The organism is Sphingomonas sp. EU05-FHT14C10, assembly GCF_058790595.1.
The window spans coordinates 441,253-491,002 of the sequence record NZ_JBYTEN010000001.1 but is presented as its reverse complement, the minus strand read 5'-3'; the positions used below and the strand labels follow the sequence as shown (position 1 = coordinate 491,002).

The following is a 49,750-nucleotide window of genomic DNA, read 5'->3' as shown; positions in this document are numbered from 1 at the left end:
TTGCTTCACCTGCGCTGATGCGCGACAACAATGATCGGTCTCTGGTTGCCGCTGGATGAAAGCCGGGGGTCACGTCAGTCGCTGTCGCTCCCGTTACAGATGTAAGCGAGCTGGCTGAGCAATATCGCTATTCCTCGCAATTCATGCTGGTCCAGAATTTTCTGTACGCCAATGGCAATGCGGGAGCCGGGTCGCCGGCGCAGAATGTTGCTGCGATCACCGCCCCGATCATGCTCTTCCACGGGGACATGGACCAGAATGTCTATATCGAACACTCGCAGCTTATGGCCGGTAAGCTCAAGGGCGCCGGCAAAAACTATCTCTATGTCGAATATCCGGGGCTTGCGCACTCGCTGGAATCCAATATCGCCCGTGCTGATATGCTGAGGCGCAGCGACGCTTTCCTGCGCGAACAGATGGGCATCAAGTAAAACGAGAAAGGGCGGCCATCGCTGGCCGCCCTTCCATGTTTCGCAGGTTCCGTCGGATCAGCGCGAGTAGAACTCGACGACCAGATTCGGTTCCATCTTCACCGGGTAAGGCACTTCGTCCAGCGTCGGCACGCGGGTGAAGGTGATCTTGGCGGCGCCGTCGGGGGCGACATAGTCGGGAATGTCGCGCTCGGCGAGGCTCTGCGCTTCGAGCACCAGCGCCATTTCCTGCGCTTTCTTGCCCAGCGTCACTTCGTCGCCCGGCTTCACTAGGCGCGAGGCGATGTTGCACTTCACGCCGTTGACGTGGATGTGGCCGTGGCTGACCAGCTGGCGCGCGGCGAAGATCGTCGGCGCGAACTTGGCGCGATAGACGATCGCGTCGAGGCGGCGCTCGAGCAGGCCGATCAGGTTCTGCGAGGTATCGCCCTTCATGCGGCTCGCCTCGACATAGGCCTTCTTGAACTGCTTCTCGGTCACGTCGCCATAATAGCCCTTCAGCTTCTGCTTGGCGCGGAGCTGGAGACCGAAGTCCGAGACCTTGCCCTTGCGACGCTGGCCGTGCTGGCCGGGGCCATATTCACGTTTGTTCACCGGGGACTTCGGGCGGCCCCAGATGTTCTCGCCCATGCGGCGATCGAGCTTGTACTTGGCGCTACTGCGCTTCGACATGTGTAATTCCTTAGCAATTGCCAACAACATTGACCGCCGCCACAGGTGACGAGCGATCGGTCCCGGTCATCGCGCTGCTTGTCCGTAGATCGGGAGGCAGGGCCGCCGCTTCACCGGGGTGCGGAGCCGTTTGCGAAGGCGCGCGGTTAGCGGGACACGGGCTTCGAGTCAACCTTGGACAAGTCAGCCATGGACAGGGCGGGGCGCATGGCTAGAAGGCGGCCATGCACGACGATAATTTCCTGCCCCCCGAATCCTGCACGACAATGACCGATGTACGCGCCGGCGTCGATAGCATCGACCGTCAGCTGGTGGCGCTGCTTGGCGTCCGGATGCGCTTCATGGATGCGGCCGCGCGGATCAAGCCTGATCGCAATCTGGTACGCGATGAGGCACGCAAGGCGCAGGTGATCGCCAATGTGAAGAGCCATGCCGCCGAAAAGGGCGTGCCGGCCAGTCTCGCGGGCGATTTGTGGGAAGCGCTCGTGGAAGCCTCGATCGCCTATGAACTCGAGGCGTTCGACAGGCGGACCTGAGCGGCAAGCGCCCGGCGAAAATCGATCAGTGCGGCATTTCCATGCGTCCGTTCTCGGACTGCATGCGCATCGCGCTGTTGCTGGCGCTTTCGGCGGCAAGGCGCCACTGCTTCTCGGTCAGGCAAATCTTCTTGCCCTTCACGAGCGATCCGGTCTCGATCGATTTCTTGCAGATGACTTTTTCGGCAGGGGCCGGGGACGGCGCAGGCGCGGGCTGTTCGCCCGTGGTCGGCGCTAGAAGCAGAAGAGCGGTCACCATCAGCATCGCATCATTCTCCTGAAACGCGTCGTTGAGCCGTCAGTCTGCGATTTGCGGGCGGAGGGCTCTTAATAAGGCCCGATCCGCCCGTTCAAACCGTCTCGGATCAGTTGGTGCCTTCGAGGCGGCCATTTTCCGACTGCATACGCATCGCAGTGTTGCTCGCGCTCTCGGAGGCGAGGCGCCACTGCTTCGCGGTCAGGCAGATTTTACGGCCCTTCACCAGCGATCCGGTTTCGATCGATTTTTTGCAGATGACCTTCTCGGCAGGTGCCGGGGTCGGCGCGGCGGCCGGCGTTTCGGCGGTGGCGGGCGCAAGAAGCAACAAGGCAGTCGCAAGCAGCATCACATAATTCCCGTCAAAGAGATTCAACCTCGCCGGTCGAAGCGTCCCATCGGATAACGGGCACTTCGAGTGCGGTCGTGACGCAAGATCGCGACCGCCGTATCGCCGACTCATCACTATATATATCTCACCATGTTGCGCTGCGATAGATTTATTACCTCCGTCGTGGACGCATCAGCGTGTTGATCACGCCGCGCATTGTCCGCACGTCGAGCGAAGACCAGCCGGCCTTGGTGAGCACGGTGCGAAGCGTCCGGCGCGTCGCGGGCGCGCGGGCCGGCGGGAAGAAATATCCGGCCTCGTCGAGTTTCGCGGTCAGGTCCTGGATCAGGTCCTCCAGCTCTTCCTGCGGCGCGGGCGGTTCGAGGTCGACGACAGGCGGGCTCGCCAGCGTTTCGCCCTTCGACCATTCGTAAGCGACGAGGATGACGGCTTGCGCGAGGTTGAGCGATCCGAATTCGGGGTTGATCGGCACCGTCAATATCTCGCGCGCCAACGCCACGTCGTCGGTCTCGAGGCCCGATCTCTCCGGGCCGAAGAGGATGGCGGTCCGCTCGGGCGAGGTGCGGATGGCGCGCGCGGCCTGCTCGGGCGTGACGACCGGCTTGGTGACGCCGCGCTTGCGCACCGTCGTCGCATAGACATGCGCGCAATCCGCAACCGCTTCGGCAACGCTGTCGAAGACGCGCGCCTCGGCCAGCACAATGTCGGCGCCGCTCGCGGCAGGGCCAGCGGACGGATTAGGCCAGCCATCGCGCGGGGCGACGAGGCGCATTTCGGTCAGCCCGAAATTGAGCATCGCACGCGCCGCCTTGCCGATATTTTCGCCCAGCTGCGGGCGGACGAGGACGATGACGGGCGGCGGCGCGGACGGGGTCCCGCTCATTCCTTGGCGGGACCCTGCGCGACGGTGCCGGCGAAATCCTCGAAATCGCGCGCTTCGGTGAAATCCTTGTAGACGCTGGCGAAGCGAATATAGGCGACGTGATCGATACCGCGCAGTCCCTCCATCACCAGCTCGCCGATCTGCTTCGCGGGCACTTCGCTGTCCCCCGTGGTCTCCAGCTGGCGCTGGATCCCGGAAATCAGGCGCTCGATCCGCACCGGGTCTACGGGGCGCTTTCGACAGGCGATCGCGATCGATCGCGCCAGCTTTTCACGGTCGAAGGGTTCGCGCCGGTCCTCGCTCTTCACCACGGTCAGGTCGCGGATCTGCACGCGCTCGAACGTCGTGAAGCGCGCACCACAACCTTCGCACTGCCGCCGCCGCCGGATCGCCGCCCCATCCTCGGTGGGGCGGCTGTCCTTCACCTGGCTGTCCTCATGCGCGCAGAACGGGCAGCGCATTTACTGCTCCTCGCGGGGGAGCGGGCCGGTGCCGTAACCGCGCGAGCGGATCATCACGCCTCCGGATAGATGGGGAAGCGCGCGCACAGGGCGCGGACGCGATCGTTGACCGCGTTCTCGACCGCCGGGTCGCCATGCTCGCCCTTGGCGGCGAGCGCGTCGAGCACGTCGGCGATCATGTCGCCGATCTCGCGGAACTCGGCGGGGCCGAAGCCGCGCGTGGTGCCGGCGGGTGACCCCACGCGGATGCCGCTGGTCTTGACCGGGGGCAGCGGATCGAACGGGATGCCGTTCTTGTTGCAGGTGATGCCCGACCGCTCGAGCGCTTCGTCGGCGTCACGGCCGGTCACGCCCAGCGGGCGGAGGTCGACGAGCGCGAGATGCGTGTCGGTGCCGCCGGCGACCAGATCGGCGCCGCGCTCCTTGAGGCGGCTGGCGAGCACCTTCGCATTCTCCAGCACCGCCGCGATGTAGCTCTTGTAGTTGGGCTGCAGCGCCTCGCCGAACGCCACGGCCTTGGCGGCGATGACGTGCATCAGCGGGCCGCCCTGCAGGCCGGGGAACACCGCCGAGTTGATCTTCTTGGCGATCGCCTCGTCATCGGTCAGTACCATGCCGCCACGCGGGCCGCGCAGCGTCTTGTGCGTGGTCGTGGTCACGACATGCGCATGGCCGAAGGGCGAGGGATGCAACCCCGCCGCGACGATGCCCGCGAAGTGCGCCATGTCGACCATGAACAGCGCGCCGACTTCATCGGCGATCGCGCGGAAGCGCGCGAAATCGATGTGGCGCGGATAGGCTGAGCCGCCGGCGATGATCAGCGTCGGCTTATGTTCCTTGGCGAGCCGCTCGACCTGATCGAAGTCGATCAGATGGTCGTCCTCGCGCACGCCATATTGCACGGCATTGAACCATTTGCCCGACATCGCCGCCTTGGCGCCGTGGGTCAGGTGGCCGCCGGCATCGAGCGACATGCCGAGGATGGTGTCGCCCGGCTTGGTGAGCGCAAGCATCACCGCGCCGTTCGCCTGCGCGCCCGAATGCGGCTGGACGTTGGCGAAGCCGCAGCCGAACAGCTGCTTGGCGCGCTCGATCGCCAGCGTCTCGACCTCGTCCGAAGGTGCGCAGCCCTGATAGTAGCGCTTGCCCGGATAACCCTCGGCATATTTGTTGGTGAAGACCGATCCCTGCGCCTGAAGCACGGCGCGCGAGACGATGTTTTCCGATGCGATCAGCTCGATCTGGTTCTGCTCGCGCGCCAGTTCGTGGCCGATGCCGGCGAACACCGCCGGGTCGGCGTCGGCGAGGCCGCGCGTGAAGAAGCCGTCGGGCTGGACGTCGTGCAGCGTGCGGGGGTTGGTGCTCATGCGGGCTCCTTCGCGAAGGCTGGGGTGGAGAGTTTGGCGACGCGGCCGGCGTGGCGGCCGCCTTCGAATGGGGTGGAAAGGAATGCGTCGATGCACGCCTTTGCCATATCGATGCCCGTCAGCCGCGCGCCGATCGCAACGACGTTGGCATCGTTGTGCTGGCGGGCGAGCGCGGCCGAGAGCGGCTCGGAAACGAGCGCGCAGCGGCAGGCCGGGTTGCGGTTGACGGCGATCGAGATGCCGATCCCCGAACCGCACAGCGCGATGCCGCGCACGGCCTGGCCTTCCTCGATCGCGCCGGCGAGCTTGTAGCCATAATCGGGATAGTCGACCGAGCTTTCGTCGGCCGGGCCAAGGTCGATCACCTGATGGCCGCCGTCGCGCAGCCATGCGACGAGCGTGGCCTTCAAGGCGACGGCTGCGTGATCGGATGCGATCGCGATCGGTTCGGACATGGCCCGCGTCTTTCCAAAGATGAGTCGGATGGCGGCTCTCTACGGTCTTGCGCGCCGAAGCGCTACCTTTGGATGACGGGATGGTGACATGGGCGGAGCCCGGTCGCCGGCGAGGGGGTTGGAGGAACGAAGGCCAGCCGCTAGCCTCCATGGCTCGGGGGCAAAGGAGACTCGCATGCGCCGCACGATTGGGACGCTCGGCACCGGCTTTGCGCTGGCGCTCGCACTGGCCGCCTGTTCGGGACAGAAGGGCGCGGACAATGCGCAGACCGCCGAGCAGACGGCGGATGGCATGCCCCCGGGCAACGCGTTGCCGCCGCCCGAATATGAAGTCGTCCCGCCCGATGAATCGGCCAACCCCACCGATGCGTGGATCGGCAAGTGGATCGGCGTCGAAGGCCTCGTCCTCGATATCGAGCCGGGGCATGAGGCAGGCAAATATGCGCTGACCATCACCCTGCTCGACGGCACGAACAAATATGTCGGCACCGCGAACGGCGAGACGATCAGCTTCGCGCGCGGCGGCAAGACCGAGACGATTCGCGCGGGCACCGGCGCGGATACGGGCCTCAAATATCTCGCCGGCAAGGATGATTGCCTGATCATCCAGTCCGGCGAAGGCTTCTGTCGCGACTGACCTTGCGCGCATGATCGAAACAGCGCGCCTGATCCTGCGCCCGCATGGTCGGGAGGATTTTGAAAGCCTGCTCGCACTGTGGAGCGACCGCGCCGTCGTCCGCTTCGTGGGCGGCGAGCCGCAGACGCCCGAGCAGGTGTGGAGCAGGCTGCTCCGCTATGCCGGCCACTGGTCACTCAACGGCCACGGCTTCTGGGCCGTGATCGACCGCGCCGAGGGCCGCCATGTCGGCGATGTCGGCCTGTTCGAAGGCCGCCGCGAACTCGATCCGCGCTTCGATGGCGCACCCGAGGCAGGCTGGGCTTTCGATCCTTCGGTCCATGGCCGCGGCTACGCGGCCGAGGCGATGGAGGCTGCCCTGCGCTGGGGAGCGGAGATGAAAGGCTTCACCCGCGCCGTGTGCATGATCGAGGATGGCAACTACGCCTCGGTCCGCCTCGCCGAACGCCTCGGCTTCCGTTCCTATGGCGAGGCCCAATATGCCGGCGCCAAGGCGCTGCTGTTCGAGCGGGTTTAGCATGTCGGAAACTAGGGTTGGTTAGACTTGCAACATGCGCATTCTGTTCGGGCCCCAACTGCTTTTCCTCGGCGCTGGAGCCGCGTTGATCGCAACTCCGGCGCATGCGCAGGTCATCGACGCCGCGTTCGATGCGCACCGTGTCGCGACCTTCAAATCCGGCATGTGGCGTGCCGATACCGCCTTTTTCGAATCCGATTATGAGTCCGGGCCGCAATATGCCTGTCGGATGACGACACCGGGCGTCGTGCTGTTTCAGGTCAGACCCCCGGAAAGCGACCAGATGGTCGCGCGGTGGCTTTTTCCCGGACGCGCCGAAGCGCCGTCCGGACAGTTGCAGGTCGACGCGATCAGCGTAGCCGGCAAGAGCTATCAGGTCGCGTCGCTGCCGTGGCGGTTGGCGCGGCCTCCGGAAAAAGGCGGCGTCCTGTTGTCCTTCGACATCGCGACGCTGGTTTTCCGAGCCTCTCCGGAAGACGAATGGCTGCCGCTCGCCTATCTGACGAAGGACATGTTCGGCGCCTCGAGCTTCGCAATCGGTTATCGCGACCCGGATAATGAGGAAAAGACGCCAAGGCGGCACAAGCGATTCAGCCTGAAAGGTTTTAGCGCGGCTGCGCGGTGGTGTGGTCGACAATTGCTGAGCGACCGCAAGGATGATCCGCGCCTCAAGGCATTGCTTCGCTGACTTGAAGCGACGGACCAGCATGACGATGGCATCCGATGGCTGAGGCGTTGCAGGACGGCGCCTCAGCCATCGGGGTTCAATTGGTTCTTTGACCGTCGGCAGCGACGAGCGCAGCGATCGCTTCGTTCAGGCTGACTCGCCCCCTGAGCAAGCGGGGGTTGTCCTGGGCAAAATCGATCCAGCCTTCGTTGAAGCCGTCGATCATCCGCATGCGCGGCAAGGGATTTCGGGCGCCCTGCGCGCGGAACAACGCTTCCCATGCGTCGCGCGGAATCGCCTCTGCCCGCACTGGGCGGCCGAGCGCCGTTGCGAAGGCTGCCGCGAGGTCGTCGGGCGACACGCGCTCCGGCCCTTCCAGTTCGACGATGCGCACGCCGGTCCAGCGTTCGCGGATCAACGCGGCCGCTATGCGACCGATATCGGCGACTGCCACCATCGCGATGCGGCGGTCGAGCGGCGCGAGAAAGCTGCGGATGACGCCTTCGTCGCGCGCGGAGCCGACATCCCAGGCGGCATTTTCGATGAACCAGCCGGGACGCAGAAAAGTGACGGGGATGGAGAGCGTGGACAGCGCTTGCTCCATCAGGGTGCGCTGGGTCAGCAGGTTATCCTGCTGCGCGTCGGCGCCGATCGTCGAGAGGCAGACGATGCGCCGCGGGCGCGCATCGTCGAGCGCGCGGCGGACAGCGGCGATCACGCGCTTTGCTTCCGGATAGCCGGGCTCCGGATCGAAATCGGACGGCGGCAGGATGAACACCCCTTCCGCGCCCCGGAAGGCATCGGCGAGGGCGGCCGCGTCGGCCATGTCGGCCCGGGCGATCTCGCAGCCACGCGTCGCCCATATGGCGGCCTTCACAGGATCGCGCGCGATGGCGCGCACGGGGAGGCCTGCATCGAGCAGCGCGCCGGCGAGCGCACCGCCGACCTGGCCGGTGATTCCGGTAATGGCGAACATCTCAAAGCTCCTTCGTTCAGCGCGATGCCTGATCGCGTCGCATGCTATTTAGGATGGCGCGCGAGATGATTTGAGCGCATAAATATCATCGCTTCTGTGATCAGAAGTCATGCGGGGCGCCGATGAATTTCGACACCAGGATATTGAATGGCGTGGGGGTGCTGGCCGCGATCGTCGAGGCGGGCAATTTCGCCCGCGCCGGAGAAACGCTGGGTTTGACGGCGTCGGGCGTGAGCCGCGCGGTCGCCCGGCTGGAAGCGCGCGTCGGGGTTCGCCTGTTCGACCGGACGCCTCGCAACGCGACGCTGACCGAGGAGGGGCGGCTTTTCTATGCGCGGGTGATGCCGCTGATCGCGGGCATTGAGGAGGCGGCAACCGAGCCGGCAGGGGCCGCCTCAATCGCCAGCGGCCGGTTGCGCGCCAATGTCGACCCCTGGTTTGCACGGATGGTCCTTGCCCCCAATTTGCGGCGCTTCCTTGATCGTTTTCCGATGCTGTCGCTCGACCTCCTCGTCAGCAATCATCGCGAGGAGATGATGGCGGGCGTCGACGTGGCGGTGCGCTTTGGCCCGGCCGACGGCGCGTCGCTCGTCGCGCGGCGGATATTGGAAACGCCGGTCCTGACCTGCGCCGCGCCTTCCTACCTCGATCGACGCGGCGTGCCGGCGACTCCGCGCGATCTGGTCGACCACGAGGCCATCCTGTTCCGCGATCCGCAGACGGGCCGGCCCTTCGCGTGGGAGTTCGGGCGCGGCGGTGATCTGTTTGAAGCGGATGTGCGCGGCCGGATGACGACCGATGACCCATCGGCGGCGCTTGCCGCATGCGTCGCGGGGCAGGGCATTTTCCAGAGCCTAGGGCTCGGCCTCAAGCCCTGGCTCGACAGCGGGGCGCTGGTGTCGATTCTCGCCGACTGGTCGACCGAGACCTGGCCGCTTTACGCCTATCACCCGTCGCGCCATCTGCCGCCGGCCAAGGTGCGGGCGTTTCTCGACTTCGTTCAGGAGATCGGTCGCGAGCCGGCAGGCTCTGGACAAGCCGACCCGGCGGCTTATGCGACCTGATTGTGACAATCGGTCCCCGAACCGTCGCGGGGCTGTAACATCACGGCCTTAAATCCCCCGAAACGCGGCTTCCACAGGACATTGCGATGATCAGCCATTCGACCCTTTCCACTGGCAGGGCGGTGCGCGGCGCCATGCAGCGCGCCGAGACGCTCACCAGACAGGGTCTGCTCGAACGCGCCTTCGCCTTCGCCTTTCGGGGCCTGGTCTACGCCCAAATCTGGGAAGACCCCGAAGTCGACATGGAGGCGCTGGCGATCACGCCCGACAGTCATGTCGTGACGATCGCGTCGGGCGGCTGCAACGTGCTGAGCTATCTCACCGCCAATCCGGCCAGCGTCACCGCCGTCGATCTCAACACCGCGCATATCGCGCTCAACCGGTTGAAGCTGGCCGCCGCGCGCCACCTGCCCGATCATGCCGCCTTCCTCCGTTTCTTCGGCGGCGCTGCGTCGCGCGAGAATATCGAAGCCTATAAGCGCCATGTCGCGCCGCATCTGGACGAGACATCGCGCCGCTACTGGGAAGGGCGCGATCTTTCAGGCCGGCGTCGCATCGGCGGGTTCAAGACCGGCATCTACCGGCGCGGCCTGCTCGGCACCTTTATCGGCACCGCGCACCTGCTCGCCAGGCTCTATGGCATCGATCCGCGCGAGATCCTCGCCGCCGGTAGCATTGAGGAGCAACGTGCGATCTTCGACCGTCGTTTCGCCCCGATCTTCGACAAGAAGTTCATTCGCTGGCTGACCGACCAGCCCGCCTCGCTCTTCGGCCTCGGCATCCCGCCCGCGCAATATGACGCGCTGGCCGGCGACGATCCCGAAGGTATGGCGAGCGTGCTGCGCCAGCGGCTCGAGAAGCTGGCCTGCGACTTCGACATTCGCGGCAATTATTTCGCCTGGCAGGCCTTCGGTCGCGGCTATCAGGCGGCGCCCGACGCCTCGCTGCCGCCTTATCTGCAGGCGCGCCATCATGACGCCGTGGTCTCGCGCGTCGACCGGGTGACCGTACGCCACGTCAATTTCGGCGATCATCTGCGCAGCCGCGATGCCGCAAGCGTCGATCGCTATATCCTGCTCGACGCGCAGGACTGGATGACCAACGAGCAACTGACGACGCTGTGGAGCGAAATCTTGCGCACCGCCAGGCCCGGCGCGCGCGTGCTTTTCCGCACCGCTGCCGAGCCGAGCCTGCTGCCGGGCCGCGTGCCCGACGCCATCCTCGACCGCTTCCGCTATGAGGAAGAGGCGTCGCGCGACTATACGCGCCGCGACCGATCGTCCATCTATGGCGGCGTGCATCTCTACGTGCTGAAGGACGCATGACCGCGACGGCGACCGATGCCGGCAAGGCGATGGATGCCATCTATCGCCGCCAGCGCCACATCTACGATCTGACGCGCAAATATTATCTGCTCGGCCGCGACCGGGCGATCCGCGCGCTGGCGCCGCCGCCGGGCGGGACCGTGCTTGAGGTCGGCTGCGGCACCGGGCGCAACCTGATCGTCGCGGCGCGGGCCTGGCCCCAGGCGCGCTGCCACGGCTTCGATATTTCGGCGGTGATGCTGGAGACGGCGGCTGCGAGCATCGCGCGGGCGGGGCAGGGCGGTCGTATCGCGCTGGCGCGCGGCGATGCCGCCGGGTTCGACGCGCAGGCAATGTTCGGCGTGCCCGCCTTCGACCGCATCCTGATGTCCTACACGCTGTCGATGATCCCGCCCTGGCGTCAGGCGATTGTGGCGGCGGCCGATGCGCTGGCGCCGGGCGGCGAGCTCCACATCGTCGATTTCGGGCAGCAGGAGCGGCTTCCGCGCTGGTTCCGGCGCGGGCTTCATGCATGGCTGGCGAAGTTCGACGTGACGCCGCGCGCCGACCTGGAAGCGGCGCTGCGCAATCTGGCCGCCGATCGCGGCCTGACGCTCAGCTTCCGCCCGCTCTATCGGGGCTATGCGTGGGAAGCCGCGCTGCGGCGGCCCGATCAGCCTTCGGCAACCGTGTAGATATCGAGATCGGGCTTGCCCGCGACGAGATCGCGTGTCGCGGCGAGGAACGTCGCAGTGCCGGCGGTCTCGAAGTGTGCGTCGAGATGCGCGCGGCTTTCCCAGCGTTCGAAGAAGAAGAGCCGCAGCGGATTTTCGGTATCGCGATAGACGGCGTGCGCGATGCAGCCCGGCTCGGTGCGCGATCGCCCGACATGCGCCTGCGATGCTTCCAGCAGCGCATCGAACGCGCCGTCCCTGGCAATGACCGATCCGGTGACGATCAGCATCGCCGGCGCCCCGATCAGGCGGCCTTGCGCATTTCGAGGCGGTCCCAGATTTCGACCAGCGCCTCGACGAGCTCGCGCATCATCTCTTCATTGTGCGCCGGGCCGGGGGTGAAGCGCAGCCGCTCCGTACCGCGCGGCACCGTGGGGTAATTGATCGGCTGCACATAGACGCCATATTCGGCGAGCAATATATCGCTGATCTTTTTGGCTTTTACCGGATCGCCGACCATCAGCGGCACGATGTGCGTGGTCGAGTTCATCACCGGCAGCCCAGCATCGCGCATCATCGCCTTGAGCCGGGCCGCGGCGGCCTGCTGGCCCTCGCGCTCGACGCTCGACGATTTCAGGTGGCGCACACTCGCCAGCACGCCGGCGACAAGCACCGGCGACAGCGAGGTGGTGAAGATGAAGCCCGGCGCATAGCTGCGGATCACGTCGATGATCTGCCGGTCGGCCGCGACATAGCCGCCCATCACGCCGAACGCCTTGCCCAGCGTCCCTTCGATGATGGTCAGCCGGTGCGCCACGGCGTCGCGATCGGAAATGCCGCCGCCGCGCGGGCCGTACATGCCGACCGCGTGCACCTCGTCCAGATAGGTGAGGGCGTTATATTTGTCGGCGAGGTCGCATATCTCGGCGATCGGCGCGATGTCCCCGTCCATCGAATAGACGCTTTCGAACGCGATCAGCTTGGCGACGCCCTTGGGCGCCTCGGCCAGAAGCTCTTCGAGATGTTCGAGATCATTGTGGCGGAAGACGCGCTTCTCGCAGCCCGAATTGCGGATGCCCGCGATCATCGAGGCGTGGTTGAGCTCGTCGGAGAAGATGATGCAGCCCGGCAGCAGCTTGGCGAGCGTCGAGAGCGTCGCCTCGTTCGAGACATAGCCCGAGGTGAAGAGCAGCGCGCCTTCCTTGCCGTGGAGGTCGGCCAGCTCTTCTTCGAGATCGACATGATAGTGGGTGTTGCCGCCGATGTTGCGCGTGCCGCCCGATCCCGCGCCCACATCGTGGAGCGCTTCCTCCATCGCTGCGATCACCTTGGGATGCTGGCCCATCGCCAGATAGTCGTTCGAGCACCAGACGGTGATCGGCTTCGGCCCGTTATGCCCGGCGAAGCAGCGCGCATTGGGGAACATGCCCTTGTTGCGCAAAATATCGATGAAGACCCGGTAGCGCCCTTCGGCGTGCAGGCGGTCGATGGCCTGGGAGAAGACGTGGTTATAGTCGACTGCCCGCTCTTCGGATGTCTGCGTCATCACGATCGTCGCGATACTCCCGAAAAATCTGCAATGCCAGTGATAACGCCTCGCAAATTGTCGATCATAGTGATCGTTGGTTTAGGTCGTCTAAAGCACGTTCGAGATCGGCGCCGGTGCCGCAAAATGCGCCTTCAGCGCATTTTCGAACAAACTCTAAAGCGCCTCGATGCGCGTCAGGCCGAAGTCCGCGAGCGCGGGGGCGAGCGCCTGTTCGTGTGGGCCGAGCGCGGTGAACAAGGCCACGCCCTCGCCCGGATCGTCAGACCAGTCCTGCGCCTCGGTCAGATAATCGATCCGCCGTGCGATCCCGTCGGCGCCGTCGACCAGCGCCACGCCGGGCGACGCGCGCGCCAATTCTGCATCGACTAGGCGGAAATGGGTGCAGGCGAGCACCACCGCGTCCATCCGGTCGCCCCCCGGCTGGTCGGTCAACCCGCGCATGATCGCCTCATACTCGGCCGGATCGGCGTGGTGACCGCGCAGCTTGGCCTCGGCCAGTTCGACGAGGCGCGCCGATCCGTGGCGCAGCACAATGCAGTCGGCGGCGAATTCGGCTGCGAGCCGATCGACATAGGGCTGGCGGACCGTCGCGTCGGTGCCGAGCACCCCGATGACGCGATTGCGCGAGGCGAGCGCGGCCGGCTTGATCGCGGGAACGGTGCCGACGACGGGCAGGTCGAGCGCCGCGCGCACCGCAGGCAGCGCGATCGTCGATGCGGTGTTGCAGGCGATGACGACAAGGCGCGGGCGATAGCGCTCGACCAGCCTGCCGAGCAGCGCGGGAACGCGCGCGGCAATCTCCGCCTCGGTCTTCAGCCCATAAGGAAATCCGGCCGAATCAGCAGCATAGACTACCGGCGCGTTGGGCAGAAGCGCCCGCGTGGGGCCAAGGACAGAAAGCCCGCCAACCCCCGAATCGAAGAAGAGGAGGGGGCGGCTATCGGTCGTCACCGCCTTAATGTAAGTTGTTGCGCAGGGGGATCAAACCCCTATTGTCGCGCGGAAAGCTGTTGGGGGGCGTCTGATGTCTGGCATGTTGTGGGTCGGCCCCGCGATCGCGCTCGTCCTGGGTTATCTGCTCGGGTCCATCCCCTTCGGCCTGCTCATCACCCGCATCGCCGGCATGGGCGACATCCGCAACATCGGATCGGGCAATATCGGCGCCACCAACGTACTGCGCACCGGGCGCAAGTCGCTTGCGGCGCTGACCTTGATCCTCGATGGTGCGAAGGGCGCGGCGGCCGTGCTGCTCGGCGCCTATGTCCATCCCGAGGGCGGGGCGGTGCTGGGCGCGGCGGGCGCCTTCTTCGGCCATCTCTATCCCGTCTGGCTCGGCTTCAAGGGCGGCAAGGGCGTCGCGACGCTGCTCGGCATCTGTCTTGCGCTCTACTGGCCGATCGGGCTGGTGTTCGCGGCCGTCTGGCTCGGGATGCTCGCCTTGCTGCGCTATTCGTCGGTGGGCGGGATGAGCGCCGCAGTCTCCGCGCCCGTCGCCGCCGCGATCTTCGGCCGGTTCGAACTGGTGCTGCTGCTCGTCGCCTTCGCGCTGATGGTGCTGTGGAAGCATCGCGGCAATATCGAGCGGCTGCTCGACGGCACCGAGCCGCGCGTGGGCTCCAGCAAGGCGTGAACGCGGCAGACGCGCCCCGGCGCGCCAAGCTCCGCCTCATCCGATCAGCCAATGTCGGCCCGGTTACCTATGCAGCATTGCTCCGTCGCTTCGGCAGCGCGGAGGCCGCGCTCGACGCGGTTCCGATGCTCGCGGCACGTGGTGGGGGCAGGGCGGTCGAACTTGCCGATCCGCGCGCGGTGGAAGCCGAGTTCGGCCGTGTCGCGGCGCTCGGCGCGCGCCATATCTTCATCGATGAGCCCGATTATCCGCCCTTGCTGCGGGAGATCGAAAGCGCGCCGCCCGCGATCGTCGTGCGCGGCGACACGGGGCTTGCCGCGCGCAGCGTCGTCGCCATGGTCGGCGCGCGGAACGCATCGGCGGCGGCATGCCGCTTCGCGCGGGGGCTGGCGCAGGATCTGGCGCGCGAGGGCATCGTCGTCGCCTCGGGGCTGGCGCGCGGGATCGACAGCGCGGCTCATGCCGGATCGCTCGATGGCGGCACGATCGGCGTGATCGCCGGTGGCATCGATGTGGTCTTCCCGCCCGAAAATGCCGCGCTTCAGGATGCGGTGGCGATACAGGGACTGCTGATCGCCGAACAGCCGCCGGGCGTCGAGCCGCGCGCGCGTCACTTCCCCTGGCGCAACCGGATCATCGCGGGCGTCGCGGCGGGGACGGTCGTGGTCGAGGCCGCACCCAAATCGGGATCGCTGATCACCGCGCGGCTGGCGGGCGAAGCCGGGCGCGAGGTGATGGCAGTGCCCGGATCGCCGCTCGATCCGCGCGCGCAGGGTTGCAACCTGCTGATCCGCGAAGGCGCGACGCTGATCCAGTCCGCCGCCGACATCATCGAGGCGATCCGCCCGATCGACGCGCGTGTGCTGCGCGATCCGGGCGCGGGCTTCGATAGCGGGCCGCTTTCGTCCGATGCGTCGGACCACGAGCGCGGGACGATCGTCGATCTGCTCGGGCCAGTGCCCGTGCCGGTGGACGAACTGATCCGGCTGTCGGGATCGGCGCCCGCCGTCATACAGACGGTGCTGCTTGAGCTTGAACTGGCGGGGCGCCTCGATCGCCATGCGGGCGGGAAGGTCAGCCTGGTGGGCTGAATATATCGACCTGCGGCCTCCGTCATTGCGAGGCCGCAGGCCGAAGCAATCCAGAACGACGCCGGATATCGAAGCTGGATTGCTTCGTCGGCTTCGCCTCCTCGCAATGACGCGGGCCGCAAGGCTGTCCGCCACCCGCCAATCGGTGCATAGTGCCGCCGAGAGAACAGGGAGGTTGGCGATGAAGCATCTGGCGATCCTCACCATGGGCGCGCTGACTCTCGCCGCGCCGGCATCGGCGCGCGACCGCAGCTATGAGCGCAACCGCGCGCTCGTCCAGCCGGCGGCGGGCACGCTGCGGCTCTATTCGGGGCCGGGGCTGACCGGACGCGTCACGACGCTCAACGAGACGATCGGCGATCTTTCAGCCTATCGCTTCGCGCGGCGGGCGAGCAGCCTCTATGCCGTGGGCAACTGGCAAGTCTGTACCGAGCCGGCCTTCAAAGGCCAGTGCCAGACCTACACCGGCCGCGTCGACTCGCTCATCTATCTCGGCACCAGCAACGGGGTCATGTCGGTGCGCTATCTGGGCGGGCGATAGGGCTGGCTGCTATTTGGCCCCCGCCGTCAGTGCGAGCGCAGCGAAGCAATCCAGGGTGATGTTCGGCCCTCTGGATTGCTTCGCTGCGCTCGCAATGACAGCGACGGGGGCGACGATCATCGGAAATCCGGCCCTCTTACTGATCCTGGCAGATCGCCTTGGGGCTGTTGGGCACGCAGATCGTCAGCCCCGAAAGCAGCGCATCGGCCCAGCCTATGTCGTCGCCCGTCGCCTTCCGCCTGATCGCGATGCGCGCGACATAGAGCGTGTCGCCGCTGCGCGTCGCGGCGGCGAAGAGGCTTTCGGGGCGGCCGGTCTGCGTGTTGAGCGGGCAATCGCCGCTGATCCGCGCGACGGGGCCGGGATCGCCGCCGGGATCGCCGGGTGTGCTGGTGATCGCGCTCAGCGTTGAGCCGGGGCAGGTGGAGCGCCACATCGCGCCGATCTGGCCCAGGGCGTCGACCGCGTCGGTCTGGCCCGCGCCGGCGAAGCTCTGCTCCATGATCATTCGCGACCAGGACTGGAGCGTCTCGCCGCGCCGGATCCGCTGGATCATCTTCGCGCCGCCGCGATCCTCGCCCCAGGCGATCGTGAAATCGTCGGCGGGCGGCAGCGCCAGCCACTGGGACGCCGATCCGACATGCGGCGCGGCGGCGGCAAGCGCGGCGACGAGCAGCAGGCTCATGCCGTTGCCGCCCTGCCGGGGTTGAACGGCGCGGGGGTGTCCACAGATTCAATCTTTGGATCGTGCGTCACGCCACCCCCTTGACTGGACCCGTCCGGTCTTTCCACCCTACGCGTACACACGAGGGGCATCGAACAGGTCAATGCAGCTAGTCATCGTCGAATCGCCTGCCAAGGCGAAAACCATCGAGAAATATCTGGGCGGGGATTATCGTGTTCTCGCGTCCTATGGCCATATCCGCGATTTGCCGCCCAAGGACGGATCGGTCGATCCCGACGACGGCTTTGCGATGGAGTGGGAGGCTTATGCCGACAAGGGTAAGCAGCTCCGCGCGATCACCGACGAGGCGAAGAAGGCCGACCGACTGATCCTCGCCACCGACCCCGATCGCGAAGGCGAGGCGATTTCCTGGCACGTGCAGGAAGTGCTGAGGGCGAAGAAGGCGCTGCCCAAGTCAGTCGAGCGCGTGACCTTCAACGCGATCACCAAGGCGGCGGTGACCGAGGCGATGGCGAAGCCGCGCGAGCTCGATACCGACCTGATCGACGCTTATCGGGCGCGGCGTGCGCTCGATTATCTGGTGGGCTTCACCCTCTCGCCGGTGCTGTGGCGCAAGCTGCCCGGCGCGAAGTCGGCGGGGCGCGTCCAGTCGGTCGCGCTGCGCCTGATCGTCGATCGCGAGCGCGAGATCGAGGCTTTCATCGCGCAGGAATATTGGTCGGTATTTGCCGATATGGAACATGATGGACAGGCTTTTATTGCCCGTCTGGTTCGTTTGCGCGGCGAGAAGATCGATCGTCTAACGCTAGGCAATGCCGGCGATGCCGAGGCGGCGAAGACCGCCGTCGAGGCCGGTCGTTTCACTGTCGCATCGGTTGAGACCAAGCCTGCGACGCGCAATCCGCCGCCGCCTTTCACCACGTCGACGCTGCAACAGGAAGCCGCCCGCAAACTCGGCTTTTCCGCCAGCCACACGATGCGCGTCGCGCAGGGACTCTATGAGTCCGGCCTGATAACCTACATGCGAACCGACGGCGTGCAGATGGACGGCAGCGCCATCTCCGCTGCGCGCAAGGCGATCGCCGATCGCTACGACGCATCCTACGTGCCCGACAAGCCGCGCCAATATACGGCGAAGGCCAAGAATGCGCAGGAAGCGCACGAGGCGATCCGCCCGACCGATTTCTCCAAGGATCGCGCCGCTGCGGGCGACGATGCGCGGCTCTACGACCTGATCTTCAAGCGCGCGCTGGCGAGTCAGATGGCCTCGGCGCGGATGGAGCGGACCACCGTGGAGCTGGAGGAAGCGACGGGTCAGACGGCGCTGCGTGCGACCGGGCAGGTCGTGCTCTTCCCGGGCTATCTCGCGCTTTACGAGGAAGGCCGCGACGATGTCGGCAAGAACGGCGATGCCGAGGGCGACGAGGATTCGCGCCGCCTGCCGCGCCTCGCCGCCGGCGACGCACCCGCGAAGAAGGCAGTTCACGCCGAACAGCATTTCACCCAGCCGCCGCCACGCTTCTCCGAGGCGAGCCTCGTCAAGCGGCTGGAGGAACTGGGGATCGGGCGCCCTTCGACCTACGCCTCGATCATCCAGGTGCTCAAGGACCGCTCTTATGTGCGCACCGAAAAGAACCGCTTCTTCGCCGAGGAGAGCGGGCGGCTGGTGACGGCGTTCCTCGAACGCTTCTTCGAGCGCTACGTCTCCTATGATTTCACCGCCGGGCTCGAGGATGAACTCGACGATATCTCGGGCGGACGCGCGCAGTGGCAGGCCGTGCTCGAGGCCTTCTGGCGCGACTTCAAGCCCAAGACCCAGCAGGTGATGGAGCAGAAGCCGTCGGACATCACGGCGGCGCTCGACCAGTTTCTCGAACCCTATCTTTTTCCCGCGCGTGCCGACGGATCGGATCCGCGGCTCTGCCCCAATTGCGGGGAGGGGAGGCTGGCGCTGCGTGGCGGGCGTTTCGGCGCGTTCGTCGCCTGCTCAAACTATCCCGAATGCAAATATACGCGCCGTTTCGCTCAACCGGGCGGCAATGGCGGCGAGGATAGCGGACCCGAAGCGCTGGGCACCGATCCCGCGACCGGGCTGGAAGTGTCGAAGCGCAGCGGGCGCTTCGGCCCCTATCTGCAGCTGGGCGACGGCCAGGAGGCCAAGCGCGCGTCGATCCCCAAGGATCTGCCCGGCGACGGGCTGGATCTCGAATGGGCGCTGAAACTGCTGTCGCTGCCGCGCGAGATCGGCGCGCATCCCGAGACGGGCAAGATGATCACCGCTTCGATCGGGCGCTATGGCCCCTATCTGGCGCATGACGGCAAATATGCGCGGCTGGGCTCGACGGCCGAGGTGTTCGAGACGGGCATGAACGCCGCCGTCGTCAAGCTGGCCGAGGCAGCCGCCAATGGCGGGCGCCCGGCGCGCGGCGCCGCCGCCGCGCCTCTCCGTGTGCTCGGCGCGCATCCGCGCACCGAGGCGGAGGTCAGGCTGATGGCCGGGCGTTATGGCCCGTATGTGACCGATGGCGCGACCAACGCTACGCTGCCCAAGGGCGTCGAGCCGGAGGCGTTGACGCTGGAGGAAGCGGCCCAGCTGATCGACGCGCGCGCGGCCGCAGCGCCCAAGGGCAAGAAGAAGGCAGCGGCCAAGAAGGCACCGGCGAAGAAGGCGCCTGCCAAGACGGCGAAAAAGGCTCCGGCCAAGAAGGCTGCGACGAAAACCGCCAAGGCCTGAGCGCCGGGCGGGCGTCGCGGTTTCGCATTGCGTGCGTCTGGGCTATAGTCGGCCCGACGCACGCAGTGGAGGATCGCGTATCAGGCCGGGGCTGACCAGAGGCTGGATGGGAGCGCAAGGCGCGCGCTGGGCCTTCATGGCCGCCGCGACCATGGCGCTGCTGATCGCGCTGGTCTGTGCGCTCATGCCGCTTCGCGCCTTGCCGGTCCGTTCGATCGGATCGGCCTTCGATCCGACCACCAGCGTCGTTACCCTCCGCCCGGTATCGCAGCGCCTGCAGGCCGGGCAGGGCGTTGCCCGCCCGCGCGACGGGTCGTCCGAGGCCGGGCTTCTTCCTGTTCTTGTCCCGCTTGCGGCGGTGATCGTCGTCGCGTGCATCGTCATCGCTTTCAGCGAAGAGCCGCTGGTACGCGATCCCGTAATTCTGCGTTCCGCCAGAGCGGGTGCGCTTGGAGCGCGAGCGCCGCCGCGCGCCTGATCCGCACGACGGGGCCGCTGATGCGGCACCCCGGTTTCGGATTCAGCATCGCGAGGTAACGATGGAAAAGAACAGGAAGCGGCCGCCCTGGTGGTTCCTCACCACCATCTGGGCAGGCATTGCCGGCACCGCCGGGCTGCTCGCCGCCATCATCCGATCGACCGCCGATTGATTGCGTGCCGCAGGCGCCGAGCCGCCTGCGGCGCGGCACGGAGTTTTACATGACGCATCACACGCCGCTGATCGCCACGATCGTTGCCGGCCTTGTCTTCGCCTTCTTCATGGGCGCGCTTGCGCAGCGCCTGAAAGTTTCGCCCATCGCGGGCTATCTGGTAGCCGGCGTGCTGGTAGGCCCCTTTACGCCCGGCTTCGTCGCCAACGCCGAACTGGCGAACGAACTCGCCGAACTGGGCGTCATCCTGCTGATGTTCGGCGTCGGACTGCATTTTTCGCTCAAGGACCTGCTGTCGGTCCGCAACATCGCCATTCCCGGCGCGGTCGTGCAGATCGGCGTTGCGACCTTGCTGGGGATGGCGCTGGGCTGGCTGCTTGGCTGGAACATGCTTGGCGGCTTCGTCTTCGGTCTCGCGCTTTCGGTCGCGAGCACGGTGGTTTTGCTCCGTGCACTCCAGACGCGCGACCTGATCGATACCGAGCGCGGCAGGATCGCGGTCGGCTGGCTGATCGTCGAGGATCTGGTGATGGTGCTGGCGCTCGTGCTGCTGCCGGTGCTGCCGCAGGTGATGGCGAGCGAGGGCGGCTGGAGCGCGCTTGCGCAGCCATTATTGACGACGTTCCTCAAAGTCGCGGGTTTTATCGCGCTGATGTTGATCGTCGGCCGGCGGCTGATCCCCGCCGTGCTGCACTGGGTGGTGCATACGGGCTCGCGCGAGCTGTTCCGGCTGGCGGTGCTGGCGATCGCGCTGGGCGTCGCCTTCGGCGCGGCGATCGCCTTCGACGTCTCCTTCGCGCTGGGGGCCTTCTTCGCGGGCATGATCCTTGGCGAAACGCCGCTCAGCCGCCGCGCGACCGAGGAGACACTGCCACTGCGCGACGCCTTCGCCGTGTTGTTCTTCGTGTCGGTGGGGATGCTCTTCGATCCCAAGGTAGTGATCGAGCAGCCCTTGCCCGTGCTCGCAACGGTCGCGACGATCGTCGTCGGCAAATCGGTCGCGGCCTTCCTGATCGTCCGCATGTTCGGCTATCGCAACGGCACCGCGCTGACGGTCGCGGCGAGCCTGGCGCAGATCGGCGAATTCTCGTTCATTCTCGCGACGCTGGGTACCCAGCTCGGCATCCTGCCGGCGGAGGCGCGCGATCTGATCCTCGCCGGCGCGATCATCTCGATCTTCCTCAATCCCTTCATCTTTTCGCTGATCATCGGGACGCACGGCCGGTGCGATCCGGGCGAGGATGAGGCCGGGCCCGCCGCGCAGGGCGAGGGGCATGTGATTGTCGTCGGCTATGGCCGGGTCGGCAAGCGTGTCGCCAAAATGCTGGGCGAAAGCGGCCGGGCCTTCCTGATCGTCGAGGACCAGGCCGACGTCGCCCGCCAGGTGGAGGCCGATGGCCACGGCGTCGTGCGCGGCAACGCTGCCGAGCGGAGCACGCTGGAAGCGGCAGGCATCGACAAGGCGGCGACGCTGCTGATCGCCATCCCCGAGGGCTTCGAAGCGGGCGCGGTGTTCGAACGCGCGCGCAAGCTCAACGCCTCGATCCCGGTCATCGCGCGCGCGCATTCGGACGCGGAGGTCGACCATCTCGAACGGCTGGGCGTGCAGCATGTCGTGATGGGCGAGCAGGAAATCGCGGTACGGATGAGTGCGATCGCCGGCGCGGCGTGAGGGGAAGCGGAGCCGGTCAGCCGTCTGCGACGATCGCGTGGATCGCGTGGCAGTGGCGTTCGAGATGCTCCTGCGACTGGACATAATGCCGCAGGGGCGTGTCGATCGGGTAGAAGAGGATATTGGCAATGAAGCCGTAAAGGCTGGCGTCGACGCTGGTCGGCTGGTCGCCGAACATGAAGCCCTGGCGCGGCAGGAGCATTGCGAGCGCGGCGAGATCGTCGAGCCCGCGGCGATAGGCCTCGTCGGGAGGATAGCGGCCGATCCCCTGATAACGATAGCGCTCGAAATTATAGGCGCGCGCGGCGTTCAGATCGGCTTCGGCGAGATTTTCATGCTCGTCGAGCAGGGCATCGCGAAAGGACGGCCAGAAGCGATCGTCCTTCCAGCGCGAATAGGACATTGGCCAGTAAAGGTCGTCGAGGACGCGGCCGATGCAGAAGGCCTGCGTCCGCTGGACATCGTCGAGGCGCGCGTCGATCGACAGGCTGTGCGCGCTCGTCAGATGTGCGAGAATCGCTGCGCTGTCGCCGATCAGCGTTCCGTCGTCGTCGAGATAGGGAAGCTGGCCGTGCGGCGCGGCCGAGGTGTCGAGAATATGTTCGTGGCGAAAGGGCAGGCCGGCCAGCTTGAGCAGCGCGAAGATCTTGAGACCGAAGGGGTTGTTGTCGGCGAGGCCGAACAGCCCCGGATAGGAGTAGAGGGTGATCATCGCCGGCATGCCCCGATCGTGAAATGATGGCGGCAGTTGCCGTGTTGGCGGCTAGACGGTCAAGAGCCTGTCGTCGTCGAGCGCGGCCAACAATGAGACGAGACCGCCCGCCGCAATGCGTCCATTCAGCGTCGAGAGATCGATGCCCGCGGAAGCAAGCCCGGTCTGGCAGGCGATGATGGCGACATCGAGCGCCAGTGCATCGGACAGATCGGTATCCGCAAGCCGCGCCACCGCGCCGTCGTGCAGATAGAGCCGCGTGCGTCCGCCGAGCGCTGCTGATGCGCTTGCGATCGCGACGGCAGCGGCGAAGCGATCGGCATCGCCGGTCGCGACGATGATCGTCAGCCCGCGCACGAGCAGCCGGGATCCTTGGGTAGTGCAATGGTACGGAAGCGGAAGGCGAGCGCGTCGAGGATCAGGAGCTGGCCGGCGCTGTCCGTGCCGAAAGGCACGATCTGGCGGATCGCCTCGATCGCAGCGAGGCCGCCGATGCTCTGGGTGAGCGCGCCGAGTACGCCCTGATCGGCGCAGCTCACATCGGGGCGATCGGGGTCGTTACCGACGAGGCAGCGATAGCAGGGCTTGCCCGCCTCCCACCCGCGATAAACCGCAAGCTGGCCTTCGAACTGCCCGACGGCGGCCGAGACCAGCGGGATTTGAAGCGCCTGGGCAGCATCGGCCCCGATCAGGCGGGTGGCGAAATTGTCGCAGCCGTCGAGGACCACGTCGGCACCGGCAAGAAGGCTCCGGGCATTGTCGATGCCGAGGCGGATGGGGTGGCGCTCGATCGCGACATCGGGCGTCAGCCGCGCGACCGCGTCGGCGGCAGCATCGACCTTGGCGCGCCCGACGTCGGCGGTTGAAAACAGGGTCTGGCGCTGGAGGTTGGACAACGCAACCTCGTCGTCGTCGATCAGGCGGAGGCGGCCTACGCCGGTCGCCGCCAGCGCCTCGATCGCCGGGCAGCCGATCCCGCCGACGCCGATGACCGCGACGGTCGCGCCGAGCAGGCGCTTCTGGCCTTCGCCGCCAATCTCCTTGAGGATGATGTGGCGGGCGTAACGATCGATCTGTGCGTCGCTGAGTAAGGTCACACGCCCGTCGAGCCGAAGCCGCCCGCGCCGCGCGCCGTCTCGTCCAGTTCGTCGACTTCGGCGAAGGCGGCAAGTGTGACGGCGGCGGGAACGAGCTGGGCGATGCGATCGCCGCGCGCGATGGCGAAGGGATCGCTGCCGAGATTGGCGAGGATGACCTTCACTTCGCCGCGATAGTCGGCGTCGATCGTACCCGGCGTGTTGAGGCAGGTGACGCCGTGCTTGAGCGCCAGTCCCGAACGGGGGCGGACCTGGACTTCATAGCCTTCGGGAATGGCGATCGCGAAGCCGGTTGCAACGGCGTGGCGCGCGCCGGGGGCGAGCGTCAGATCCTCGGCGGCGACGACATCCATGCCTGCCGCATGCGCGGTGGCGTAGGCGGGCAGGGGCAGGCCTTCGCCATGCGGCAGGCGCTTTATGCGGATGGCGATAGGCGCAGTCATGCGGAAACTCCCAGCGCATCGGCGATGCGTTCGGCCAGCCGCTCGGCGACTTGCTCCTTCGTACCTTGCGGCCAATCCTCGACGCCCGACGCGGTGACGAGGTGGACGCGATTTTCGGCGCCGCCCATCACGTCGCCCGAGACGTCATTGGCGACGATCCAGTCGGCGCCCTTGCGCGCGCGCTTGGCGACGGCATTTTCGACGACGTTCTGCGTTTCGGCCGCGAAACCGACGACAAGCGCCGGACGGCGCGTATCGTGCGCCAGCTCGGCAAGGATATCGGGATTTTCCGACAGGCCGAGCGTCGGCGGAGCGCCGTCGGCGCGTTTCTTGATCTTCTGATCGGTGGGCTCGACGCGCCAGTCGGCCACGGCGGCCACCATCACGGCTGCGTCGGCAGGAAGCGCGCGGCCGACCTCGCTCGCCATCTGCCGCGCAGTCTCGACATCGACGCGGGTGACGCCCGGAGGCGTCGGGAGCGACACCGGCCCGGCGACCAGCGTTACCTGCGCGCCGCGTGCGGCCAGCGCGCCCGCAATGGCGAAACCCTGCTTCCCCGAGGATCGGTTGGCGATGTAGCGCACCGGATCGATCGGCTCATGCGTGGGGCCGGCGGTGACGATGATATGGCGGCTGGCGAGCCGCGCGTCGCGCGCGATCCACGCAGGTCCGCCTTCGGGTGGCGGCAGCTTGGCGGGAGCCTTGGCGACCCCGGTGGAGAGCAGCGCTCGGATGCGATCGAGGATCACCGGCGGCTCGGGCAGGCGACCGGGGCCATATTCGTTGCACGCCATCACGCCTTCGTCGGGCTCCATGACCGTTAGCCCGTCGGCCCGGAGCGTCGCGACGTTGCGGCGCGTCGCGGGGTGGAGCCACATGCGCACGTTCATCGCCGGCGCGACGAGCACGGGCGTATCGGTGGCGAGCAGCAGCGTGGTCGCAAGGCTGTCTGAAATGCCGTTCGCCATCTTGGCGATGAGATCGGCGGTGCCGGGGCAGACGACGACCAGATCGGCGTCGCGGCTGAGCTGGATGTGGCCCATCTCGGCCTCGTCCTTCAGGTCCCACAGGCTGGTGAAGACCTGATCCTCGGAGAGTGCGGCAAGCGTCATCGGCGTCACGAAATGCGCGCCGCCATCGGTCAGCACGCAGCGTACCGACATGCCGTCCTTGCGGATCAGGCGGATCAGCTCGCACGCCTTGTAGGCGGCGATCCCGCCGCCGACGATCAGGAGGATTCGGAGGGAAGCCATGCGCGCCTCAATGCCTTGCCCGCTCGATCAAGTCGAGGGGGCGGTGCGCCACAGCCGGGGGAGGAAAGCCAGACCGGCGGGCAGGACAGGCGCGATCAGCGCCGACCAGTAGAAATTGTCGGGCCGGGCGAAGAAGATCAGCATCGCCCCATAGCCGGCCAGAATCAGGCTAACGCGCCGCCCCAGCGCATCGCCGCGCGCTATCCAGCCGAGCAGTGCGAGCGGGGTCAGGATCGCCGTCGCGATCGCCGGGGCGGGGAGCAGCCCGAACAGGCTGGTCTGGCGAAGCATGGCGAGCAGCAACGGCCATCCGCCCCCCCCGTTCCAGCCCTGCGACACAGGGTCGCCGGCAAGCGTCAGCGCGCCGACCGCATGGGCATGAAGCGCCAGCGCCAGACCGGCCGCAAGCAGCGCAGCCGCCCACCAGAACGCCTCGCGCGCGCGCCTGTCGATCAAAGCCATCACGCCCATGGCAAGCAGGAAGGGAATCGCCAGTTCGCGAACGAGCGCCGCCGCGAGCCCGGCGAGCATAGCGGGCCACGCCCGATCGGGGCGCCACAGCCCGAGCGCAAGCATCAACAGCAATGCGGCCCAGATGTCGTGCCACATCACCAGCGCAGGCTGGCCGAGCAGAAACGCCCCCAAGGCAGCCAGGCCGGCGGCAGGCAACCATTCGGCGATGCCGTTGGAAGTGGCGCGCAGCGCCAGCGCGAAGGCCAGGCTGGCCGCGATCGCGAGCGCGAGCAGCAGCGCGCCCGTTTTCGGCCAGCCGACTCTGGCGATCAGACAGGCCAGTGCGGGGGGGCGGACCGTGACAAAGGGTTTGACAGGGTAATTATGCGCCCGCTGCTCGGCGATGGCCGCAGCATGATAATCCTCGCCCGTGCGAACGCGCTCGACGATGCGCCGATAAAGGCCCGCGTCGGTTCCGGTAGAAATATCGGTCGCCATCCGACCGCCCTGACCGGGTGGCAAGACGAGACCGAGAAGGATCAGCGCGAGCGCTGCGACGATCGAGGCAAGCCTGATCGCGCGCGGCATCTCAGCCGATCAGCAGCCAGCTGAGCCCGGCGCCAGCCAATGCAGCGGCCAGCGCGACGACGGCATAGCGCCAGCCCGTGCCGACGCGCACGACCTCCACATCGCGGAGCGGCGGCGGGGGCGGGGCTCCACCCGGCGGCGGATAACGCGCCTCGATCGCGCGGATGAGATCGGGAAGACGCGCGAGGGTGCGGACGTCCTTGACCAGCCGGTCGGCAAGATGCGCCTCTGGGCCAAGCTCGGTGCGCATCCATTCCTTCACGAACGGCCCCGACGTCTCCCACATGTTGAGGTCGGGATCGAGCGCGGTCGCCACGCCTTCGACCATCACCATCGTCTTCTGGAGAAGCAGCAGGTGCGGCTGGGTCGGCATGTCGAAATCGCGGGTGATCGCGAACAGCCCGTCGAGCATGTTGCCGATCGAGATGTCCTTGACCGGCAATCCGCGGATCGGCTCGCCGACGGCGCGCAGCGCGGTGGTGAACTCGCCGAGATTATGGTGCGGCGGCACATAGCCCGCCTCGAAATGAATCTCGGCCACGCGCTTATAATCGCCGGTCAGCAGGCCGTAGAGGATCTCCGCCAGCCAGGTGCGCGCGCGCCGGTCGATGCGGCCCATGATGCCGAAATCGATCGCGACGATGCTGCCGTCGCCGCGCACCAGCAGATTGCCCTGATGCATGTCGGCATGGAAGAAGCCTTCGGAAATCGCCTGACGCAGGAAAGCGCGGACGAGGCGGGCGGCCAGCGCCTTCACATCATACCCGGCGGCGATCAGTTCGTCGCGGCGGGACAGCTTGATCCCATCGATCCATTCGAGCGTCATTACGCGGCGCGCGGTGCGCTGCCAGTCGATCGCTGGGATTTCGTATCCCGGTTCGGCGACCATCGCCTCAGCCAGCTCGGACGCGGAGGCTGCCTCGCGACGCAGGTCCAGCTCGCGCGCCGTCCACTGGCGGAAGGTGGCGATGACGAGGCGGGGGCGCAGCCGCGCAATCTCGCCGCCGAAGGACTCGGCCTGCGCCGCCGCCCATTCATATGTCTCGATCGCCTTGGTGAATTCCTCCTCGACGCCGGGGCGCAGCACCTTGACCGCGACCTTGCGCCCGTCGGTCGTGACGGCGCGGTGGACCTGCGCGATCGACGCGGCGCCGACCGGATCCTCCTCGATCGAGGCGAACAGCTCGTCGATCGGCTTGCCCAGCGCCTGTTCGATCGACGCGCGTATCTCGGCGAAGGGAACGGGAGGCAGGGCATCCTGCAGGCGAAGCAGATCGGCGGCGGCTTCCTCGCCGACCAGGTCGGGGCGCGTCGCCAGCGCCTGGCCGAGCTTGACGGCCGCCGGACCGATCGTCTGGAACGCATCGGCATAGGCAGGCTTGTGAGGCACGCGCGCGCCGAAGCGCGCGACGCGGACGAGCCTGCGCACAGCAGGCGGCGTCAGCGGATCGCGCTCGATCCCCTTGAGCGCGCCGTGACGTGCCAGCGTGCGGCCCCACTTCAGCAGGCGTGCCAGATGGACGATCGGCTGCGTCATGCCGGGGTCAGCGAAAAAAAAGGCAAGATCAGATCTTCCAGCCGCTGTGGATCGCGACGAGGCCGCCGAGCAGCGGCTCGACATGCGTGCGGGCGAAGCCGGCCTTGGCGATCATGCCCTCGAAGGTCGGCATGTCGGGAAAACGGCGGATCGATTCGATGAGGTAGCGATAGCTTTCCTCGTCGCCGGCCAGCGCCTTGCCGAGCTTGGGCACCAGATGGTGCGAATAGGCGTCATAGACTTCGCCGAAGCCCGGCCATTCGGTGGTCGAGAATTCGAGGCAGAAGAAACGGCCCCCGCGCTTCAGCACGCGATGCGCCTCGTTTAGCGCCCGCTGGATGCGCGTGACGTTCCGGATGCCGAAGGCGATCGTGTAGGCATCGAAGCTGCGATCCGGGAAAGTCAGCGTCTCGGCATTGGCCTCGGTCCATACCAGCCCGTCGATCCCGCGCTTGGCGGCGCGACCGATGCCGACCTCCAGCATCTCGGGATTGATGTCGGCGACCGTCACGTGCGCGCCCGATGCGGCGAGGCGGAACGCGATGTCCCCGGTGCCGCCGGCCATGTCGAGGATATATTCATCCGCGCGCGGCTTCACGCGGCGGACGAAGCGATCCTTCCACAAACGGTGCAGCCCGCCCGACATGGCGTCGTTCATCAGATCGTAGCGCGCGGCGACGTTGGAGAAGACGCCGCGCACGAGGCGCGTCTTTTCCTCGGGGGCGACATCGGTATAGCCGAAGGAGACGGTTTCGCTCATGCCGCGACCCGTAGCCGTTCCGGGGTGGGCTTGTGAAGCGCGGGTGAGCCCTTAGCTGTATTTCGTTGTTTTGGCGGCACCGGCTCGCCAACCATTTGAACAGGACCCCGATGCCCGAACTGCCCGAAGTCGAGACGACGGTGAACGGCCTGCGCCCGGTGCTGGAGGGCCGCGTGATCGCGGCGATCGAGACGCGGCGCCCCGATCTTCGCCACGCATTCCCGCCCGACCTGCGCCAGCGGCTGACCGGCGCGCGCATCACCGGGCTTGGCCGGCGCGCCAAATATGGGCTGATCGACACCGATCGCGGCGACCGGATGATCTTCCATCTCGGCATGTCGGGGCGCTGGCGGCTCGATCCGGGCGAAGTGCTGCCGCATGACCATCTGCTGATCGAGACGGACGAGGGGCGGCGACTGGCGCTCAACGATGCGCGCCGCTTCGGCTTCGTCGATCTGGTGGGGGCGGGGGAGGATTATCCGCCCTTCGCCGCTATGGGGCCCGAGCCATTGGGTGAGGGGTTGAGCGTCGATCATCTGCTGGCAGCGTTCGCGGGCCGCGCCGCGCCGATCAAGGCGATGCTGCTCGATCAGCGCATCGTTGCGGGGCTTGGCAATATCTACGTCTGCGAAGCGCTTCATATCGCCGGCATCGCCCCGCGCCGGGCGGCGGGGAAGGTTTCGCGCAAGCGGATCGAGCTACTGGTGCCGGCGATTCGCGCGGTTCTGACGGCGGCGATCGCGGCGGGAGGGTCAACACTGCGCGACTATGCGCGGCCCGATGGCGAGTTGGGCTATTTCGCGAAGGACTGGCGCGTCTATGGGCGCGAAGGCGCGGATTGCCCGGCCTGCGGGGCAGCGGTGGAACGCATGGTCGATTCGGGCCGGTCGACATTCTGGTGCGCGGCGTGCCAGCATTGATATCGGCCCCGAATCCCCAGACTCCTGTTGACCCGCAGGCGTCGCGAGGTTAAGGGGGCCGCCTTTCCGGGCGCGGAGACGATTCCGCGGCCCTTTTCATTTTGATCGAGGTTTCGAGAGCATGGCGAACACGCCGCAGGCAAAGAAGCGGATTCGGCGCAACGAGCGTCGCGCGGAGATCAACGGCAACCGCATCGGTCGCATCCGCACCTTCGTGAAGAAGGTCGAGGCCGCGCTGGCCGCCGGCGACAAGAAGGCCGCTGACGAAGCCATCGCGGCTGTGCAGCCTGAGCTGGCGCGCGGCGTCGCCAAGGGCGTGCTCCACAAGAACACTGCGGCGCGCAAGTTCTCGCGCCTGACCAAGCGAGTCGCGTCGCTCGGCTAACCGAGTCGCACAGCTGTCAAAGTTCGGAAGGCCCGCAAGCTATGCTTGCGGGCCTTTTAATGTTTCAAAATGGTGACGTGTCGATGACGGAGAATCCGCGATTCGTCGTGTAAACTGTGCCGACACTTCCGATTTTTCGCCCTGTTCCAGGTGGTTATTTTGAGACGCGCGAAAAGCTAGGGAATCCCTCGTCAACTTCTTTATTTCTGATTTTTGACAGGTCGCACCCTTGCTCGACTCGTATCGGCGTCCTTAGAACTTGTCCTCCCGGCGCGCGATCGCGTGGCCGGGTCAGTCTGAGAGCGTGTTCAATGGTGCCGGAAGTGATTCCGGCATGGGGGCAGGTTTGCGTCGTCGTGGGCGCGTCGGCGCAGCGTGAAGGGCATTGCAAGCAGTGGTATCGGGGAAGATCGAACGGATGGAGCATGTTGACGCGACCGGGGATGCCTACAAGGCGGCCTGGGCGTCGATCCGGGAGGGGCTGCGTCGCGATTGCGGCGCGCGGGTGTTTGACCATTGGTTGAAGCCGGCGGCGCTTGCCGGCGTTGAGGAAGGCGGCGCGATCGTCAACCTCACACTGCCGTCCGAGTTCATGGCGAACTGGGTCAGCGCGCATTATGCCGATCGTATCCGGCTGGCATGGCGTGCGCTGCTGCCCGCCGTGCGCGACGTGCGCATCGGCGCTGCCGCAGCCGAGGAAACGCTGCCGGTCTACGCCGCCGAACCAAATCCGGCCGTCACGCCGATTGCGCATCCGGCGCTGGCGAACGGCTTCGATCCGCGCTTCACCTTCGACAGCTTCGTCGTCGGCGAGGAGAATCGAGTCGCGTTCAACGCGGCGAAGGGACTCGCGTCGGGCGCACTCGCGCTCAGCCCGCTGTTCATCCATTCGGCTACCGGGCAAGGTAAGACGCACCTTCTTCACGCCATCGGACATGTCTATCGCCAGCGCGTCCCCGGCGCGTCGGTGCTGTTCATGTCGGCCGAGAAGTTCATGGTCGATTTCGTCGCCGCGATGCGCGACCGCGATACGCTGAGCTTCAAGCAGCGGCTGCGCTCGGCCGACCTGCTGATGATCGACGACATCCAGTTCATCGCCGGCAAGGGTTCGACACAGGAGGAATTCCTCCACACGCTCAACGAACTGATGCATTCGGGCAAGCGCGTCGTGATCAGCGCCGATCGCAGCCCGCAGGCGCTGGAAGGCATGGAAGGCCGCATCCAGTCGCGCCTCGCCAGCGGCCTCGTCGTCGACATCAAGCCTGCCGGTCAGGCGCTGCGCCTCGCCATCCTGCGCGCGAAGCTGGCCGCGACGCCCGAAGTCGCGATTCCCGACGACGTACTCGCCCTGCTCGCAGATCGCATCCAGAGCAGCGTCCGCGAACTGGAAGGTGCGCTCAACCGCCTCTCGGCCTATGCGATGCTCAACGATCGCACGATCGACCTCGCCTTCGCGCAGGAAGTACTTGGCGAGATGCTGAGCGCCGGATCGCGCCGCGTGACGATCGACGAGATCCAGAAAGCGGTTTCGGCGCATTATGGCATGCGCCAGGCCGAGATGGTCTCGGCGCGTCGCGCGCGCTCGGTCGCCCGGCCGCGTCAGATCGCCATGTATCTCGCCAAGCGGCTGACGCCGCGCTCGCTGCCCGAGATCGGCCGTCGCTTCGGCGGGCGCGATCACACGACGGTGATCTACGCGGTCAAGACGATCGAGAAGATGCGCGCCGAGGATGCGGACATGGACGCCGACGTCCGCGCGCTGATCCGCCAGCTCGGCGGTTGAGCCTCGTTCGGCAAGCTCCGGCCCGCGCCGGACCGTCGCCCAAATGAAAAGCCCCCGGCCTTGCGGTCGGGGGCTTTTCCGTTCTGGCCGGCGGCCGCGCCGATCAGCCCTTGGCCTTGGGCGGAGGCGGCACAGTGATCTTCACCGTCTCGCCCGAATTGCCCGGGAAGCCGGTGAACATGGCCTCGATCAGGTTTGGGACGAGATAGGGCAGGTCGTTGCTGCGCGAGATCGCCTGCGCCTTGCCTTCGAACAGGTGCGTGCCATCCGATGTGCGGACGATCATCACGTTTAGCTGGCTGGTGTAGACGGTATAGCTGCTGACGTCGGTGCCGCCCCAGCCGCCACCCCACAGGAACGGGTCGTAATAGAAGCCGGGCGCATAGGCGATACGGCCGCCACGGGTCACGATCGGGCGATAGCCGCCCCAACCACCCCAGCCACCCCAACCTCCGCCCCAGCCACCCCAGCCGCCATAGCCCCAGCCGGGGGTCGACTGGATCTTCTCGCGGCCGTGATCGACGGTGTAGGCGACGCGGACGACGAGATCGGGCTTGGCGCCCGCTTCGACCGGGCGATAGCCGACGCGCGCCAGATGTTCGCTGACCAGCGCGGCATATTGGGAGAATTCAAGTCCGCCCTGCAGGCGGGGATCACCCGGCTCGACGGCAAAAGTCTGTCCCTGCGGCACAGGCAATTGCTGGAAGCGCGAGACCTTGGCGTTGAACGGCGTCGCGCATCCGCCGAGCGCAAGCAGCGTCACGGGGAGAGCAGCGGCGAGTATCTTCTTTGCAGTCAGCATCTTGGGCGACCTTCAAATCGAGAAAGAGCATCCTCCAGGTGGCCGGAGGATGCGCTTGGCCAACTGAATAAGGGTTGAACGTGCAGCACGGCAAGTGGATGCATGCGCGCGACGAACTGTCCTCTATCGGCACAATCCCAGCGCATCGTAGGCGCGCGTAAGCGTGGGTGCGCCAATCTCGGCCGCGCGGGCGCCGCCTTCGCCAAGCAGCCGGTCGATCTCCGCCGGATCGCGGCGATACTCCTCGAAACGCGCGCGGATGGGGGCGAGCGTCTCGACGAGCAGATCTGCGAGGATCGGCTTGAACTGGCCAAAGCCCTTGCCCTCATGCTCGGCCAGCACGTCGCCGACGCTGCGATCGGTGAGCGCGGCATAGATGGCGATCAGGTTGCGCGCCTCTGGCCGCCCCTCAAGCCCTTCGGCAGTGCCGGGCAGCGGATCGGGATCGGTCTTGGCCTTGCGGATCTTCTGCGCGACCGTGTCGGCATCGTCGATCAGGTTGATCCGCGACGCATCCGACGGGTCGGACTTCGACATTTTCGCACTACCGTCGCGCAGGCTCATGATCCGCGCGGCGGCGGGCGGGATGAACGGCTCGGGCAGGGTGAACAGCTCGGTCGCATAGTCGGTGTTGAACTTGGTCGCGATGTCGCGCGCCAGCTCCAGATGCTGTTTCTGGTCCTCGCCGACGGGGACGTGCGTCGCTTGATAGAGCAGCACGTCCGCCGCCTGCAGCACCGGATAGGCATAGAGGCCGACGCTCGCGCCCTCGCGATTCTTGCCCGATTTCTCCTTGAACTGCGTCATGCGGTTCAGCCAGCCGATCCGCGCGGTGCAGAAGAGCAGCCAGGCGAGCTCGGAATGCGCGGGCACGCGCGTCTGGTTGAACAGGATCGCCTTTTTGGGATCGATCCCTGCCGCGAGCAGCGCCGCCGCCATCTCGCGCGTGTTGGCGGTCAGTTCGGCCGGGTCATTGTAGACGGTGATGGCGTGGAGATCGGCGAGGAAGAACAGCGTATCGCCGCCCTCATTATCGTCCTGCATCCGCACCCAGTTGCGGATCGCCCCCAGATAGTTGCCGAGGTGAAGGTTTCCGGTGGGCTGGATGCCCGAGACGATGCGCTTTGCCATAGCCGCCGCCTCTCGCTTCCCCGAAGCTCCGCGTCAAGCCGCAGGCGGGCGGCGGCGCAACTGCTGCTTCAGTTCGGCAAGCCCGTAGGCGCGCAGCGCGAAGGCCGCGCCGAAATAGACGATGCCGCCCGCCGCGATCATCAGCCCCACCGCGACGATGCGCTCGATCAGCCCGCGTCCGCTATGCGCGTCGACGATCGGGTTGAGGATAAGGAGCAGCGCGGTCATCGCAACCGTCGCGCCGAGCAGGCGGATCGTGCGCCGGCGCAACTGCGCATCGACCGAGAATTGCCCGCGCCGGTGGAGCGTCAGATAGAGCAGCCCGACATTGACCCAGGCCGAGATCGCGGTCGACAGCGCGAGGCCGACATGCCCCATCGGCCAGATCAGGATGAGGTTGCCGACGAGGTTGACCAGCATGGCGAGCAGCGCGATCCGCACCGGCGTCCGCGTGTCGGCGCGCGCATAGAAGCCGGGCGTCAGCACCTTGATCAAGACATAGGCGGGCAGGCCGATCGAGAAGGCGGCGAGCGCATTGGCGCTGGCGATCGTATCGGCGGCGCTGAACACGCCGTGCTGAAGCGTCGCGTGGATCAGCGGCACGGCCGAGACGATGAAGGCGGCGGTCGCAGGCAGGGTGAGGAGCAGCGAAAGCTCCATCGCGCGGTTCTGCGTGTGATTGGCCGCGGCATCATTGCCACCACCGATCTGGCGCGACAGCATCGGCAGGATCGCGGTGCCTACACCGATGCCGATCAGGCCCAGCGGAAGCTGGTTCAGCCGGTCGGCATAATAGAGATAGGATACGGCACCCTGCGGCAGGAAGCGCGCGGCGAGTGTGGTCGAAATCAGCAGGTTGAACTGCACAGCGCCAGCGCCCAGCGCCGCCGGCCAGATGATTGCCAGCAGCTTCCTGACCTGCGGCGAAAGGCTGGGCCTGCGCAGGCGCAGCGAGACGCCTGCCTGCCGGCACGAGAGCATCAGCCAGGCGAGCTGCATCACGCCCGATACGGTGACGGCGATCGCCTGCGTCCGTGCGGTATCGATCTCGCTATGCCCGCGAAAGAAGATCAGCCCGACGATCATGCAGATGTTGAGCAGGATGGGAGCGGCGGCATTCACCCAGAAACGGTGAAGCGAATTGAGGATGCCGCCGAGCAGCGAAACGAGGCTGATCAGCGCGAGATAGGGGAAGGTGATGCGCGTCAGCTGGACGGTCAGGTCGAACTTGTCGGCCCCGCCGTCGGGGAAGCCGCCGGTCATCGCCCAGACGATCGGGGCGGCGGCGAACATCATGATGATCGTGAAGACGATCAGCAGCGGCAGCAGCACCGACAGAACCTGTTCGGTGAAGTCGAGCGCGGCGCGCAGCGGGGCGGGATGACCCTTCGATTCGGCCTCGCCCATCGTGCGGTTGAACATCGGCACGAAGGCCGAGGCGAAGGCGCCTTCGGCAAACAACGCGCGGAACAGGTTGGGCAGCCGCCACGCGATCAGGAAGGCATCCGACGCCAGTCCGGCGCCGACGAAGCGCGCCATCAGCATGTCGCGCACGAAACCGAGGATGCGGCTGATCAGCGTCAGCCCGCCGATCGTCGCGGTCGCGCGGACGAGGTTCATCGGGCAGCCCAGCCGTGCATCCAGCGGTTCTTGCAAATACCCGTTCGGGCTGAGCCTGTCGAAGCCTCTTCCTTCATCCTCACGAGAAGAAGGAAGAGGGCTTCGACAGGCTCAGCCCGAACGGTGTCTTTCAATATCACCGGTGGCGGATCAGGCCTGGCCGGTCACGCCGAACCCGGCCTGCTCGGCCTGGGCCTGCGCCTGCTGGAGATAGATCGAACCGAAGTCGATCGGCTCGAGCAGCAGCGGCGGGAAGCCGCCGTCGCGCACGGCATCGGCCAGCACGCGGCGCGCGAACGGGAAGATCAGCGCCGGCGCCTGCGCCATCAGGATGAACTGGATCTGGTCTTCCGGGATGTTGCGCAGCCCGAAAAGCCCAGCGTAGGACAGCTCGACGTGGAATGCGACCTGGCCGTCGCCCTCGGCACGGACCTCGACCTTCAGCACCACTTCATACACGTCGTCGCCGACGCGGTTCGACGCGATGTTGAACTGGATGTCGATCTGCGGCTGGCTCTGCCACTGGTAAACGGCCGGCGCGTTCGGGTTCTCGAACGACAGGTCCTTCACATATTGCGAGATGAGGCCGACCTGCGGCAGCGTGTCGGCGCCGTTGGGAAGCGCATCGCCCGCGCCCGGCGCGCCAAATTCTTCGGCCATTGTCGAAAACCCTTCTTGTGCAGAAACTGATCGGCGGCGCGCCTAGCATGGCGCGGCGACCAAGGGCAATGGAACAAGATAGGGCGCGCACGCAGCGGCGGATATATTTGAATCATTCACCTCTCGCGCTTATGTAGGGATTCCGCGCGACGTTCCGCGGAACTGGAGGTCAGGTGCTCGTTATTGTCATTCTCGCCATGATCGCGGCCTTTCTGGCCCTGCGCCTCTATATGGTGCTGGGCAAGCGCAGCGGGCATGAGCAGACGATCGCGAAACCGGCCGAGGAGCGGGTGGTGACCATCCCCTCGGCGCGCTCCATTCCCGATCTCCAGCCCGAAGCGCCCGTTACTGCCGACTCAGTGATCGAGCCGGCCGCCGTCGCAGGCGTGAAGGCGATCATCGCCGTTGATTCCTCGTTCGACGCGCATCGCTTCCTCGAAGGCGCGCGTTCGGCCTACCGCATGATCCTCGAGGCTTTCTGGAAGGGCGATGAGGAGCAACTGGGCTGGCTCGCCTCGCCCGACGTGCGCGCGTCCTTCGAAGAGGCGATCGCCGCGCGCAAGGATGCGGGACAGACGCTCGACAACCGGCTGGTCTCGATCGAACAGGCCGTCATCGCGGCGGCTTCGGTCCAGAACCGCGTCGCCAGCGTCACTGTGCGTTTCGATGCCGATATCGCCGCCGTCACGCGCGACAGCGAGGGCAATGTCATCGCCGGCTCGCTCGATGATGCAGTGCCGACGCACGACGTGTGGACCTTCACCCGCACGCTGCGCGACAAGGACCCGAACTGGGTTCTTTCCGACACCGACGAAGCGGCGTGAGGCCCGCTCTTTGGGCGGCGACGGCCGCCCTGCTGCTTCTGGCCGGCTGCTCGGGGCGGATCGTCCCGGCTGGCGTGCCTTCGGATCATCGTCCGTCCACGCAGCAACCCAATCCGCCGGTTCGCCAGCCGACGCCGGCTACTCCGCTGCCACCAGCGCTGGCCCCTTCGCCGTCGCCCGACGCCGGCAGCGCGCGGGTGGCAGGCGTCGTCCCCGGGCCGCTGGTTTCGAGCCTGCCCTTCGACCGTGAACAGGCGCGCGCCGCGCTCCAGGCCTTCCGCACCAGCTGCCCCGGCCTGCTCCGCCGCACCGACGCAAGCGGGCTAACGCGCGCACAGGACTGGCAGGGCGCGTGCAGCGCGGCGGCAAGCGCTGACGGCGATCCCGTGGGCTTCTTCACGCGCTGGTTCGAAACCGCGCAGGTGGGCAGCGGCGCGACCTTCGCGACCGGCTATTACGAGCCCGAGATCATGGGATCGCGTACGCGCGGCCCCGGCTATCAGGTGCCCGTCTATCGCAAGCCAGCCGATCTGCTGCAGATCGACCTCAGCCCGTTTTCCGACAGCCTGCAGGGCAAGCGGATCAGCGGGCGCTTCGACGGCAAGACGCTGGTTCCCTATTATGATCGCACGCAGATCGAGCAGGGTGCGCTGGCGGGGCAGGGGCTGGAAATGGCCTGGGCCGCCGATCCTGTCGAATTCTTCTTCCTGCAGGTTCAGGGTTCGGGACGCCTGCGCCTGCCCGACGGCAGCGTGATGCGCATCGGCTATGACGGGCAGAATGGCCGCGACTATACCGGCATCGGCGCGCTGATGCGCCAGCGTGGGCTGATCGGCCCCGATCAGGCATCGATGCAGGGCATCGTCCAGTGGCTCCACGATCACCCCGATCAGGGCCGCGACATCATGCGCGAGAACAAGAGCTGGGTGTTCTTCCGCGAGCTGACCGGCCCGGGGCCGATCGGCGCGATGGGCGTGGCGGTGACGCCGCGCGCCACGGTTGCCGCCGATCCGCGCTATATTCCGCTCGGCGCGCCGGTCTGGCTGTCGCTCGATCGGCGCGAAGGCACGGGCGTGTGGATCGCGCAGGATACCGGCGGCGCGATCAAGGGCGCCAACCGCTTCGACACATTCTGGGGCGCGGGCGACGAAGCGCGCGCCATTGCCGGCGGCATGTCGGGCCGGGGCACCGCTTTCCTGCTGCTGCCGGTGGGAACGCTGGCGCGGCTCCAGTCGGAGTCGGCCTATGGCAGGCCGTCGGCTCGACGCTGAGGAGCGCGCGCTGTGGGCGCGCGTCGCCGCTACGGTGACTCCGCTTGCCGGCAAGGCGCGGCCTTTGGTCGCGGCGGCTGACGGCGGCGCGAAGCCGCCTCCCAAACCCATTGCCATCCGCCCGACGCTGCCCGAGCCGCCCAAGCGCTCGCCACGCGCGCAGGATGCCAACACGCTCGACGGCGGGTGGGACAAGCGCCTGACGCGCGGCGCGGTGATCCCCGATCGCGCGATCGATCTGCATGGGCATACGCTCGCATCCGCGCATGCCGCGCTCGACAGGGGGCTGGAAGACGCAATCATCGGCGGCGCGCGCGTGCTGCTGCTCGTCACCGGCAAGCCGCCGCGTGGCGAGGGAACGGGACGGGGCGCGATCCGCGCGGCGGTCGGCGACTGGCTTGCGGCCTCGCGTCATTCCGCCTCGATCGCGGCCGTCCGCAACGCGCATCCGCGCCACGGCGGTGCAGGGGCGCTCTACATCATCCTGCGTCGCCGCCGGACCTGAGCGGAGCGCTTGTCGGCGGACGCGATCGGATGCAGGCTGCGCGCAGTCGATCCGGCGAGGAGCAGGCGTATGGCGGTCAAAGGCATTGGCGGCATCTTCTTCCGCGCGAAGGATCCCGACGCGCTGAATGCCTGGTATCGCACGCACCTCAATATCGGCGCGGGCTGCGTCTCCGATCCCGACGCCAAGGTCGACGAATGGTCGTGGCAGACCGAGGGCGGGCCAGTAGTCTTTGCGCCCTTCCGCGCCGACACCGATTATTTCGCGGCCGACAAGCAATGGATGCTCAACCTGCGCGTTGGCGAGATCGATGCGCTGATCGCCTCCTTGCGCGAAGCCGGCATTGCGGTGGAAACGCGCGCCGAGTGGGACCAGCCCGAGGTCGGGCGCTTCGCCCGGCTCCATGACCCCGAGGGCAACGCGATCGAACTGTGGCAGCCGCCCGCCTGAAGCGACGGCAGTTTCAGCCGGCGGCCAGTGCGCGTTCGACGATGTCCCGATAGACCAGCGCCAGCGCACGCAAATCCTCGACCGCGACGGCTTCGTCCAGCTTGTGCATCGTCGCGTTGAGCAGGCCGAATTCGACCACCGGGCAGACGCGCGAGATGAAGCGCGCGTCGGACGTGCCGCCGGTGGTCGACAGCACCGGCTCGACGCCCAGCCTGTCACGCACCACCGCCGCGACGAGATCGGACAGCGGCCCCGGCTCGGTCAGGAAGGCCTCGCCCGAGATCAGCGCCTTCACCGTCGCGCCCGGTGCATGTCCGACGGCGATCGCCTCGATCCGCGCGACCAGATCGGAGCCCCGCTGCATGTCGTTGAACCGGATGCTCAGCCGTGCGCGCGCCGCCGCCGGAATCAGGTTGGTCGCAGGGTTGCCGACCTCCAGGTCGGTGATCTCGATGTTGGAGGGCTGGAACCAGTCATTGCCGTCGTCGAGGTGGATCGCCTCGATCGCGGACAGGATGGCGACCAGCTTCGGGATCGGATTGTCGGCGAGGTGAGGGTAGGCGACATGCCCCTGCACGCCGGGCACCTCGATCCAGATATTCACCGATCCGCGCCGGCCGATCTTCATCATGTCGCCCAGCCGATCGACCGACGTAGGTTCGCCGACGAGGCACATGTCAGGGCGGAGCCCGCGCTCGGCCATGCGATCGAGCAGCGCGCGGGTGCCGTGGATCGCCGGACCTTCCTCGTCGCCGGTGATGAGCAGGCTGATCGTGCCTTCGGACGTCTCCGCAGCGGAAAGCGCCGCGACGAAGGCGGCGATCGCGCCTTTCATGTCGACGGCGCCGCGTCCGTAAAGCAGATCGCCCCTGATCTCCGGGGCGAAGGGGGCGCTTTCCCAGCCTTGCCCCGGCGGCACGACGTCCAGATGCCCCGCGAAGGCGAAATGGCGGCCACCGCGTGCGCGGACGGCGAGCAGATTCTCGACCGGCCCGTCGGGCGCCTCGCCTTCGACGAAGCGCTCGACGGCGAAGCCCAGCGGCGCCAGCATTGCCTCCAGCGCATCGAACACGCCGCCGCGCGCGGGGGTGATGCTTTCGCAGGCGATGAGGGTCTGGGCGAGCGTGACGGGATCGAGCATGATCGGCGGTTAGCGGGACACGCCGAAATTGCATAGAGTGCGTCATGCCCAAGCTCGATCTCGATGCGATTCCGCAGACCAACGCCACCGGCTATCCGCCGCAATATGCCGACAAGGTGCAGGAGCGCTGGTATCGACGCCTTGCCCCGGCGGCGGGCCTCAGCGATTTCGGCGCGAGCCATGTCGTACTGAGGCCCGGCGCATGGTCTTCGCAGCGCCACTGGCATGAAGGCGAGGACGAACTGGTGGTGATGATCGCGGGGGAAGGGGTGCTGATCGACGATCATGGCCGCACCACGCTCCGCGCGGGCGATGTCGCTGCCTTCCCCAAGGGCGACGGCAACGGCCATGCCATCGTCAACGAAAGCGATGCGGATTGCGTGTTCGTGGCGGTGGGCAGGCCGGCCGAGACCGATTGCCACTATCCCGATATCGACATGCACCTGTTCACCGGCGTGGGCCAGAGGCGCAAGGATGGATCGGAATTCTGAACGGGCAGCGACGCAGGGAGCGTCAGCTTCTCTTGCGCGACCTGCTCGCGCGCAGCAATTCGTCCATTTCCATGATGCATTCGCGGCCCTTGATCGTATCGTCGGTCTTGTCCTCGGGATCGGCCTCGAAATGCGCGCGCATCCGGTCGGACAGCGCCATGAGGGCCGCATAGGTCTCCTCGCCCAGCTGTTTCCGAATGCACTTCAACCCCTCATTGAGCGCGAAGAAGGTCGTTTCGACGTTTTGCTCGGGGAACCAGCCGGACACATCCTTGAACGTCGGCGACCAGAGCATCATGAATCCGAGTTGATCCATGATGTCGCCATATGTTTTTGGTATATATTGAGTATATTTGGCTGGCATCGGACGCTCGTTCAATGTGATTTTCATCGATGCGGCATCGACTGTTCGGCTCAGGTTCGAAGAGCCTGAACCGTCACCGGTCCGCGCCTTACTCTGGCCCCCAGGCGCCAAGATGCTCTAGCCCGCAGAGCAAAAGCAATTACGCGTCACACAGGCGTTGTGCGCAAGACATCCGACGATCAAACTGCACCGTTTCCGAGCGAATAGTCTTGGGAATGGAAGTCGCAAAAACCGAACGGGAGAGTTCGTCATGGGTATAATCGCCCCGCTCACTCAGCGCGCGGCCTGTGCATGCGGCGGGAGCACGTTCGCTATCGATACGCCGAAGCTGGCGCGCTTCATCTGCCATTGCACCATCTGCCAGGCGTTCACCGGCAACCCCTTTTCGGACATGACGGTGATGCGGGCGAAGCATGTGACGGCGGTGCGGTTGGGCAGCGTCGCCTTCCGCAAATATCGCCTGCCGCCCAACATCAATCGCGGCACCTGCCGGTCATGCGGTAAGCCGGCGATCGAATATGGCGGGTTCGGGTCGGTCATGCTGGCCTTCATTCCCAGCGCCAGCTTCGAACATCCCGAACGCCTGCCGCCGCCCGCGATGCATATCTTCTATCACCGGCGGCAGGCCGACGCGGCGGATAGCCTGCCGCGCTACGAGGGCTATCTGCGCAGCGAGATCGCGGTTTGCGGGCTGGCGGCGCGGGTGTTCTGATCCCGCTCAGGCGTCGTTATCGCCTCGGGGCTTCCTGCGTGAATTGCTCGCGCGGAGGATCGTTTCCATCTCGAGGATACACTCACGTCCTTTGATTGTATCGTCGGTTTGGTCGTCAGGGTCCGCCTCGAAATGAGCGCGCATCCTATTGGAAAGCTCCATTAGTGTCTGAAATTTTTCGTCCCCGATTTTCTTTTTAACATTTTCGAGGCCTTCATTAAGCGCAAAGAAGGTTGTCTCGATGTTTTTTTCCGGGAACCAGCCCGATACATCCTTAAATGTTGGTGCCCAGAGCATCATAGATCCGAGCTGATCCGTGATCTCTCCGATCGTTTTGGGGATATATGGGCTGTAATTTCTGATCATTTTCGCCTTCCTGGATTTGTAATCACGTAGACACTATCATTTCCGACTTGACGCGGCCGTATTATCACAACCGTTTTGGGGTCCATGTCGCTGTTGAAGAAGCCACGTATTTGTTGAGATGAAATGGTCTTTCTCGATAAGGTTATGTCTATCATGATATCACCGATGCGCGCGTCGGGGATTCTGTAAGTCAAATCGGTCCCACTTGAATCATATTCTCGGCCGATGATCCGTATGTCTCCCATTTTTGATATGGTAATTCGGTGGTTGTTGTAGAGTTCTCTCAATTGTTGTCTGACATCTTTGTCGATAAAATTCCCAATGGCTTCTTCGCGCGATAGTTTTACAGACAATCGATCTAAATTGTAGGCTTCGACTCCGCGGTCATATGCGTCGTTTGTTCGGTTTTGGAGAAACCGAATTACCTCGACCTGAAGCGGTCTTAACTCACTGCGAGCGCGATAGAAGGCCACGGCGCGTTCCATCCGAAGGTGATTGACGAGATTGGCCTGACCTGCCGGTGTGGTTGGGAAGGCCAGAATAGCCGGCACATATTTGGGATCCAGAGCCTTGATCTGCCGAATAAGCAGCGAGACGTGCTCCTCGGTCAGCTGGGTCGTCAACTGGCGCGCGGGCCCGCTGATATCCAGGAAGTGGTCCGCCATCGCGATAATGCCGCCGGCGGGTGCGTTGGCCAGGCCCGGAAAAACCTGGTGGAGGGTCATGGGGTCTGTGATCGGCGGGCCGTTGTTACTGCCTATCCTGCCTCGCGGGCCGGGGCGGTACTGAGCAAGATGCAGCAATGCTGCCGGCGTGCCGTCGCTTTGGAATATCGCATTGCTGAGCTGGCCGGCTTGGTCGGCGGACGGCGATGATTGGCGGGCGCTCGGACCGCCATCAGTCGGAAAAGCGGTCGAAGGCGGCTTTGCACGTGAAAGCCCGCGACGGTCGGAAACGACGACCCGGCTCAGCGAGCGCGGGCCGCCCGGCGCGAAGGTGAAGCGCCCGTCGCGTGGATCGTGATAGGGGTTGAACTTGTGCTCAAGCGCGCCGGGCTGCTGCTCCGCGCGAAATCCGGTCCGTAAATATCGTTCGAAAGCGAGGCGTTCTGCCGATTTGGGCTCGGCGGATAAACGATGCTGCACGTTGGCGTCCTCCGTTCTCAAGCGAGAACATTTCAGGAACTTTCCAACAAAGCAAGAAAATAACCTATATGGTTATATGATAGCGAATGCCCCAAAAATGCATCGCGCCCGCCCTCGAATGTCGAGGGCGGGCGCGGATGTTCGGCATTCGTCCGGGCGTTACGCCGTCGCCGGCAGCAGCCTCTTTTGGCCGGCGATCTTGAGCATCGCCTTCTGCAGCTTCTCGAAGGCGCGGACCTCGATCTGGCGGACGCGTTCGCGCGACACGCCATAGACCTGGCTCAGTTCCTCGAGCGTCTTGGGCTCGTCGGCGAGGCGGCGTTCGGCAAGGATGTGCTTCTCGCGATCGTTGAGATCGTCCATCGCCTCCATCAGGAGGGCGTGGCGCACGTCCTTTTCCTCGGCGTCGGCAAGGCGTTCGTCCTGCAACGGGCCTTCGTCGGCGAGCCAGTCCTGCCACTGGCCTTCGCCATCCTCGTTCATCGAGACGTTGAGCGAGGTATCGCCGCCCATCGCCATGCGACGGTTCATCGAGGTGACCTCTTCCTCGGTCACGCCCAGATCCTTGGCGATCTTGGCGAGATGCTCGGGGCTGAGATCGCCGTCCTCGAACGCGTCGAGCTTGGACTTCATCCGGCGCAGGTTGAAGAACAGCTTCTTCTGCGCGGCGGTGGTGCCCATCTTCACGAGGCTCCACGACCGCAGGATGAATTCCTGGATCGAGGCGCGAATCCACCACATCGCATAGGTGGCGAGGCGGAAACCGCGATCGGGCTCGAACTTCTTCACGCCCTGCATCAGGCCGATATTGCCTTCGCTGATCAGCTCGGACACGGGCAGGCCATAGCCGCGATAGCCCATGGCGATCTTGGCGACGAGGCGCAGGTGCGAGGTGACGAGCTGGGCCGCCGCCTCGGTGTCGCCATGCTCCTGGAAGCGCTTGGCGAGCATATATTCCTGCTCAGGGGTCAGCAGCGGAAACTTTCTGATCTCGGCAAGATAGCGATTGAGGCTCGCCTCTCCGCCCAGCGCGGGGATGGTGGCCGGTACATTGGTGCCGTTTTCCATGATCTTCGGAAACTCCCTGGCCGGAGGTTGCGACTCCGGTCCTTTTCGAACTGCTTATACGCCAACTGCCCTGAACAGTTCCTGCATATCCATGGGTAATTGGCTATCGAACGCTAAACTGCTACTATTGATCGGATGCACGAACCCCAGATGGGCGGCGTGCAGCGCCTGACGGTGAAATCCCAATTCCTTCAATATGTTGCGGTGCGCGGGGCGCGTGCGGCCATAGACCGGATCGCCCAGCAGCGGGTGGCCGATCGAGGCCATATGGACGCGCACCTGATGCGTCCGCCCGGTTTCGAGCCGGCATTCGACCATTGCCGCTTCCCTGAGCGGCTTGACGAGCCGGTAGTGAGTCACCGCGCGCTTGCCGCGCCCTTCGCCGACGATCGCGACCTTCTTGCGGTCGTGCGGGCTGCGGGCGAGGGGGGCGTCCACCGATCCCGATCCCGGATTGGGGATGCCCGCCACGATCGCGCTATAGCGCCTGTCGATGCTGTGCGCCGCAAACTGCTTCGCCAGCCCTTCATGCGCCCGATCGGTCTTGGCGACCACCAGAAGCCCCGACGTATCCTTGTCGATCCGGTGGACGATCCCCGGCCGCGCCACCCCGCCGATGCCGGACAGGCGCCCGGCGCAGTGATGGAGCAGCGCATTGACCAGCGTGCCGTCGAGATTGCCCGCCGCCGGGTGGACGACCAGCCCCGCCGGCTTGTCGACGACGAGCAGGTGATCGTCCTCGAAGACGATCTCGAGCGCGATGTCCTGCGGCTCGTTATGCGCGGGCCTGGGCTCGGGCACGGCGACCGCGAAACTCTGGCCGGTGAGGGCCTTGGTCGCGGGATCGCGCACGATGTCGGTGTCGTCGCGGACGACCTGCCCGGACGAGATCAGCGCCTTCAGCCGCTCGCGCGACAGCGTCGGCAGGGCGCGTGCCAGCGCGCGGTCGAGGCGCCAGCCATCGGCCTCGCCATCGATCACCGCTTTGAATGTGGAAACCCCCGGAACCATTGCTAGGGATGTAGGAATGAAGACCCGGATTTCAAGATCGGTACTCGATGCGATCCTGGCCGAGGCGGCGGCCTCGCCGGCCCGCGAAGTGTGCGGGATGTTGCTCGGCGCGCCGCTGATTTCCGGGCATCGCCCGGCCGAAAATGTCGCCGCGAACCCCGCCGACAGCTTCGAGATCGATCCTGCCGCGCTGTTCGCCGCGATCCGCGCGGAGCGGGCGGGCGGGGCGCCGGTCGCCGGCTATTATCATTCGCATCCCAGCGGATCGCCGGAGCCCTCGGTGCTCGACCGGGCGATGGCGGCGGTCGACGGGCGGCTGTGGATCATTGTCGGCGGCGGCGTGGCGAAAGGCTGGCGCGCGACGGACGGGGGCTTCGCGCCGGTCGAGCTGCTGGTCGAGGACTAGCTTTTCCGCCACTTCGCCTTGCACATCGCGCCTCGCTCCGCCAAATGGGGGCCATATGGTGGGACGGGCGCATGATGAAGATTGATCCGGTTGATTATGCGGGGCTGCTTTGCTCGCGCTTGTGCCACGACCTGCTGAGCCCGGTCGGCGCGCTCAACAACGGCATCGAACTGCTCGCTGACGAGCATGATCCCGAGATGCGCCAGCGCTGCCTCGAACTTCTTGCCGAAAGCGCGCGGGCATCGGCCAACAAGCTGAAATTCTTCCGTCTCGCTTTCGGCGCCGCCGGCGGTTTCGCCGACATGGTCGACACGCGCGAGGCGCGCACCGCGATTGAGGGGCTGTTCGGCGGCGGTCGGATCGAGATCGGGTGGATGGTTTCCGAACCGACCCTCAGCAAGACCGCGATCAAAATCCTCCTCAACCTCGCGCTGATCGCCGGCGACGCGCTAGTGCGTGGCGGCCGGCTCGACATCGGGGCCGAGAATGGCGCGGAAGGCACCGAGATCGTGATCCGTGCCGAAGGGCCGCGTCTCGTGCTCGATTCAGAGCTGCGCGTCGCCCTGCAGGGCGAGCTGAGCGAAGCGGCGCTGACCCCGCGCGCGGCGGCGGCCTGGCTCGTCCACCGCCTCGCGACCGCGAGTGGCGGCGGCATCCAGGTTTCGCCGCCCGAGGAGCCCGCGCTGCTTTTTGGCGCGCTGCTGATCAACGAGGCTCCGGTCGCCGGCTAAAAGCGTTTGTTCCTGGCGGGAGCGGGCCGGTGCCGCGAAATGCGCCAAAGGCGCATTTCGCGGCAAACCCCAAATCAATTCTGAAAGACTGTAAACTCGACTTTAACGCATTGTCTTCAAACAGGCTTCCGTCCCCGGGGGAATGGAGCCAATGGACGATCTTCTTGCCGAGTTTATCGCGGAAACCCGCGATACGCTGGAAGCGCTTTCGGGTGAGATCATCGCCTGGGAAGCCAATCCGGACGATCGTGCGCGGCTCGATTCGATTTTCCGTTTCGTCCACACCGTCAAGGGAAGCTGCGGTTTCCTCGATCTGCCGCGCTTCGAGCGACTGAGCCACGCTGCTGAGGACGTGCTGGCCGAAGTTCGCGGGGGCGTGCGTCAGCCCGACGCCCGCATGGTCAGCGCTGTGCTCGCCGTCATCGACCGCATTGGTGAGTTGACCGAAGCGCTCGACGCCGGCGAGAGCATTGCCGACACCGACGATGCGATGTTGATCGCCGCACTTTCCGCCGAGCCGCAGGCGCAGGCAACGGCGCCAGCCGCTACCCAGACCACCGCCGCGCCGCGCGCGCCAACGCGCAGCATCCGCATCCCGCTCGACCTGCTCGATCAGATGATGAGCGGCGTTTCGGACATGGTGCTGGCGCGCAACGAACTGTCGCGTCGCCTGCGTGAGTTTGAGAATGAGCCGGGGCTGTCCGCAGCCTTCGATCGGCTCTCGGCCTGCGTCGCCGACATGCGCGATTCGATCACGCGCAGCCGGATGCAACGCATCGACAAGCTGTTTGCGGCCCTGCCTCGCATGGTCCGCGATACGGCGGCCGAACTCGGCAAGCAGGTCGATTTGCGCATCGAAGGCGGCACTGTCGAGCTCGACCGCGAGATGATCGAGCTGATCCGCGATCCGCTGACGCACATGGTCCGCAACGCGATCGATCACGGCATCGAAAGCCCAGATCAGCGCCGCGCCGCGCGCAAGCCGGAGGCCGGGCGTCTGACGGTCTGCGCCCATCAGTCGGGCAACCAGATCGTCATCGAGATTGCTGACGACGGGCGCGGGATCGACGAGGCGCGGCTTGCCGCGAAGGCGGTGTCGTTGGGTGTGATCGGCGCCGATGCGGCCGACGCCATGACATCGTCGCAGCGCGCGGGGCTGATCTTTGCGCCGGGGCTTTCGACCGCCGACCGGATCAGCGCGATTTCGGGGCGCGGCGTCGGGATGGACGTGGTGCGCGCGAATATCGAGCGGATCGGCGGCGTGATCGATATCGACAATCGACCGCGCGCCGGCCTGCGCCTGACGATCCGTGTGCCCCTGACGCTCACCATCATTTCCGCGCTTACCGTCACGGCGGGCGAGCAGGGCTTTGCCATTCCGCGCTCCGCGATCGAGGAGATCGTCCACGACGGCAATGAGATGATCCGCATCGACACCCTCGGGTCCGCGCGCGTCATGCGTATCCGCGATCGGGTGCTGCCGGTCGTGGATCTCGAAGATGTACTCGGCCTGCCGCGCGACGACGATCCCACGATAGGGCGCACGCTGGCCGTGGTCCGGGGCGTAAGCGGGGGGGGCTATGCCTTGGGCATCGCGGCGGTCCATGATCATGAGGAACTGGTGATCAAGCCTGCCTCCCCGGCGATCGCGGCGACGGGCGTCTATGCGGGCATGTCGCTGCCCGACAATGGTGTGCCCGTGCTGCTGCTCGATATCAGCGGCATCGCGGAAGCCGCGGGGGTTCGCGCCGAGGACGAGGAGCCGTCGACGGAGCAGGTCGCAATGGAAGCCGCCGAGCCCGAGATGCTCGTCCAGACCTTGTTGTTCCGCGGCTTCGACGGCGTCCGGCGCGGCGTGCGCCTGGGGCTGGTCGAGCGGATCGAGGACGTGCCGGGCGATCGCGTGCGCTTCGCCGGCGGCCGTCTGCGCATCGCGATCGACGATCGCATCCTGCCGCTCGCCGGGTTCGAGATCATGGCCGATCGCCCGTCGCTCAAAATATTGCGCCTGACCGATGGCGACACCGAGCTTGCCTATGCGGTCGAGGAGGTGATCGACATCATCGCGCTCGCGGACATGGGCGAGCCGGCGGCGGAGGCGGGGCCGATCGCATCGGTCGCGCTGGTCGCGGGCGAGCAGATCGAGATTCTCGATCCTTTCTGGCTGTTCAGCGAGGCGGCGGGCCGGCGTCCGCGCCGCGACAAGGCGCCGCTCTGCCTTCTCGCCGATGCCGGTGATCGCTGGACGCGCGAGATACTTCGCCCGCTGGTCGAGGCGGCCGGCTATCGCGTCGCGCTGGCCGGCGAAGTCCCCGCCGCCGAAGCCGACGTCGTGATCGCCAGCGACGGCGACGTCGCCGAGCCGACCGGTGGCGCGCAGATCGTCCGCCTCAGGACCGAACCGAAGCCGATGACCGGAGACAACAGCGTCTATCGTTATGATCGCGCAGGCCTGCTCGCCGCGATCCGCAAGGGGGCCGTGGCCGCGCGATGATGATGGACAATCTCTACCTGATCTGCAGCATCGCAGGGCAGCCGGTCGCTATCCACGCCGCCAAGGTCGAATCGGTGGTCGATATCGGCGCGGTATCGCCGGTGCCGCTTGCGCCGCCGCATGTCGCGGGGCTGGCGGCGCTCAGGAGCCGGCTGCTGACGATCATCTGCTGCGAATGCGCACTCGGCCTTTCGCAGACGCCGCGCACCAACAGCCGTGCCGTGATCGTCGCTGTCGACGGGCATCAATATGGCCTGCTGGTCGGCACGATCGACGATGCGCGCGTGATCGAGCGCGAGGTAGAGCCGGTCCGCGCCAGGCTGCAGCCCGGCTGGGCGCGCGTCGCGATCGGCATGATCGAGCATGACGGAGAAGCCCTCCTTCTCGTCGATCCGGAGAAACTCATCGCGGGCGGCGAGGAATTCTTCGCTCTGGCTTCTTAACGCGATGCTTAGAAAGCCGTTTTACAATTGTTTGCGGTAAACATCGGGTCTCGGAAATTAACATGAAAACATGTCTGGTCGTGGACGACTCGAAGGTTATCCGGAAGGTGGCTCGCCACATCCTCGAAACATTGGAGTTCGAGGTGTCTGAGGCGGGGGACGGGAAGGAAGCGCTCGAACATTGTGAGGCGACGCCTCCCGATGTCGTGCTGCTTGACTGGAATATGCCCGTGATGACCGGAATGGAATTTCTGCGCGCGCTGCGCCAGAGCGACATGCCTGTCCGCCCCAAGGTCGTATTCTGCACCACTGAGAACGGCATTGCGCATATCCGTGCGGCGATCGAGGCCGGCGCGGACGAATATGTGATGAAGCCCTTC

The 49,750-nt window shown here is 66.1% G+C and carries 57 protein-coding genes and 1 pseudogene (1 of these 58 cut by a window edge); 28 read left to right on the top strand and 30 right to left on the bottom strand.

From position 1 onward, the window contains the following. Window positions 1–89: 89 nt before the first annotated feature. A pseudogene (locus tag AC3WT0_RS02515) lies at window positions 90–431 on the top strand (alpha/beta hydrolase family protein); the annotation flags it as partial. Between the two features lie 57 nt (window positions 432–488). Here AC3WT0_RS02515 and rpsD read toward each other — a convergent pair. Beyond that, window positions 489–1,103 carry a 30S ribosomal protein S4 gene (gene rpsD / locus AC3WT0_RS02510; protein ID WP_492751165.1) on the bottom strand — a complete coding sequence of 205 codons (615 nt, stop codon included), beginning with the start codon at window positions 1,101–1,103 and terminating at the stop codon, window positions 489–491. A 224-nt stretch (window positions 1,104–1,327) separates the two neighbouring features. Here rpsD and AC3WT0_RS02505 point away from each other — a divergent pair, with 224 nt between their 5' ends. Then, the gene (locus AC3WT0_RS02505; protein ID WP_492751164.1) at window positions 1,328–1,639 is read left to right on the top strand and encodes a chorismate mutase; all 312 of its coding nucleotides are present in this window, start codon (window positions 1,328–1,330) and stop codon (window positions 1,637–1,639) included. A gap of 25 nt (window positions 1,640–1,664) precedes the next feature. On the opposite strand, the gene AC3WT0_RS02500 is transcribed toward AC3WT0_RS02505, so the two are convergent. The 6 genes from AC3WT0_RS02500 to rpiB form a co-directional block, all read right to left on the bottom strand. Further along, entirely contained in the window at window positions 1,665–1,898 is a 234-nt protein-coding gene (locus AC3WT0_RS02500; RefSeq protein WP_492751162.1) for a hypothetical protein, read from the bottom strand. Between the two features lie 106 nt (window positions 1,899–2,004). Beyond that, the gene (locus AC3WT0_RS02495; protein WP_492751160.1) at window positions 2,005–2,244 is read right to left on the bottom strand and encodes a hypothetical protein; all 240 of its coding nucleotides are present in this window, start codon (window positions 2,242–2,244) and stop codon (window positions 2,005–2,007) included. Window positions 2,245–2,398: 154 nt separating this feature from the next. Beyond that, on the bottom strand, window positions 2,399–3,130 hold the full coding sequence (locus AC3WT0_RS02490) for an RNA methyltransferase (RefSeq protein ID WP_492751158.1): 732 nt from the start codon (window positions 3,128–3,130) through the stop codon (window positions 2,399–2,401). After that, the gene (nrdR, locus tag AC3WT0_RS02485) at window positions 3,127–3,591 is read right to left on the bottom strand and encodes a transcriptional regulator NrdR (RefSeq protein WP_492751156.1); all 465 of its coding nucleotides are present in this window, start codon (window positions 3,589–3,591) and stop codon (window positions 3,127–3,129) included. Before nrdR ends, AC3WT0_RS02490 begins: the two co-directional genes overlap by 4 nt. Window positions 3,592–3,644: 53 nt before the next feature. Beyond that, window positions 3,645–4,958 (bottom strand): serine hydroxymethyltransferase, encoded by a 1,314-nt coding sequence (gene glyA / locus AC3WT0_RS02480; protein ID WP_492751154.1) that lies wholly within the window; start codon window positions 4,956–4,958, stop codon window positions 3,645–3,647. Next, a complete protein-coding gene (gene rpiB / locus AC3WT0_RS02475; protein WP_492751153.1) occupies window positions 4,955–5,413 on the bottom strand; it encodes a ribose 5-phosphate isomerase B in 459 nt (152 codons plus the stop codon). The genes glyA and rpiB overlap by 4 nt, the downstream gene beginning before the upstream one ends. A 175-nt stretch (window positions 5,414–5,588) precedes the next feature. On the opposite strand from rpiB, the gene AC3WT0_RS02470 reads away from it, so the two are divergent. The 3 genes from AC3WT0_RS02470 to AC3WT0_RS02460 are packed head-to-tail and all read left to right on the top strand — an operon-like array spanning window position 5,589 to window position 7,255. After that, a complete protein-coding gene (locus tag AC3WT0_RS02470; RefSeq protein WP_492751151.1) occupies window positions 5,589–6,050 on the top strand; it encodes a hypothetical protein in 462 nt (153 codons plus the stop codon). A 10-nt stretch (window positions 6,051–6,060) separates the two neighbouring features. Further along, a complete protein-coding gene (locus AC3WT0_RS02465) occupies window positions 6,061–6,567 on the top strand; it encodes a GNAT family N-acetyltransferase (RefSeq protein ID WP_492751149.1) in 507 nt (168 codons plus the stop codon). Window positions 6,568–6,601: 34 nt separating this feature from the next. Continuing rightward, window positions 6,602–7,255, top strand: coding sequence for a hypothetical protein (locus AC3WT0_RS02460; protein WP_492751147.1), 654 nt, complete (start codon window positions 6,602–6,604; stop codon window positions 7,253–7,255). A 76-nt stretch (window positions 7,256–7,331) separates the two neighbouring features. Here AC3WT0_RS02460 and AC3WT0_RS02455 read toward each other — a convergent pair whose 3' ends face one another. Next, the gene (locus tag AC3WT0_RS02455; RefSeq protein ID WP_492751145.1) at window positions 7,332–8,210 is read right to left on the bottom strand and encodes an NmrA family NAD(P)-binding protein; all 879 of its coding nucleotides are present in this window, start codon (window positions 8,208–8,210) and stop codon (window positions 7,332–7,334) included. Between the two features lie 122 nt (window positions 8,211–8,332). Here AC3WT0_RS02455 and AC3WT0_RS02450 point away from each other — a divergent pair, with 122 nt between their 5' ends. From AC3WT0_RS02450 to AC3WT0_RS02440, 3 genes are all read left to right on the top strand, one after another. Further along, window positions 8,333–9,274 carry a LysR family transcriptional regulator gene (locus AC3WT0_RS02450; protein ID WP_492751143.1) on the top strand — a complete coding sequence of 314 codons (942 nt, stop codon included), beginning with the start codon at window positions 8,333–8,335 and terminating at the stop codon, window positions 9,272–9,274. An 86-nt stretch (window positions 9,275–9,360) separates the two neighbouring features. Then, a complete protein-coding gene (locus AC3WT0_RS02445; protein ID WP_492751141.1) occupies window positions 9,361–10,599 on the top strand; it encodes a BtaA family protein in 1,239 nt (412 codons plus the stop codon). Then, a complete protein-coding gene (locus AC3WT0_RS02440; RefSeq protein WP_492751139.1) occupies window positions 10,596–11,273 on the top strand; it encodes a class I SAM-dependent methyltransferase in 678 nt (225 codons plus the stop codon). The genes AC3WT0_RS02445 and AC3WT0_RS02440 overlap by 4 nt, the downstream gene beginning before the upstream one ends. Here AC3WT0_RS02440 and AC3WT0_RS02435 read toward each other — a convergent pair. The 3 genes from AC3WT0_RS02435 to murI form a co-directional block, all read right to left on the bottom strand. Then, a complete protein-coding gene (locus AC3WT0_RS02435; protein ID WP_492751137.1) occupies window positions 11,252–11,542 on the bottom strand; it encodes a putative quinol monooxygenase in 291 nt (96 codons plus the stop codon). The genes AC3WT0_RS02440 and AC3WT0_RS02435 overlap by 22 nt on opposite strands. A gap of 14 nt (window positions 11,543–11,556) precedes the next feature. Then, the gene (gene hemA, locus AC3WT0_RS02430) at window positions 11,557–12,798 is read right to left on the bottom strand and encodes a 5-aminolevulinate synthase (protein ID WP_492751202.1); all 1,242 of its coding nucleotides are present in this window, start codon (window positions 12,796–12,798) and stop codon (window positions 11,557–11,559) included. A gap of 156 nt (window positions 12,799–12,954) precedes the next feature. Beyond that, on the bottom strand, window positions 12,955–13,752 hold the full coding sequence (gene murI, locus AC3WT0_RS02425; RefSeq protein ID WP_492751136.1) for a glutamate racemase: 798 nt from the start codon (window positions 13,750–13,752) through the stop codon (window positions 12,955–12,957). Between the two features lie 73 nt (window positions 13,753–13,825). On the opposite strand from murI, the gene plsY reads away from it, so the two are divergent. The 3 genes from plsY to AC3WT0_RS02410 all read left to right on the top strand — a co-directional run bounded on the left by plsY (window position 13,826) and on the right by AC3WT0_RS02410 (window position 16,063). Then, the gene (gene plsY / locus AC3WT0_RS02420) at window positions 13,826–14,431 is read left to right on the top strand and encodes a glycerol-3-phosphate 1-O-acyltransferase PlsY (protein ID WP_492751135.1); all 606 of its coding nucleotides are present in this window, start codon (window positions 13,826–13,828) and stop codon (window positions 14,429–14,431) included. Further along, window positions 14,428–15,522 (top strand): DNA-processing protein DprA, encoded by a 1,095-nt coding sequence (gene dprA, locus AC3WT0_RS02415; protein WP_492751134.1) that lies wholly within the window; start codon window positions 14,428–14,430, stop codon window positions 15,520–15,522. The genes plsY and dprA overlap by 4 nt, the downstream gene beginning before the upstream one ends. Window positions 15,523–15,703: 181 nt before the next feature. After that, window positions 15,704–16,063, top strand: coding sequence for a beta/gamma crystallin family protein (locus AC3WT0_RS02410; RefSeq protein ID WP_492751133.1), 360 nt, complete (start codon window positions 15,704–15,706; stop codon window positions 16,061–16,063). A 136-nt stretch (window positions 16,064–16,199) separates the two neighbouring features. Here the strand turns inward: AC3WT0_RS02410 and AC3WT0_RS02405 are convergent, their stop codons facing one another. Next, entirely contained in the window at window positions 16,200–16,748 is a 549-nt protein-coding gene (locus AC3WT0_RS02405; protein WP_492751131.1) for a hypothetical protein, read from the bottom strand. 142 nt (window positions 16,749–16,890) lie between these two features. Between AC3WT0_RS02405 and topA the strand changes: the two genes are divergently transcribed. The 3 genes from topA to AC3WT0_RS02390 all read left to right on the top strand — a co-directional run bounded on the left by topA (window position 16,891) and on the right by AC3WT0_RS02390 (window position 21,804). Continuing rightward, the gene (gene topA / locus AC3WT0_RS02400; RefSeq protein ID WP_492751129.1) at window positions 16,891–19,482 is read left to right on the top strand and encodes a type I DNA topoisomerase; all 2,592 of its coding nucleotides are present in this window, start codon (window positions 16,891–16,893) and stop codon (window positions 19,480–19,482) included. Between the two features lie 106 nt (window positions 19,483–19,588). After that, window positions 19,589–19,960: a hypothetical protein gene (locus tag AC3WT0_RS02395; protein ID WP_492751127.1), complete on the top strand. Its 372-nt coding sequence runs from the start codon at window positions 19,589–19,591 to the stop codon at window positions 19,958–19,960. Window positions 19,961–20,181: 221 nt separating this feature from the next. Next, window positions 20,182–21,804, top strand: coding sequence for a cation:proton antiporter domain-containing protein (locus AC3WT0_RS02390; protein ID WP_492751126.1), 1,623 nt, complete (start codon window positions 20,182–20,184; stop codon window positions 21,802–21,804). 16 nt (window positions 21,805–21,820) lie between these two features. Here AC3WT0_RS02390 and AC3WT0_RS02385 read toward each other — a convergent pair whose 3' ends face one another. Genes AC3WT0_RS02385 through AC3WT0_RS02350 form a run of 8 tightly spaced genes read right to left on the bottom strand, consistent with a single transcriptional unit; the run spans window position 21,821 to window position 28,647 of the window. Then, the gene (locus tag AC3WT0_RS02385) at window positions 21,821–22,525 is read right to left on the bottom strand and encodes a glutathione S-transferase C-terminal domain-containing protein (RefSeq protein ID WP_492751124.1); all 705 of its coding nucleotides are present in this window, start codon (window positions 22,523–22,525) and stop codon (window positions 21,821–21,823) included. Window positions 22,526–22,567: 42 nt separating this feature from the next. Beyond that, on the bottom strand, window positions 22,568–22,873 hold the full coding sequence (locus AC3WT0_RS02380) for a DsrE family protein (RefSeq protein ID WP_492751123.1): 306 nt from the start codon (window positions 22,871–22,873) through the stop codon (window positions 22,568–22,570). Next, the gene (locus AC3WT0_RS02375; RefSeq protein WP_492751121.1) at window positions 22,861–23,613 is read right to left on the bottom strand and encodes a HesA/MoeB/ThiF family protein; all 753 of its coding nucleotides are present in this window, start codon (window positions 23,611–23,613) and stop codon (window positions 22,861–22,863) included. The genes AC3WT0_RS02380 and AC3WT0_RS02375 overlap by 13 nt, the downstream gene beginning before the upstream one ends. Next, a complete protein-coding gene (gene dut, locus AC3WT0_RS02370; protein ID WP_492751120.1) occupies window positions 23,610–24,056 on the bottom strand; it encodes a dUTP diphosphatase in 447 nt (148 codons plus the stop codon). The genes AC3WT0_RS02375 and dut overlap by 4 nt, the downstream gene beginning before the upstream one ends. Next, window positions 24,053–25,309: a bifunctional phosphopantothenoylcysteine decarboxylase/phosphopantothenate synthase gene (locus AC3WT0_RS02365; RefSeq protein ID WP_492751119.1), complete on the bottom strand. Its 1,257-nt coding sequence runs from the start codon at window positions 25,307–25,309 to the stop codon at window positions 24,053–24,055. The genes dut and AC3WT0_RS02365 overlap by 4 nt, the downstream gene beginning before the upstream one ends. A 27-nt stretch (window positions 25,310–25,336) precedes the next feature. Continuing rightward, window positions 25,337–26,350, bottom strand: coding sequence for a hypothetical protein (locus tag AC3WT0_RS02360; RefSeq protein WP_492751117.1), 1,014 nt, complete (start codon window positions 26,348–26,350; stop codon window positions 25,337–25,339). A 1-nt stretch (window position 26,351) separates the two neighbouring features. Next, a complete protein-coding gene (ubiB, locus tag AC3WT0_RS02355) occupies window positions 26,352–27,887 on the bottom strand; it encodes a 2-polyprenylphenol 6-hydroxylase (protein ID WP_492751115.1) in 1,536 nt (511 codons plus the stop codon). Window positions 27,888–27,915: 28 nt separating this feature from the next. Then, window positions 27,916–28,647 (bottom strand): class I SAM-dependent methyltransferase, encoded by a 732-nt coding sequence (locus AC3WT0_RS02350; RefSeq protein ID WP_492751113.1) that lies wholly within the window; start codon window positions 28,645–28,647, stop codon window positions 27,916–27,918. 110 nt (window positions 28,648–28,757) lie between these two features. Between AC3WT0_RS02350 and mutM the strand changes: the two genes are divergently transcribed. The 3 genes from mutM (at window position 28,758) to dnaA (ending at window position 31,735) form a co-directional block, all read left to right on the top strand. After that, window positions 28,758–29,567, top strand: coding sequence for a bifunctional DNA-formamidopyrimidine glycosylase/DNA-(apurinic or apyrimidinic site) lyase (gene mutM / locus AC3WT0_RS02345; RefSeq protein WP_492751112.1), 810 nt, complete (start codon window positions 28,758–28,760; stop codon window positions 29,565–29,567). A gap of 121 nt (window positions 29,568–29,688) precedes the next feature. After that, window positions 29,689–29,952 (top strand): 30S ribosomal protein S20, encoded by a 264-nt coding sequence (gene rpsT / locus AC3WT0_RS02340; RefSeq protein WP_492751110.1) that lies wholly within the window; start codon window positions 29,689–29,691, stop codon window positions 29,950–29,952. Window positions 29,953–30,370: 418 nt separating this feature from the next. Beyond that, a complete protein-coding gene (gene dnaA, locus AC3WT0_RS02335) occupies window positions 30,371–31,735 on the top strand; it encodes a chromosomal replication initiator protein DnaA (RefSeq protein WP_492751108.1) in 1,365 nt (454 codons plus the stop codon). A 103-nt stretch (window positions 31,736–31,838) separates the two neighbouring features. Here dnaA and AC3WT0_RS02330 read toward each other — a convergent pair whose 3' ends face one another. From AC3WT0_RS02330 to secB, 4 genes are all read right to left on the bottom strand, one after another. After that, on the bottom strand, window positions 31,839–32,537 hold the full coding sequence (locus AC3WT0_RS02330; RefSeq protein ID WP_492751106.1) for a DUF4136 domain-containing protein: 699 nt from the start codon (window positions 32,535–32,537) through the stop codon (window positions 31,839–31,841). Between the two features lie 123 nt (window positions 32,538–32,660). Further along, the gene (gene trpS / locus AC3WT0_RS02325; RefSeq protein ID WP_492751104.1) at window positions 32,661–33,668 is read right to left on the bottom strand and encodes a tryptophan--tRNA ligase; all 1,008 of its coding nucleotides are present in this window, start codon (window positions 33,666–33,668) and stop codon (window positions 32,661–32,663) included. A 33-nt stretch (window positions 33,669–33,701) separates the two neighbouring features. Further along, window positions 33,702–35,288, bottom strand: coding sequence for a murein biosynthesis integral membrane protein MurJ (gene murJ, locus AC3WT0_RS02320; RefSeq protein ID WP_492751200.1), 1,587 nt, complete (start codon window positions 35,286–35,288; stop codon window positions 33,702–33,704). Between the two features lie 150 nt (window positions 35,289–35,438). Then, a complete protein-coding gene (gene secB, locus AC3WT0_RS02315) occupies window positions 35,439–35,948 on the bottom strand; it encodes a protein-export chaperone SecB (RefSeq protein ID WP_492751102.1) in 510 nt (169 codons plus the stop codon). Between the two features lie 173 nt (window positions 35,949–36,121). Between secB and AC3WT0_RS02310 the strand changes: the two genes are divergently transcribed. From AC3WT0_RS02310 to AC3WT0_RS02295, 4 genes are all read left to right on the top strand, one after another. Further along, window positions 36,122–36,772 carry a Tim44/TimA family putative adaptor protein gene (locus tag AC3WT0_RS02310; protein WP_492751100.1) on the top strand — a complete coding sequence of 217 codons (651 nt, stop codon included), beginning with the start codon at window positions 36,122–36,124 and terminating at the stop codon, window positions 36,770–36,772. Continuing rightward, window positions 36,769–38,043, top strand: a complete 1,275-nt coding sequence (gene mltA, locus AC3WT0_RS02305; RefSeq protein ID WP_492751099.1) for a murein transglycosylase A — start codon at window positions 36,769–36,771, stop codon at window positions 38,041–38,043. Before AC3WT0_RS02310 ends, mltA begins: the two co-directional genes overlap by 4 nt. Beyond that, window positions 38,018–38,548 (top strand): Smr/MutS family protein, encoded by a 531-nt coding sequence (locus tag AC3WT0_RS02300; protein ID WP_492751098.1) that lies wholly within the window; start codon window positions 38,018–38,020, stop codon window positions 38,546–38,548. The genes mltA and AC3WT0_RS02300 overlap by 26 nt, the downstream gene beginning before the upstream one ends. A 69-nt stretch (window positions 38,549–38,617) precedes the next feature. Further along, a complete protein-coding gene (locus AC3WT0_RS02295; RefSeq protein ID WP_492751097.1) occupies window positions 38,618–38,998 on the top strand; it encodes a VOC family protein in 381 nt (126 codons plus the stop codon). A gap of 13 nt (window positions 38,999–39,011) precedes the next feature. On the opposite strand, the gene dapE is transcribed toward AC3WT0_RS02295, so the two are convergent. Then, on the bottom strand, window positions 39,012–40,139 hold the full coding sequence (dapE, locus tag AC3WT0_RS02290) for a succinyl-diaminopimelate desuccinylase (RefSeq protein WP_492751095.1): 1,128 nt from the start codon (window positions 40,137–40,139) through the stop codon (window positions 39,012–39,014). A 44-nt stretch (window positions 40,140–40,183) separates the two neighbouring features. Here dapE and AC3WT0_RS02285 point away from each other — a divergent pair, with 44 nt between their 5' ends. Next, a complete protein-coding gene (locus AC3WT0_RS02285) occupies window positions 40,184–40,630 on the top strand; it encodes a cupin domain-containing protein (RefSeq protein WP_492751094.1) in 447 nt (148 codons plus the stop codon). A gap of 22 nt (window positions 40,631–40,652) precedes the next feature. Here AC3WT0_RS02285 and AC3WT0_RS02280 read toward each other — a convergent pair whose 3' ends face one another. Further along, window positions 40,653–41,105: a hypothetical protein gene (locus AC3WT0_RS02280; RefSeq protein ID WP_492751092.1), complete on the bottom strand. Its 453-nt coding sequence runs from the start codon at window positions 41,103–41,105 to the stop codon at window positions 40,653–40,655. A 139-nt stretch (window positions 41,106–41,244) separates the two neighbouring features. Here AC3WT0_RS02280 and AC3WT0_RS02275 point away from each other — a divergent pair, with 139 nt between their 5' ends. Beyond that, entirely contained in the window at window positions 41,245–41,706 is a 462-nt protein-coding gene (locus AC3WT0_RS02275; RefSeq protein ID WP_492751091.1) for a GFA family protein, read from the top strand. Between the two features lie 6 nt (window positions 41,707–41,712). On the opposite strand, the gene AC3WT0_RS02270 is transcribed toward AC3WT0_RS02275, so the two are convergent. The 4 genes from AC3WT0_RS02270 to AC3WT0_RS02255 form a co-directional block, all read right to left on the bottom strand. Beyond that, complete coding sequence (locus AC3WT0_RS02270) at window positions 41,713–42,072, bottom strand: hypothetical protein (RefSeq protein ID WP_492751089.1); 360 nt, start codon at window positions 42,070–42,072, stop codon at window positions 41,713–41,715. After that, a complete protein-coding gene (locus AC3WT0_RS02265) occupies window positions 42,069–43,217 on the bottom strand; it encodes a hypothetical protein (protein ID WP_492751088.1) in 1,149 nt (382 codons plus the stop codon). The genes AC3WT0_RS02270 and AC3WT0_RS02265 overlap by 4 nt, the downstream gene beginning before the upstream one ends. A 159-nt stretch (window positions 43,218–43,376) precedes the next feature. Beyond that, window positions 43,377–44,285: an RNA polymerase sigma factor RpoH gene (rpoH, locus tag AC3WT0_RS02260; protein ID WP_492751086.1), complete on the bottom strand. Its 909-nt coding sequence runs from the start codon at window positions 44,283–44,285 to the stop codon at window positions 43,377–43,379. Window positions 44,286–44,339: 54 nt separating this feature from the next. Continuing rightward, window positions 44,340–45,296: an RluA family pseudouridine synthase gene (locus AC3WT0_RS02255; protein WP_492751084.1), complete on the bottom strand. Its 957-nt coding sequence runs from the start codon at window positions 45,294–45,296 to the stop codon at window positions 44,340–44,342. A gap of 16 nt (window positions 45,297–45,312) precedes the next feature. Here AC3WT0_RS02255 and AC3WT0_RS02250 point away from each other — a divergent pair, with 16 nt between their 5' ends. The 5 genes from AC3WT0_RS02250 to AC3WT0_RS02230 form a co-directional block, all read left to right on the top strand. After that, window positions 45,313–45,702: a M67 family metallopeptidase gene (locus AC3WT0_RS02250; protein ID WP_492751082.1), complete on the top strand. Its 390-nt coding sequence runs from the start codon at window positions 45,313–45,315 to the stop codon at window positions 45,700–45,702. A 74-nt stretch (window positions 45,703–45,776) separates the two neighbouring features. Continuing rightward, entirely contained in the window at window positions 45,777–46,433 is a 657-nt protein-coding gene (locus AC3WT0_RS02245) for a histidine phosphotransferase family protein (RefSeq protein WP_492751199.1), read from the top strand. 151 nt (window positions 46,434–46,584) lie between these two features. Continuing rightward, window positions 46,585–48,927, top strand: a complete 2,343-nt coding sequence (locus AC3WT0_RS02240; RefSeq protein ID WP_492751080.1) for a chemotaxis protein CheA — start codon at window positions 46,585–46,587, stop codon at window positions 48,925–48,927. After that, a complete protein-coding gene (locus AC3WT0_RS02235) occupies window positions 48,924–49,370 on the top strand; it encodes a chemotaxis protein CheW (RefSeq protein ID WP_492751079.1) in 447 nt (148 codons plus the stop codon). Before AC3WT0_RS02240 ends, AC3WT0_RS02235 begins: the two co-directional genes overlap by 4 nt. Window positions 49,371–49,432: 62 nt before the next feature. After that, a protein-coding gene (locus tag AC3WT0_RS02230; RefSeq protein ID WP_492751077.1) for a response regulator crosses the window boundary here: on the top strand, window positions 49,433–49,750 show its 5' portion. Its footprint extends 48 nt past the window's final position; only the first 318 of its 366 coding nucleotides appear in the window; its start codon is at window positions 49,433–49,435; its stop codon lies beyond the right edge, outside the window.

What these genes read in the sequence shown, in the direction of transcription:
- rpsD (WP_492751165.1), bottom strand. Translation starts at nt 1,103, where the DNA reads ATGTCGAAGCGCAGTAGCGCCAAGTACAAGCTCGATCGCCGCATGGGC.
- AC3WT0_RS02505 (WP_492751164.1), top strand. Translation starts at nt 1,328, where the DNA reads ATGCACGACGATAATTTCCTGCCCCCCGAATCCTGCACGACAATGACC.
- AC3WT0_RS02500 (WP_492751162.1), bottom strand. Translation starts at nt 1,898, where the DNA reads ATGGTGACCGCTCTTCTGCTTCTAGCGCCGACCACGGGCGAACAGCCC.
- AC3WT0_RS02495 (WP_492751160.1), bottom strand. Translation starts at nt 2,244, where the DNA reads ATGCTGCTTGCGACTGCCTTGTTGCTTCTTGCGCCCGCCACCGCCGAA.
- AC3WT0_RS02490 (WP_492751158.1), bottom strand. Translation starts at nt 3,130, where the DNA reads ATGAGCGGGACCCCGTCCGCGCCGCCGCCCGTCATCGTCCTCGTCCGC.
- nrdR (WP_492751156.1), bottom strand. Translation starts at nt 3,591, where the DNA reads ATGCGCTGCCCGTTCTGCGCGCATGAGGACAGCCAGGTGAAGGACAGC.
- glyA (WP_492751154.1), bottom strand. Translation starts at nt 4,958, where the DNA reads ATGAGCACCAACCCCCGCACGCTGCACGACGTCCAGCCCGACGGCTTC.
- rpiB (WP_492751153.1), bottom strand. Translation starts at nt 5,413, where the DNA reads ATGTCCGAACCGATCGCGATCGCATCCGATCACGCAGCCGTCGCCTTG.
- AC3WT0_RS02470 (WP_492751151.1), top strand. Translation starts at nt 5,589, where the DNA reads ATGCGCCGCACGATTGGGACGCTCGGCACCGGCTTTGCGCTGGCGCTC.
- AC3WT0_RS02465 (WP_492751149.1), top strand. Translation starts at nt 6,061, where the DNA reads ATGATCGAAACAGCGCGCCTGATCCTGCGCCCGCATGGTCGGGAGGAT.
- AC3WT0_RS02460 (WP_492751147.1), top strand. Translation starts at nt 6,602, where the DNA reads ATGCGCATTCTGTTCGGGCCCCAACTGCTTTTCCTCGGCGCTGGAGCC.
- AC3WT0_RS02455 (WP_492751145.1), bottom strand. Translation starts at nt 8,210, where the DNA reads ATGTTCGCCATTACCGGAATCACCGGCCAGGTCGGCGGTGCGCTCGCC.
- AC3WT0_RS02450 (WP_492751143.1), top strand. Translation starts at nt 8,333, where the DNA reads ATGAATTTCGACACCAGGATATTGAATGGCGTGGGGGTGCTGGCCGCG.
- AC3WT0_RS02445 (WP_492751141.1), top strand. Translation starts at nt 9,361, where the DNA reads ATGATCAGCCATTCGACCCTTTCCACTGGCAGGGCGGTGCGCGGCGCC.
- AC3WT0_RS02440 (WP_492751139.1), top strand. Translation starts at nt 10,596, where the DNA reads ATGACCGCGACGGCGACCGATGCCGGCAAGGCGATGGATGCCATCTAT.
- AC3WT0_RS02435 (WP_492751137.1), bottom strand. Translation starts at nt 11,542, where the DNA reads ATGCTGATCGTCACCGGATCGGTCATTGCCAGGGACGGCGCGTTCGAT.
- hemA (WP_492751202.1), bottom strand. Translation starts at nt 12,798, where the DNA reads ATGACGCAGACATCCGAAGAGCGGGCAGTCGACTATAACCACGTCTTC.
- plsY (WP_492751135.1), top strand. Translation starts at nt 13,826, where the DNA reads ATGTCTGGCATGTTGTGGGTCGGCCCCGCGATCGCGCTCGTCCTGGGT.
- AC3WT0_RS02410 (WP_492751133.1), top strand. Translation starts at nt 15,704, where the DNA reads ATGAAGCATCTGGCGATCCTCACCATGGGCGCGCTGACTCTCGCCGCG.
- AC3WT0_RS02405 (WP_492751131.1), bottom strand. Translation starts at nt 16,748, where the DNA reads ATGAGCCTGCTGCTCGTCGCCGCGCTTGCCGCCGCCGCGCCGCATGTC.
- topA (WP_492751129.1), top strand. Translation starts at nt 16,891, where the DNA reads ATGCAGCTAGTCATCGTCGAATCGCCTGCCAAGGCGAAAACCATCGAG.
- AC3WT0_RS02395 (WP_492751127.1), top strand. Translation starts at nt 19,589, where the DNA reads ATGGGAGCGCAAGGCGCGCGCTGGGCCTTCATGGCCGCCGCGACCATG.
- AC3WT0_RS02390 (WP_492751126.1), top strand. Translation starts at nt 20,182, where the DNA reads ATGACGCATCACACGCCGCTGATCGCCACGATCGTTGCCGGCCTTGTC.
- AC3WT0_RS02385 (WP_492751124.1), bottom strand. Translation starts at nt 22,525, where the DNA reads ATGCCGGCGATGATCACCCTCTACTCCTATCCGGGGCTGTTCGGCCTC.
- dut (WP_492751120.1), bottom strand. Translation starts at nt 24,056, where the DNA reads ATGACTGCGCCTATCGCCATCCGCATAAAGCGCCTGCCGCATGGCGAA.
- AC3WT0_RS02365 (WP_492751119.1), bottom strand. Translation starts at nt 25,309, where the DNA reads ATGGCTTCCCTCCGAATCCTCCTGATCGTCGGCGGCGGGATCGCCGCC.
- AC3WT0_RS02360 (WP_492751117.1), bottom strand. Translation starts at nt 26,350, where the DNA reads ATGCCGCGCGCGATCAGGCTTGCCTCGATCGTCGCAGCGCTCGCGCTG.
- ubiB (WP_492751115.1), bottom strand. Translation starts at nt 27,887, where the DNA reads ATGACGCAGCCGATCGTCCATCTGGCACGCCTGCTGAAGTGGGGCCGC.
- AC3WT0_RS02350 (WP_492751113.1), bottom strand. Translation starts at nt 28,647, where the DNA reads ATGAGCGAAACCGTCTCCTTCGGCTATACCGATGTCGCCCCCGAGGAA.
- mutM (WP_492751112.1), top strand. Translation starts at nt 28,758, where the DNA reads ATGCCCGAACTGCCCGAAGTCGAGACGACGGTGAACGGCCTGCGCCCG.
- rpsT (WP_492751110.1), top strand. Translation starts at nt 29,689, where the DNA reads ATGGCGAACACGCCGCAGGCAAAGAAGCGGATTCGGCGCAACGAGCGT.
- dnaA (WP_492751108.1), top strand. Translation starts at nt 30,371, where the DNA reads ATGGAGCATGTTGACGCGACCGGGGATGCCTACAAGGCGGCCTGGGCG.
- AC3WT0_RS02330 (WP_492751106.1), bottom strand. Translation starts at nt 32,537, where the DNA reads ATGCTGACTGCAAAGAAGATACTCGCCGCTGCTCTCCCCGTGACGCTG.
- trpS (WP_492751104.1), bottom strand. Translation starts at nt 33,668, where the DNA reads ATGGCAAAGCGCATCGTCTCGGGCATCCAGCCCACCGGAAACCTTCAC.
- murJ (WP_492751200.1), bottom strand. Translation starts at nt 35,288, where the DNA reads ATGAACCTCGTCCGCGCGACCGCGACGATCGGCGGGCTGACGCTGATC.
- secB (WP_492751102.1), bottom strand. Translation starts at nt 35,948, where the DNA reads ATGGCCGAAGAATTTGGCGCGCCGGGCGCGGGCGATGCGCTTCCCAAC.
- AC3WT0_RS02300 (WP_492751098.1), top strand. Translation starts at nt 38,018, where the DNA reads ATGGCAGGCCGTCGGCTCGACGCTGAGGAGCGCGCGCTGTGGGCGCGC.
- AC3WT0_RS02295 (WP_492751097.1), top strand. Translation starts at nt 38,618, where the DNA reads ATGGCGGTCAAAGGCATTGGCGGCATCTTCTTCCGCGCGAAGGATCCC.
- dapE (WP_492751095.1), bottom strand. Translation starts at nt 40,139, where the DNA reads ATGCTCGATCCCGTCACGCTCGCCCAGACCCTCATCGCCTGCGAAAGC.
- AC3WT0_RS02285 (WP_492751094.1), top strand. Translation starts at nt 40,184, where the DNA reads ATGCCCAAGCTCGATCTCGATGCGATTCCGCAGACCAACGCCACCGGC.
- AC3WT0_RS02275 (WP_492751091.1), top strand. Translation starts at nt 41,245, where the DNA reads ATGGGTATAATCGCCCCGCTCACTCAGCGCGCGGCCTGTGCATGCGGC.
- AC3WT0_RS02270 (WP_492751089.1), bottom strand. Translation starts at nt 42,072, where the DNA reads ATGATCAGAAATTACAGCCCATATATCCCCAAAACGATCGGAGAGATC.
- rpoH (WP_492751086.1), bottom strand. Translation starts at nt 44,285, where the DNA reads ATGGAAAACGGCACCAATGTACCGGCCACCATCCCCGCGCTGGGCGGA.
- AC3WT0_RS02255 (WP_492751084.1), bottom strand. Translation starts at nt 45,296, where the DNA reads ATGGTTCCGGGGGTTTCCACATTCAAAGCGGTGATCGATGGCGAGGCC.
- AC3WT0_RS02250 (WP_492751082.1), top strand. Translation starts at nt 45,313, where the DNA reads ATGAAGACCCGGATTTCAAGATCGGTACTCGATGCGATCCTGGCCGAG.
- AC3WT0_RS02245 (WP_492751199.1), top strand. Translation starts at nt 45,777, where the DNA reads ATGAAGATTGATCCGGTTGATTATGCGGGGCTGCTTTGCTCGCGCTTG.
- AC3WT0_RS02240 (WP_492751080.1), top strand. Translation starts at nt 46,585, where the DNA reads ATGGACGATCTTCTTGCCGAGTTTATCGCGGAAACCCGCGATACGCTG.
- AC3WT0_RS02235 (WP_492751079.1), top strand. Translation starts at nt 48,924, where the DNA reads ATGATGATGGACAATCTCTACCTGATCTGCAGCATCGCAGGGCAGCCG.